The 51,451-nt window shown below is 42.1% G+C and carries 57 protein-coding genes and 3 tRNA genes; 22 read left to right on the plus strand and 38 right to left on the minus strand.

The window, feature by feature from the left end:
* The first annotated feature begins 189 nt into the window (after positions 1 to 189).
* Positions 190 to 266, plus strand: a tRNA-His gene (locus tag ACTCNA_RS05870).
* 487 nt (positions 267 to 753) lie between these two features.
* Here the strand turns inward: ACTCNA_RS05870 and ACTCNA_RS05875 are convergent.
* From ACTCNA_RS05875 to ACTCNA_RS05890, 4 genes are all read right to left on the minus strand, one after another.
* Entirely contained in the window at positions 754 to 1,503 is a 750-nt protein-coding gene (locus ACTCNA_RS05875; protein WP_462946969.1) for a LytR/AlgR family response regulator transcription factor, read from the minus strand.
* A gap of 2 nt (positions 1,504 to 1,505) precedes the next feature.
* Positions 1,506 to 2,555, minus strand: a complete 1,050-nt coding sequence (locus ACTCNA_RS05880; protein ID WP_462946970.1) for a sensor histidine kinase — start codon at positions 2,553 to 2,555, stop codon at positions 1,506 to 1,508.
* Positions 2,556 to 2,593: 38 nt separating this feature from the next.
* Positions 2,594 to 3,304 (minus strand): LiaF transmembrane domain-containing protein, encoded by a 711-nt coding sequence (locus ACTCNA_RS05885; protein ID WP_462946971.1) that lies wholly within the window; start codon positions 3,302 to 3,304, stop codon positions 2,594 to 2,596.
* A 170-nt stretch (positions 3,305 to 3,474) separates the two neighbouring features.
* A complete protein-coding gene (locus ACTCNA_RS05890; protein WP_462946972.1) occupies positions 3,475 to 5,172 on the minus strand; it encodes a glutamine--tRNA ligase/YqeY domain fusion protein in 1,698 nt (565 codons plus the stop codon).
* A gap of 123 nt (positions 5,173 to 5,295) precedes the next feature.
* On the opposite strand from ACTCNA_RS05890, the gene folB reads away from it, so the two are divergent.
* The 4 genes from folB to ACTCNA_RS05910 all read left to right on the plus strand — a co-directional run bounded on the left by folB (position 5,296) and on the right by ACTCNA_RS05910 (position 6,554).
* Positions 5,296 to 5,646, plus strand: a complete 351-nt coding sequence (gene folB, locus ACTCNA_RS05895) for a dihydroneopterin aldolase (protein WP_462946973.1) — start codon at positions 5,296 to 5,298, stop codon at positions 5,644 to 5,646.
* 115 nt (positions 5,647 to 5,761) lie between these two features.
* Entirely contained in the window at positions 5,762 to 6,052 is a 291-nt protein-coding gene (locus tag ACTCNA_RS05900) for a hypothetical protein (RefSeq protein ID WP_462946974.1), read from the plus strand.
* A 91-nt stretch (positions 6,053 to 6,143) separates the two neighbouring features.
* Complete coding sequence (locus tag ACTCNA_RS05905) at positions 6,144 to 6,248, plus strand: hypothetical protein (protein WP_462946975.1); 105 nt, start codon at positions 6,144 to 6,146, stop codon at positions 6,246 to 6,248.
* 235 nt (positions 6,249 to 6,483) lie between these two features.
* Positions 6,484 to 6,554: transfer RNA gene (locus ACTCNA_RS05910), tRNA-Cys, on the plus strand.
* A gap of 116 nt (positions 6,555 to 6,670) precedes the next feature.
* Here ACTCNA_RS05910 and ACTCNA_RS05915 read toward each other — a convergent pair.
* The 4 genes from ACTCNA_RS05915 to ACTCNA_RS05930 all read right to left on the minus strand — a co-directional run bounded on the left by ACTCNA_RS05915 (position 6,671) and on the right by ACTCNA_RS05930 (position 9,650).
* Positions 6,671 to 6,746, minus strand: a tRNA-Lys gene (locus ACTCNA_RS05915).
* Positions 6,747 to 6,846: 100 nt separating this feature from the next.
* On the minus strand, positions 6,847 to 7,674 hold the full coding sequence (locus ACTCNA_RS05920; RefSeq protein ID WP_462946976.1) for an RraA family protein: 828 nt from the start codon (positions 7,672 to 7,674) through the stop codon (positions 6,847 to 6,849).
* Between the two features lie 45 nt (positions 7,675 to 7,719).
* On the minus strand, positions 7,720 to 8,184 hold the full coding sequence (locus ACTCNA_RS05925) for a hypothetical protein (protein WP_462946977.1): 465 nt from the start codon (positions 8,182 to 8,184) through the stop codon (positions 7,720 to 7,722).
* 71 nt (positions 8,185 to 8,255) lie between these two features.
* Entirely contained in the window at positions 8,256 to 9,650 is a 1,395-nt protein-coding gene (locus tag ACTCNA_RS05930; protein ID WP_462946978.1) for a redoxin domain-containing protein, read from the minus strand.
* 128 nt (positions 9,651 to 9,778) lie between these two features.
* On the opposite strand from ACTCNA_RS05930, the gene ACTCNA_RS05935 reads away from it, so the two are divergent.
* Complete coding sequence (locus ACTCNA_RS05935; protein WP_462946979.1) at positions 9,779 to 10,687, plus strand: glycosyltransferase family 2 protein; 909 nt, start codon at positions 9,779 to 9,781, stop codon at positions 10,685 to 10,687.
* 75 nt (positions 10,688 to 10,762) lie between these two features.
* On the opposite strand, the gene ACTCNA_RS05940 is transcribed toward ACTCNA_RS05935, so the two are convergent.
* The 4 genes from ACTCNA_RS05940 to ACTCNA_RS05955 form a co-directional block, all read right to left on the minus strand.
* Positions 10,763 to 11,806, minus strand: coding sequence for a hypothetical protein (locus tag ACTCNA_RS05940; RefSeq protein WP_462946980.1), 1,044 nt, complete (start codon positions 11,804 to 11,806; stop codon positions 10,763 to 10,765).
* Positions 11,807 to 11,853: 47 nt separating this feature from the next.
* A complete protein-coding gene (locus tag ACTCNA_RS05945) occupies positions 11,854 to 12,462 on the minus strand; it encodes a hypothetical protein (protein WP_462946981.1) in 609 nt (202 codons plus the stop codon).
* 88 nt (positions 12,463 to 12,550) lie between these two features.
* The gene (locus ACTCNA_RS05950) at positions 12,551 to 12,787 is read right to left on the minus strand and encodes a hypothetical protein (protein WP_462946982.1); all 237 of its coding nucleotides are present in this window, start codon (positions 12,785 to 12,787) and stop codon (positions 12,551 to 12,553) included.
* A 12-nt stretch (positions 12,788 to 12,799) separates the two neighbouring features.
* Positions 12,800 to 13,498: a hypothetical protein gene (locus ACTCNA_RS05955; RefSeq protein ID WP_462946983.1), complete on the minus strand. Its 699-nt coding sequence runs from the start codon at positions 13,496 to 13,498 to the stop codon at positions 12,800 to 12,802.
* Between the two features lie 134 nt (positions 13,499 to 13,632).
* Here ACTCNA_RS05955 and ACTCNA_RS05960 point away from each other — a divergent pair, with 134 nt between their 5' ends.
* The gene (locus ACTCNA_RS05960) at positions 13,633 to 13,806 is read left to right on the plus strand and encodes a hypothetical protein (RefSeq protein ID WP_462946984.1); all 174 of its coding nucleotides are present in this window, start codon (positions 13,633 to 13,635) and stop codon (positions 13,804 to 13,806) included.
* A gap of 52 nt (positions 13,807 to 13,858) precedes the next feature.
* On the opposite strand, the gene rsxA is transcribed toward ACTCNA_RS05960, so the two are convergent.
* The 12 genes from rsxA to ACTCNA_RS06020 all read right to left on the minus strand — a co-directional run bounded on the left by rsxA (position 13,859) and on the right by ACTCNA_RS06020 (position 25,738).
* On the minus strand, positions 13,859 to 14,431 hold the full coding sequence (gene rsxA / locus ACTCNA_RS05965; protein WP_462946985.1) for an electron transport complex subunit RsxA: 573 nt from the start codon (positions 14,429 to 14,431) through the stop codon (positions 13,859 to 13,861).
* Between the two features lie 11 nt (positions 14,432 to 14,442).
* Complete coding sequence (locus ACTCNA_RS05970; RefSeq protein WP_462946986.1) at positions 14,443 to 15,027, minus strand: RnfABCDGE type electron transport complex subunit E; 585 nt, start codon at positions 15,025 to 15,027, stop codon at positions 14,443 to 14,445.
* 10 nt (positions 15,028 to 15,037) lie between these two features.
* Positions 15,038 to 15,616: an RnfABCDGE type electron transport complex subunit G gene (locus ACTCNA_RS05975; protein WP_462946987.1), complete on the minus strand. Its 579-nt coding sequence runs from the start codon at positions 15,614 to 15,616 to the stop codon at positions 15,038 to 15,040.
* Between the two features lie 32 nt (positions 15,617 to 15,648).
* Positions 15,649 to 16,629 (minus strand): RnfABCDGE type electron transport complex subunit D, encoded by a 981-nt coding sequence (locus ACTCNA_RS05980; protein WP_462946988.1) that lies wholly within the window; start codon positions 16,627 to 16,629, stop codon positions 15,649 to 15,651.
* 14 nt (positions 16,630 to 16,643) lie between these two features.
* Positions 16,644 to 17,975, minus strand: a complete 1,332-nt coding sequence (rsxC, locus tag ACTCNA_RS05985) for an electron transport complex subunit RsxC (protein WP_462946989.1) — start codon at positions 17,973 to 17,975, stop codon at positions 16,644 to 16,646.
* An 8-nt stretch (positions 17,976 to 17,983) separates the two neighbouring features.
* A complete protein-coding gene (locus ACTCNA_RS05990; protein WP_462946990.1) occupies positions 17,984 to 18,847 on the minus strand; it encodes a Fe-S cluster domain-containing protein in 864 nt (287 codons plus the stop codon).
* Positions 18,848 to 18,850: 3 nt separating this feature from the next.
* Positions 18,851 to 19,240 carry a SoxR reducing system RseC family protein gene (locus ACTCNA_RS05995; RefSeq protein ID WP_462946991.1) on the minus strand — a complete coding sequence of 130 codons (390 nt, stop codon included), beginning with the start codon at positions 19,238 to 19,240 and terminating at the stop codon, positions 18,851 to 18,853.
* Positions 19,241 to 19,376: 136 nt separating this feature from the next.
* Positions 19,377 to 21,284, minus strand: a complete 1,908-nt coding sequence (locus tag ACTCNA_RS06000) for a monovalent cation:proton antiporter-2 (CPA2) family protein (protein ID WP_462946992.1) — start codon at positions 21,282 to 21,284, stop codon at positions 19,377 to 19,379.
* A 1-nt stretch (position 21,285) separates the two neighbouring features.
* Positions 21,286 to 21,873 (minus strand): glutathione-regulated potassium-efflux system oxidoreductase KefF, encoded by a 588-nt coding sequence (kefF, locus tag ACTCNA_RS06005; RefSeq protein WP_462946993.1) that lies wholly within the window; start codon positions 21,871 to 21,873, stop codon positions 21,286 to 21,288.
* A 599-nt stretch (positions 21,874 to 22,472) separates the two neighbouring features.
* Positions 22,473 to 24,068 (minus strand): apolipoprotein N-acyltransferase, encoded by a 1,596-nt coding sequence (lnt, locus tag ACTCNA_RS06010; protein WP_462946994.1) that lies wholly within the window; start codon positions 24,066 to 24,068, stop codon positions 22,473 to 22,475.
* Between the two features lies 1 nt (position 24,069).
* Entirely contained in the window at positions 24,070 to 24,981 is a 912-nt protein-coding gene (locus ACTCNA_RS06015) for a bifunctional metallophosphatase/5'-nucleotidase (RefSeq protein WP_462946995.1), read from the minus strand.
* Complete coding sequence (locus ACTCNA_RS06020) at positions 24,974 to 25,738, minus strand: 5'-nucleotidase C-terminal domain-containing protein (protein ID WP_462946996.1); 765 nt, start codon at positions 25,736 to 25,738, stop codon at positions 24,974 to 24,976. Before ACTCNA_RS06020 ends, ACTCNA_RS06015 begins: the two co-directional genes overlap by 8 nt.
* Positions 25,739 to 25,817: 79 nt before the next feature.
* Between ACTCNA_RS06020 and ACTCNA_RS06025 the strand changes: the two genes are divergently transcribed.
* Positions 25,818 to 26,861, plus strand: a complete 1,044-nt coding sequence (locus ACTCNA_RS06025) for an N-acetylmuramoyl-L-alanine amidase family protein (RefSeq protein ID WP_462946997.1) — start codon at positions 25,818 to 25,820, stop codon at positions 26,859 to 26,861.
* 320 nt (positions 26,862 to 27,181) lie between these two features.
* Entirely contained in the window at positions 27,182 to 27,598 is a 417-nt protein-coding gene (locus tag ACTCNA_RS06030; protein WP_462946998.1) for a thiol-disulfide oxidoreductase DCC family protein, read from the plus strand.
* Here the strand turns inward: ACTCNA_RS06030 and ACTCNA_RS06035 are convergent.
* The 8 genes from ACTCNA_RS06035 to ACTCNA_RS06070 form a co-directional block, all read right to left on the minus strand.
* Positions 27,587 to 28,126: a DUF4924 family protein gene (locus ACTCNA_RS06035; RefSeq protein ID WP_462946999.1), complete on the minus strand. Its 540-nt coding sequence runs from the start codon at positions 28,124 to 28,126 to the stop codon at positions 27,587 to 27,589. The two genes, ACTCNA_RS06030 and ACTCNA_RS06035, sit on opposite strands and share 12 nt — an antisense overlap.
* A gap of 72 nt (positions 28,127 to 28,198) precedes the next feature.
* Complete coding sequence (locus ACTCNA_RS06040; RefSeq protein ID WP_462947000.1) at positions 28,199 to 28,576, minus strand: RNA-binding S4 domain-containing protein; 378 nt, start codon at positions 28,574 to 28,576, stop codon at positions 28,199 to 28,201.
* Between the two features lie 3 nt (positions 28,577 to 28,579).
* Entirely contained in the window at positions 28,580 to 29,146 is a 567-nt protein-coding gene (gene pth / locus ACTCNA_RS06045) for an aminoacyl-tRNA hydrolase (RefSeq protein ID WP_462947001.1), read from the minus strand.
* A 15-nt stretch (positions 29,147 to 29,161) separates the two neighbouring features.
* Entirely contained in the window at positions 29,162 to 29,833 is a 672-nt protein-coding gene (locus tag ACTCNA_RS06050) for a 50S ribosomal protein L25/general stress protein Ctc (RefSeq protein ID WP_462947002.1), read from the minus strand.
* 194 nt (positions 29,834 to 30,027) lie between these two features.
* The gene (locus tag ACTCNA_RS06055) at positions 30,028 to 31,044 is read right to left on the minus strand and encodes a ribose-phosphate pyrophosphokinase (RefSeq protein ID WP_462947003.1); all 1,017 of its coding nucleotides are present in this window, start codon (positions 31,042 to 31,044) and stop codon (positions 30,028 to 30,030) included.
* Positions 31,045 to 31,071: 27 nt separating this feature from the next.
* Complete coding sequence (gene yihA / locus ACTCNA_RS06060) at positions 31,072 to 31,671, minus strand: ribosome biogenesis GTP-binding protein YihA/YsxC (protein ID WP_462947004.1); 600 nt, start codon at positions 31,669 to 31,671, stop codon at positions 31,072 to 31,074.
* Between the two features lie 118 nt (positions 31,672 to 31,789).
* Positions 31,790 to 32,773 carry a type I phosphomannose isomerase catalytic subunit gene (locus ACTCNA_RS06065; protein WP_462947005.1) on the minus strand — a complete coding sequence of 328 codons (984 nt, stop codon included), beginning with the start codon at positions 32,771 to 32,773 and terminating at the stop codon, positions 31,790 to 31,792.
* Between the two features lie 19 nt (positions 32,774 to 32,792).
* Positions 32,793 to 33,092 carry a Dabb family protein gene (locus ACTCNA_RS06070; protein WP_462947006.1) on the minus strand — a complete coding sequence of 100 codons (300 nt, stop codon included), beginning with the start codon at positions 33,090 to 33,092 and terminating at the stop codon, positions 32,793 to 32,795.
* 117 nt (positions 33,093 to 33,209) lie between these two features.
* Here ACTCNA_RS06070 and udk point away from each other — a divergent pair, with 117 nt between their 5' ends.
* A complete protein-coding gene (gene udk, locus ACTCNA_RS06075; RefSeq protein WP_462947007.1) occupies positions 33,210 to 33,824 on the plus strand; it encodes a uridine kinase in 615 nt (204 codons plus the stop codon).
* Entirely contained in the window at positions 33,825 to 34,547 is a 723-nt protein-coding gene (locus ACTCNA_RS06080; protein WP_462947008.1) for a 3'-5' exonuclease, read from the plus strand.
* Here ACTCNA_RS06080 and smpB read toward each other — a convergent pair.
* Positions 34,544 to 35,002 carry an SsrA-binding protein SmpB gene (gene smpB / locus ACTCNA_RS06085; RefSeq protein WP_462947009.1) on the minus strand — a complete coding sequence of 153 codons (459 nt, stop codon included), beginning with the start codon at positions 35,000 to 35,002 and terminating at the stop codon, positions 34,544 to 34,546. The two genes, ACTCNA_RS06080 and smpB, sit on opposite strands and share 4 nt — an antisense overlap.
* Positions 35,002 to 35,571, minus strand: a complete 570-nt coding sequence (locus ACTCNA_RS06090) for a Yip1 family protein (protein WP_462947010.1) — start codon at positions 35,569 to 35,571, stop codon at positions 35,002 to 35,004. The genes smpB and ACTCNA_RS06090 overlap by 1 nt, the downstream gene beginning before the upstream one ends.
* Before the next feature lie 124 nt (positions 35,572 to 35,695).
* Between ACTCNA_RS06090 and ACTCNA_RS06095 the strand changes: the two genes are divergently transcribed.
* Together ACTCNA_RS06095 and ACTCNA_RS06100 are read left to right on the plus strand one after the other, a co-directional pair.
* Positions 35,696 to 35,989, plus strand: coding sequence for a type II toxin-antitoxin system HigB family toxin (locus ACTCNA_RS06095; protein ID WP_462947011.1), 294 nt, complete (start codon positions 35,696 to 35,698; stop codon positions 35,987 to 35,989).
* A gap of 11 nt (positions 35,990 to 36,000) precedes the next feature.
* Positions 36,001 to 36,363 (plus strand): helix-turn-helix domain-containing protein, encoded by a 363-nt coding sequence (locus ACTCNA_RS06100; RefSeq protein WP_462947012.1) that lies wholly within the window; start codon positions 36,001 to 36,003, stop codon positions 36,361 to 36,363.
* Between the two features lie 55 nt (positions 36,364 to 36,418).
* On the opposite strand, the gene uvrB is transcribed toward ACTCNA_RS06100, so the two are convergent.
* Positions 36,419 to 38,437 (minus strand): excinuclease ABC subunit UvrB, encoded by a 2,019-nt coding sequence (gene uvrB, locus ACTCNA_RS06105; protein ID WP_462947013.1) that lies wholly within the window; start codon positions 38,435 to 38,437, stop codon positions 36,419 to 36,421.
* A 214-nt stretch (positions 38,438 to 38,651) separates the two neighbouring features.
* Between uvrB and ACTCNA_RS06110 the strand changes: the two genes are divergently transcribed.
* Both ACTCNA_RS06110 and ACTCNA_RS06115 read left to right on the plus strand, forming a co-directional pair.
* Positions 38,652 to 39,353, plus strand: coding sequence for a hypothetical protein (locus ACTCNA_RS06110; protein WP_462947014.1), 702 nt, complete (start codon positions 38,652 to 38,654; stop codon positions 39,351 to 39,353).
* 24 nt (positions 39,354 to 39,377) lie between these two features.
* Complete coding sequence (locus ACTCNA_RS06115; protein WP_462947015.1) at positions 39,378 to 41,018, plus strand: hypothetical protein; 1,641 nt, start codon at positions 39,378 to 39,380, stop codon at positions 41,016 to 41,018.
* 50 nt (positions 41,019 to 41,068) lie between these two features.
* On the opposite strand, the gene ACTCNA_RS06120 is transcribed toward ACTCNA_RS06115, so the two are convergent.
* Complete coding sequence (locus tag ACTCNA_RS06120; RefSeq protein ID WP_462947016.1) at positions 41,069 to 42,103, minus strand: LacI family DNA-binding transcriptional regulator; 1,035 nt, start codon at positions 42,101 to 42,103, stop codon at positions 41,069 to 41,071.
* Between the two features lie 110 nt (positions 42,104 to 42,213).
* Between ACTCNA_RS06120 and ACTCNA_RS06125 the strand changes: the two genes are divergently transcribed.
* The 7 genes from ACTCNA_RS06125 to ACTCNA_RS06155 all read left to right on the plus strand — a co-directional run bounded on the left by ACTCNA_RS06125 (position 42,214) and on the right by ACTCNA_RS06155 (position 49,128).
* Positions 42,214 to 43,380 carry a glycoside hydrolase family 88 protein gene (locus ACTCNA_RS06125; RefSeq protein WP_462947017.1) on the plus strand — a complete coding sequence of 389 codons (1,167 nt, stop codon included), beginning with the start codon at positions 42,214 to 42,216 and terminating at the stop codon, positions 43,378 to 43,380.
* A 3-nt stretch (positions 43,381 to 43,383) separates the two neighbouring features.
* The gene (kduI, locus tag ACTCNA_RS06130) at positions 43,384 to 44,226 is read left to right on the plus strand and encodes a 5-dehydro-4-deoxy-D-glucuronate isomerase (RefSeq protein WP_462947018.1); all 843 of its coding nucleotides are present in this window, start codon (positions 43,384 to 43,386) and stop codon (positions 44,224 to 44,226) included.
* 36 nt (positions 44,227 to 44,262) lie between these two features.
* On the plus strand, positions 44,263 to 45,057 hold the full coding sequence (locus ACTCNA_RS06135) for a gluconate 5-dehydrogenase (protein ID WP_462947019.1): 795 nt from the start codon (positions 44,263 to 44,265) through the stop codon (positions 45,055 to 45,057).
* A 1-nt stretch (position 45,058) separates the two neighbouring features.
* Complete coding sequence (locus ACTCNA_RS06140) at positions 45,059 to 46,327, plus strand: DUF4861 domain-containing protein (protein WP_462947020.1); 1,269 nt, start codon at positions 45,059 to 45,061, stop codon at positions 46,325 to 46,327.
* Between the two features lie 80 nt (positions 46,328 to 46,407).
* On the plus strand, positions 46,408 to 46,659 hold the full coding sequence (locus ACTCNA_RS06145; protein WP_462947022.1) for a hypothetical protein: 252 nt from the start codon (positions 46,408 to 46,410) through the stop codon (positions 46,657 to 46,659).
* The gene (locus ACTCNA_RS06150; RefSeq protein ID WP_462947023.1) at positions 46,659 to 46,967 is read left to right on the plus strand and encodes a type II toxin-antitoxin system RelE/ParE family toxin; all 309 of its coding nucleotides are present in this window, start codon (positions 46,659 to 46,661) and stop codon (positions 46,965 to 46,967) included. The genes ACTCNA_RS06145 and ACTCNA_RS06150 overlap by 1 nt, the downstream gene beginning before the upstream one ends.
* Before the next feature lie 10 nt (positions 46,968 to 46,977).
* Positions 46,978 to 49,128 carry a hypothetical protein gene (locus ACTCNA_RS06155; RefSeq protein WP_462947024.1) on the plus strand — a complete coding sequence of 717 codons (2,151 nt, stop codon included), beginning with the start codon at positions 46,978 to 46,980 and terminating at the stop codon, positions 49,126 to 49,128.
* A 237-nt stretch (positions 49,129 to 49,365) separates the two neighbouring features.
* Here the strand turns inward: ACTCNA_RS06155 and ACTCNA_RS06160 are convergent, their stop codons facing one another.
* Both ACTCNA_RS06160 and trhO read right to left on the minus strand, forming a co-directional pair.
* Entirely contained in the window at positions 49,366 to 50,040 is a 675-nt protein-coding gene (locus ACTCNA_RS06160) for a tRNA-dihydrouridine synthase (protein WP_462947025.1), read from the minus strand.
* A 112-nt stretch (positions 50,041 to 50,152) separates the two neighbouring features.
* A complete protein-coding gene (gene trhO, locus ACTCNA_RS06165) occupies positions 50,153 to 51,214 on the minus strand; it encodes an oxygen-dependent tRNA uridine(34) hydroxylase TrhO (protein ID WP_462947026.1) in 1,062 nt (353 codons plus the stop codon).
* Positions 51,215 to 51,451: the final 237 nt, after the last annotated feature.

Raw genomic sequence — 51,451 nt, forward strand, 5'->3', positions numbered from 1 at the left:
TTCGTTTCATAATCAGAAGTTGGCTTCAAAATTACCCAAAAAAATTTGCATCCCGAATAATCTGCCAATTAAGTTCTGTGAGAACAGGTCCGGTTAAAATAACACTCGCATATATTATGACATTAATTCGTTCTCTTTTTTTGGACTTCAAACGAATAAAATATTATATTTGCACCCGCAAAATAAATGGTGGATGTAGTTCAGTTGGTTAGAACGCTGGATTGTGGTTCCAGAGGTCGTGGGTTCAAATCCCATCTTCCACCCCAAAATTTAAAAGCAGTTTGAAAGTTCAGGCTGCTTTTTTTGTGCCCAATTATTATTTCGATTTGTAAAACTGCCACGAGGTAACGTAATTTTTCATGAATACGAACCACCACACAAAAAAATTATTGCTCCGGGGTGAGAAGTCAGGGTCTTTTTCGGTTCCGGGAAAACGGTGGTGCTGTTAGTGTTTTTTACGTAAAACATTGTACGATAAAAATGCAAAAAGTTTGGTTGACAGATGTCCGATAAAATTGTTCAGTCTTCTGTTTTTTGCCACTGTGCCGTGCATGGAATCGTGATCTGTAATAAAAAGCCCGGTATATAAATAGGCCTGAATTAAAATGTGAAGGTAAAACCAGGGCGACTACAAATCGGGCTCCACCATGAAAAGGGAATAGAGCAAATGCCCCAGCCAGACTATTAAAACTACTATTGCGACAAAAACACCCATAACACTCTTTTTTTACAGGTGCAATATAATGCAATTCCTTAAAAATTAAGAATATCCTTCAAATTTTTATACCCGTTTTTACTCACTTTCAGTTTTGTTTTGTCGTGCAGAATAACAATGTACGATTCCTTTTCGTACTGCTGAATTTCGTTGATTTCATCTACCTTAACAATATAGGAGCGGTGGATGCGGATAAAATTTTTGGGGTCGAGCGCGCTTTCGAAATACTTCATGGTTTGTTGTTTCATGTGGCGCCCGTTTTGGGTGTAAATCATTACATAATCGTCCATCGACTCAATATACCGCACATCGCTTGCAGGAATGATGTTGATTTTATGGCGGTCCTTTACCACAATACGGTCGAGGTACTCCCCTTTCGGGTATTCGCTCACTTTTTCGGCAACATCGGAAACACTGCCTTCGTTTTCAATCCGCTCCGCCACCTTCCCAATGGCTTCGTTCAGGCGTTCCCTGGAATAAGGTTTCAGCAGGTAATCGGCTGCATTGTATTCAAACGCCTTAATGGCATATTGGTCGTAAGCAGTGGCAAAAATAATGTGCGGTTTATGGTCGAGTAACTCCAGCATTTCAAAACCGGTAATTTTGGGCATCTGAATATCCAGGAAAACCAGGTCCGGTTTCAGTTCGTTGATCATTTTCACCCCTTCGAAACCGTTTTCACATTCAGCTACAACTTCAATGTTTTCAATATCTTTCAGGAATGATTTCAACAGGTTGCGGGCCAGTTCTTCGTCTTCAACAATAATGGTTTTCAGTTTTTCCAGCATGGTTAATTTTTTTGTGGTATTGCCAAAGTTACCTTAAAATCTGTTTTGTTGTCTTCCACTTTCATTAAAAGCGGATTGTTGTAAATAATTTGCAAGCGGTCGCGAATGTTGCGCAATCCTATTCCTTCGCCCCGTTTACTAAGCGCTTCCGGGTCGTAATTATTTTGAATGACCACCTCGAGCATATTATCTTTCATTTTGCAACGCGTAACAATATCAATCGGTTCGGTTGCCTCGTAAACACCATATTTAATGGCATTTTCGTAAAGGGGCTGCAAAATCATGTTGGGGATTTCGGCATCGAGGCACGCTTCATCCACCTCAAAAACCGGGTTGAGCTTTTTACCAAACCTTACTTTTTCAATCTGCATATAAAGTTTGTTGTTCTTCAGCTCCTCGCGAAAAGGCACCTTTTCAACCTGATCGTGTTTCAGTGAATAGCGCATCAGGTTCGACAGGTTGATCACCATTTCCTGGGCTTTCACCGGGTCGGCCATGGTTAAAGATGAAATGCTGTTGAGGCTGTTGAACAAAAAGTGCGGGTTGATTTGCGATTTCAGGGCATGCAATTCAGCCTCTTTTACCAATCCTTTCAGTTTTCCTTCGTTGCGTAGTTTTTCTTTAAAACCCTCGTAATAATTAACGGCGTAAAAAAACACCACATAAATAATGTATAAAGTATATCCCATAAAAATATTTATAGGAATGCGATTTTCGATATAAACTGATGATTGAGGATGGAGCAGTTTAATGAAAACAACACCGATGTAGAGGCAAACCAGGACAATAATAGTAGCTGCAATAAAATGTGAAAGAATTACCCGGGGCACACTGTTGTTTTCGAGGGTTGAAAATTTAATCACATACCAGATTGAGGTGCCAACAATGGCAAACAAAAACGGGAGTGCGAAAAATTCTAAGGCAGCAGTTCCGGGGTCAACATTGAATGAATACCACTTTAAAAGAACCGTAGCGATTCCGGTTGCAATCCAAAACAGCAAATAATAAATTACCAACCGGGGTTTTGATAAAAAAGGATGTTTAAAGTTCATAACTGGTTTCTAAAATCATAAATGCAGTGAAGGCGAATTTACTGATATTTCACTTCTACGCCGCCAAAAGCACAAAATCCTTTTATTACCAATGTTTTTGAGTTGTCGGTTATCACATCGTGGGCAGTCATTCCCCGCTTGTCATCAAAAGCACCAAAAATAGCAGTAACTTCATTTTTCACCGACCAGTCCGGCGGAACCTTAAACCCGCTACCGCCAAAAACGCAAACAGATTCAATTACTGCTCCGTTTTCAGATAATCTCGTCTGGCGCAGATCGTATTCGGCCCCGCCAAAGATGGAGGTTATTTTTCCGCCCAAAAAGTTATTGGAATTCACAAAAACTTCCCTGCCACCAAAAATCACAAAGTCATCGAAATAATCAACAGAACACTTATTTCCATTCGCATTTTCCGGTACTCCTCTCCCCTTTCGGTAGGTAAGCAGAAGCGCAACTCCAATTCCAATAATCAACAAAGGCCAGCCAATACGACGCAATTCTTCGGGAATAAAAACTATATCGGGGATCATAAAAAAACCTCCAATAACAATCAGGATAGTACCAGATGTTCGGTTTCCACCAATCATTGAAAATACACCAATCCCAATTAGCAGCATTTTCCATGAAATAAGGACATCGTTCCAGGTATCAGGAATAATATCCAGTTTCACCAAAATCCAGAACACGCCCAGGGCTATTAAAAACAACCCAAACAAAATCCTCTTATTCGATACAGTCTCGTTTTTCATCTCTTCTTATTCAAAGCGTTTCTTTTTCCATGTTACATTCTCCGGTTAATTTTAAACCAAATATATAAATGAAAAAATGGAAACCGACTTAACATTCGGTTAACACAGGAAATGAATCGGTAAAAAGTTTATATCACGTGTAATTTAAGAAAATTTTATTTGAATTGTATTTATTTGTTTTTCTGCATTTTGGCCCACGAATCGCGCAGTGGCACCGTCCGGTTAAACACAGGTTTGCCGGGCGCGTAGTCGTAATCAGCATTAAAATACCCTACACGTTCAAACTGGAAATGGTCCAGTGGTTTGGCATCTTTCACAAACGGCTCGATATAACATTCCGGCAAAACCTTCAACGAATCCGGGTTCAGAAACTCTTTAAAATCCACATCTCTATGGCCGCTGGGGTCTTCATCGTTAAACAGCCTGTCGTACAATCTCACTTCGGCTTTAACCGCATGTTTTGCCGACACCCAGTGCAGTGTGGCTTTCACTTTCCGGCCATCGGGTGAATTTCCTCCGCGCGATGCAGGATCGTAAGTACAGCGCAGTTCGGTAATTTCTCCATTTTCGTCCTTCACCACCTCGTTACAGGTAATAAAATAGGCATAGCGCAAGCGCACTTCGCGGCCGGGTGCCAAACGGAAAAACTTGCGCGGCGGGTCTTCCATGAAGTCGGCACGCTCAATGTACAGTTCTTTTGAAAACGGAACTTTACGGGTTCCCATGCTCTCTTCTTCCGGGTTATTTATGGCATCCAGTTCTTCCTCCTGATCGTCGGGGTAGTTGGTAATCACCACTTTCAACGGATCCAAAACGCCCATAACACGTTGAACGGTTTTGTTCAGGTGCTCCCGAACGCTGTATTCCAGCAGCGACACATCAATCATCCCGTCCACTTTTGTTACGCCAATCCTGTCGGAAAAGTTCCGAATCGACTCAGGCGTATAACCCCTGCGGCGAAGTCCGGTAATTGTAGGCATCCGGGGATCGTCCCAGCCGTTAACATAGCCTTCTTTCACGAGTTCGAGCAGCCGGCGTTTACTCATAATGGTATAGGTCAGGTTCAACCGGGCAAACTCAATCTGGCGCGGGCGGTAATCGCCTTCCTGCAACTGATCGATAAACCAGTTGTAAAGCGGGCGGTGTACTTCAAATTCAAGCGTACAAATGGAATGCGTAACTCCTTCCCAGTAATCGCTCTGCCCGTGGGCAAAATCGTACATGGGGTAAATGCACCATTTATCGCCTGTGCGGTGGTGCGGGGCTTTCATAATCCGGTAAATAATGGGGTCGCGCATGTGCATGTTGGGCGAGGCCATATCAATTTTTGCCCGCAAAACATGGGAGCCTTCATCAAACTCGCCGGCAGCCATTTTTTTAAACAATTCCAGGTTTTCTCCGGGTGTCCGGTTCCGGCACGGGCTTTCGTAACCGGGCCGTGTGGGCGTTCCTTTCTGGGTGCTGATGGTCTCAGCATCCTGATCATCAACATAAGCTTTGCCCTCATTCACAAGCTGAATGGCAAAATCATACAATTTATCGAAGTAATCGGAGGCAAAAAACAGCCGGTCTTCCCAGTCGAATCCCAGCCAGCGAACATCTTTTTTGATTGAATCGACGTATTCCATTTCCTCTTTGGTAGGATTGGTATCGTCGAACCGAAGATTGCATTTGCCGCCAAATTTCTCAGCAATTCCAAAATTAAGGCAAATCGACTTTGCATGCCCGATGTGCAGATAGCCATTGGGCTCCGGGGGAAAACGGGTGTGCACCCTGCCCTTGTTTTTTCCCTGCTCTAAATCTTCTTCAATCTGTAAATGAATAAAGTTCGATTTTTTCGCCGGTTCGTTGTTCTCGTTATTTGCCATATTGCTACTATTTAAACGCTTGTTATCAATGACCGCAAAATTAAGAAAAGGTTTTTCAGAACAATTAACGGGCTGGTAATTTCTTCGCTTTAATCACTTATTCTTAATTTCACCGAAAAAAGAATGGGATTGATTGAAATTGAAGGAATGCACTTTTTTGCCTTCCACGGTCATTTTGAAGCAGAGCGCGTAGTTGGAAATGATTTCCTGGTAGATGTTTCATTAAAAACCGATTGCACAGCCGCTGCCAAATCAGACAACCTGGATGATGCACTGAATTACCAGGCGGTTTACGACCTCATAAAAATGGAGATGAAAATAAAATCGCACCTCCTCGAAAACGTGGCCGGGCGCATCCTCGATGCATTATACAATGAATTCCCGGTTATTAAAAACGCTAAAGTAAAAGTCTCGAAACTGAATCCCCCCATGGGTGGCCAGATTGAAAAGGCCAGCGTTACTTTATCCCGCTAAATATAAAATTGCATTTCAACCTCAGATGTTGAATAACAACTTTTTTACCTGATAAAAATCTGACTTTCTCTTATGGAACTTTCTTATTTTTGAGTCGAATTTTTAAACCAAAGCCATGTTTACATCATTCAACAAGTTAAACGAAGGTGGATGTGCAGACACCCCAAAAGCCAGCCGGAAAAACGAACTGCACGAAGGCCCGAACCCGAAAGTTGCTGAACGCGGCAACCAGTTGCACCGATGGGCCAACGGGAAAATTTTGTCGCATAAAAATTCCCCGCCGGGAACAACTTCGATAACAAAAATTATTGGTCCTGCCCGCCGGCATAAAATGCTGAACAATAGGTATTCATCCGGCCTCTCTAACCCGGATTATTCACAAATAATATATTTTGAGGAGCTATGAGTTTTGGTTAATTTTTATTTCACGCAGAATTCCAAAATAAAAGAATCGCTAAAATCACAAAGAAAAAACAAATGAATGAGAATGATATGGCTTGGTCACCTATTTGAAATTATCAGGAATAAAACCGGGACTGCTAATAAATTTCAACTCAAAAATGTTAAAGGATAACATTTACGGGGTGGTCAATAATCTTTAAACTTAGCGCTTTTTGCGCATTTGATTTTGCGTGTCTTTGCGTGGAAGATTTTACCGGCACTTCAAAATAATAATTAGCCATCCGGAAAAATTGTTTAAGGGGAAGGTATGGTTGTAAAAGCATTTTTCTTAAATTTGCAGTCCCATTTTAGAAATGGTTTCCTGGCCGAGTGGCTGGTCCCGAGTATTCGGGAAAAACCGCGTAAGGCTTCGGGGAATTGAAATAAACAAAATATGGTCTCTTGGCCGAGTGGCTAGGCAGCGGTCTGCAAAACCGCGTACGGCGGTTCGAATCCGCCAGAGACCTCAACATCCGGCAACAGTTTTTACAAACAGTTGCCGGTTTTTTTTCAAAGTGACCCTTGAAATGAGCATCACTTAAATAAAAAAAAGCTCCGGCGTTAACCGAAGCTTTTTAATTTTTGGTGACTCAGCTGGGTCTCGAACCCAGGACCCCATCCTTAAAAGGGATGTGCTCTACCAACTGAGCTACTGAGTCATCCTTTTGGTGTCCTTTGTTTGTCAAAGGCGGGTGCAAAAGTAATATTTATTTTTTTTCATACAAACCGAGCTGGTAATTTTTCCTAAAAAAATTGGTGTTACTTAACTGTATTGTCCAGGGGCATGCCCAGTCTTTCGTATAAGTTTCTGCGGGCAGCTTTATCTTTTTCAAGGATTTTTTGCGCGTGTTGTGCAACTTCTTTTGCTACTTTCCGCGGTACAACCACCACACCGTCGCCATCGGCAACTACTACATCACCCGGGCAAACCAGCACACCGCCAATATCAACCGGGCGGTTTACTGATTCCAGTTCATTCCGGCCGGGACGTATGCCGCGGCCTTTTTTACGCAGGTAAAGCGGAACTTTTTGCAGGGCAATTTCGTCGGTGTCGCGCGAGCTGGCATCGGTAACAACACCCACAGCCCCCAGCGATACCCAGTACAGGATATTGTTGGACCCGATTGAACCAATATCCCTGTCCTCCACGTCATCGAGGACAACCACGGAACCCTCCTTGATTACTTCAGCGAAGGCTTCGGTTGACCAGGTGCTGTAAAAGTTTCCTTCCCAGGCGGCAAAATCCTCATTCGGTTCCGGCCTGTCGGGACGTTGCGTGGGAACATAGCGGGCAGTAACGGCAATACCACGGATAACGTGCGACATGTTTTCGGTATCTACCCAATCGGGATGTATTTCATGACTTACCAGCCCGGTGTTGGGCAGGCCAACCATGTCCATCCCGTCGGAAACATCGGCCACGCGCAAATCCTCGTAAAGCTTCAGGATTTCGTTGTTTTCTTCCTGCGAGTAAGTTTGTGTTTCAATTAAATTCACACCTTTTTCAAGTTGCTCTTTTGATTGCCCAAATGTTGAAATACAGGCAAACAAAAATACCGCGAGTAAAAAATAGTTTTGTTTCTTCATGATTTAAAATAATTTAGATGAATTTTGAAATATACTGATTTAATTTTATTCGTTCTGATAAGGTAAAGATGAATGGTGCAGGTTTATTTTTAATGCCCCGTTTTTTGACCGGAAAAAGCCGAGGGTGAATTCAACTTTTGTTTCGGTTCCCTGGTAGTTAGTGAAAAAATAGTTGCCCATTGCAACGGCTTGTTTTTCATTTAAGATAAACCCGGCATTTTTGAAACGTACTTTTTGCCAGGGTTCAAGCGCAAAGCCTTTGTCTTCCGGGAAATCTGGATTTTGACCGATGAAATAGGAGACGGCACTTTCCCGGGTTAACCGGAATTGCTGCCTGCTGGCTTTTGTGGGATTAAACAGCACCGGACCTTCGTGGTAACCATAAAGTTCATCAACCAGCAGCCGGGCAGTTTTTTCGTAATCCTTTTTTTCACGATAATCCACTCCGAGTTTCACAATTTGGTTGCCCCATCTGTTTTGGGCTTCGAGTATTTCTTCCTGTTTAATCATGAAAATAAAATTTCATACATTCAAAATACTAATTCACTGGTTAATATCCAAATATTGTTTTTTGCCATCTGTTAGTTGAGTTGTAGCTCCATTAGTTTTTTTACCTGGTCAACGGTCATTTTTTTGGCAATAATTTTTTTGTTTTTATCTAAAATATAGAGTCCGGGTGTTTTTCGTGCATCGTATAATATTTTAAAGCGCGAAACATGATGCTCGTCCCACACATTTATCCAGTCGAACAATGCATGTTTGGTCAAAAAATCGCCCCATTCCTTCTTATTATCCATGCTGTAAATGGCAAAAACTTCCAGTCCTTTGTCCCTGAATGGTTTGTAAACTTCTTCGTACAGTTTGGGCACAAAAACTTTGCAATGTGAGCAGCCCGGTTCGTAAATCACCACGAGGGTATATTTTGCATCAATTTCGTGTAGGTTGCGGAATTCGCCCTCGTATGTTTCGAGGGTAAGGTCGGGAGCGGTTTTGCCAATGAGGTTATTTTCTGTAAAAAGCACGTTCTCCCTGATCTTTTCCATCGATTCTTCTGTAGCCCAAAATGCCTGTCCCGAAAAATAATATTTGCGGGCAATGTCCACAAACAGGGCATCCATTCCCATAATGTTGCTGTTGATGCTGCTGTTCAGAAAAAACGAGGTGGCAAACTGAAAAATACGTTTGTGCGGCTTCACTTCTTCAATAAAGTTGACAACATACGGTTTAATCGAATCGTAGTGTTGAAAGAGTACTTTGGTAAACCATGTTTCCAGCTTGTTTTTAAAGAAAGGAGTATATAAAAAACGTTCGTCGGTGTAATCGAAATTATCCCAGAAGTGTTCGCGTTGGTAGTAATAGCGGGCATTTGTAAGCAGTGAATCGTTGTTTTGAACTTCGGGCGGCAGTGTGGAAACATCGAGCGCAGGCACATGATTGGCTTTCACAAATTTGGCCAAAAACCAGTCGGGGTGCCCGGTTTCAATTTGCTCCCATTTTTCATGAAGTTGATTTGTCAGTTCCGCTAATTCTTCCTGAAGTTTTTCTTTTTCGTTGCCTGTTGCTGATTTGATTTGTTCCCGGACGGCTGTCCCTTTTTGCTGAAGGTTTTGAAGGAAAACCACATAATCGGCAAATGCACCGGTTTCTTTAGCGCCTTCGATCTCCATGGTGTGCGAAGAAAATGAGTTATTGGAAAGGGTGAATTGCTGATCGGCGCCCAGGAGAAAATCGAAATGATTATCCTGGTCCTGGTAAATTTTATACAATCCCTGCGGAAGCAAAGTGTCGGTGCTGAATGTTCCCCAGCCGTCACTGTTCATCTGGATGGTATCAACCGAATAAATGTTCCCCAGGTAATAATTGGCCAGTAAAATTTTTTTGCCGGCTGCGGGTTTCAGCTTAATCTCAATTTGTGTTTGCTGGCCCCAAACAGCCATCGAAAATAGTGAGAGAAGTAACACGAATGTGTTTTTCATTACAGGCGGATTTTAAAATTTCACTGCAAAATATTTCATCAAAAATAAAGTTTTATCTGAAAAGTTGCGATTGTAACCTGTATTTTCGGAATGAATCGGTAAATTCAGCCGCACCTAAAATTTTTTCAATGCTGTCAGTAAACATCCCGGTATATAACATCGATGCACGTCCTTTGGTTTTGCAACTGTCGGAGCAGGCAAAAAAGCTGGATTGCCCTGTTGAAATCAGGGTTTACGATGATGGATCGGAAGAGCGGATCAAAAAAATTAACCGGGAAGTGAGCAAAATTCCGCAAGTTGTTTATGTTGAAATGAATGAAAACTTCGGGCGCGCTGCCATCCGCAATAAAATGGGGCACGATTCCGGATACAAATACCTGTTATTTATCGATGCCGATTCAGCAATTATTTCGGAAAAATACCTGGAAAATTATCTCGGGAATGTACAGAATGCCGATGTGTTGTGCGGGGGAACGGCCTACCCACCAAATCCGCCCGAAAACCGGGATAAAATGCTTCGCTGGCTTTACGGGACAAAACGGGAAGCTATATCGGCAACACAACGAAATGAAAAAAAGGGATTTATTATAACCTCCAATAATTTTTTAATTAAAAAACAACTTTTCACGGAGGTGCATTTCAGGGAGAATATTGGGCGCTACGGGCATGAAGACACGTTGTTGGGATACGATTTGTACCGGCACGGCGTTTTACCTGTGCATATTCAAAATCCGGTGGAGCATACCGGTTTGGAAGATGCGCGTACATTTCTGACAAAAACGAAAACCGCGCTCGAAAATCTCCGTTTTATTACCCATGAAATATTGAATGAAGCCCCGGAATTTATTCAGCAGGTGCATTTTCTCAGCAAGTACAAAAGAATTACAAAGTTGATTCCTGCGTTTGTGTTTCGTATTTTCTATTCAGCTTTTCACGGAGCTGTGGAGAAAAATTTAACCGGTAAAAACCCTCGTCTGTTCTGGTTCGATTTGTACAAGCTTTGTTTTTATTCCACAAACAAAAACCGCGAGCCTTAATTCTACTTTGACAAAAAAGTTAAATCTGTCAAAGTTGACCCGCGACTAAAAAATTTACAATTTATTTCTTATTGTTCAGTCCAGTTTTATTTGTCCGTAGCGGCTTTTTACAACTACTGTTCCGCCATTGCCAGTCCCAACTTTTCCTTCAATTGTGCGGGTTTGATTTTCGTTCATCCGGTTGCCGGTAAAATCGTCTTCAGGATATGAAATGCCGCAGTATTCGCAAGTGGCATCAACCGAATAGGTGGCATCACCGAGCCCCAGTGAAACCTGCCCGTAGCTGTTGGTAATTGAAATGGAATCGAAATTTTTGGACACTCTGTTCACCCTGATTCCGCCGTAGCCTGCATCAATGTTCAGCCGCTGCAAAAGCTCGTCGATTTTTATGTGGGTATATTTTGTTTCGCCCGAAAAACTGCCAATTTCTTCAAAGTTGAAAGTATCATATTTTGATGCTGTTTCAACCGTGCTGGCTTTTCCCAGGTTGATGACTGTATATTTTGAGTTCAACAGCAGATCATCGGTTTCTCCCAGGTTCATGGTGGAGTATTTTACTTCCACATCCAAATCGTTTGAAAGGCTGATGTCGGCTTTTCCATAGGCAAGTGAAACATCCATTGTTCCGTTGGCCGGTGTGTTCAGTTCATTGGCAGTGAAGTTTCCGTACTGAATATCGAACGTTCCGTTGGCGTTAAGCACATTTACCATGGTATTTCCATATTTGTTGGAGATATCGAGGTTTTTGTCGGTAGGAATGTTTACCAGGTAGTCGATACTGAAATCCCTGCGGCTTTTAAAATCACTGTCAATACGGGTTTCAGCCGAAACAGTGTTTCCGCTTTTCGAAAAAATGACGTTAATCTGATCGAGCAGTTCATCAGCCCGCGATTCGTTGGGCGCATCTACGGTAATTACCACGCCGATGGTAACATTGTTTCCGCCCTGGTTGGTTACCTTCACTTCGCCAAATTTGTTGTTAATTTTCAGCGTTTCAACACTGCGGGCAGGCCACGATTCGTTGTACTCTTTTGTTTTTTCTTCGGCTAAGGCTGAAGTCCCGGCGGTTAAAAAACCTGCAAGGAATAATACGGTTATAATTCTAAATTTCAGTTTCATCTCATTATATTTTTAATTTTTAATGTATTCGATGCAACTCGCATAAATTATATTTCCTCTGTTTTAGAAGAATTTATTTTGCTCGTTTCATGACTTTCGTTTTTTTGTTTCACTTCTTCTAATTTATCCACAATCATATTTATAAGGCTGAGTTTTGTCTGGTAATACTCGAGCATGGCATTTATTACCCGTTCGTCGTTAGGGTTGGCAGCCAAATCGTTCTGGAGTTTTTGGTAAACGGTTTCGAATTCAGCCAGCTCGGTATCCATCATTTGTTGCTCTTCTTCGGTAATGAGCCCTTCTGCAGCCATTTTTTCCCACTGGTTCAGTCCGCTGTTTATGGCGTTGGTATAATAAAATTCTACCTCTTCATATTCGTCAGAAACCGATGCAAGGCTTACCTGCTCACGGGCAGTGGCCTGCATTGATTGTTCTTTTTCGGGCGAAAACCAAATGATTCCCTGGTTAACGGCCAGGAAAACAAATATGACTGCAGCGGCAACTTTCCACACAACGTTCATCGAGAAGGTGCTTTTTTTGTGCTGCTTTTCCAGTTTCTCCTCAAACCGTTCGAAATGTCCTTCGGGAGGTTCGTTGTCGTTCAACTCCTTCAGATTTTTCAAAATCAGTTCTTCTATGTAATCTTTTTTATTCATAATTAATTTTATACAGTGTATCCAATTTTTTTTGCTGTTTCCGGTTCAATGACGAAAGCTTTTTGCGAATGTTGCATCCGGCATAAAATTATTTCTGTTTTTTCAGAAATTTATTACAGAACGAGTGAAGCAGGTTCATAACGGCCTCACCCTGGTAGTTGATACGTTCGAAAAAACGGGAGTAAATGTTAGTATTTTTGTTAAATCCAATTTCTGAATGATCTTGTTTGATTTTTGAATTGAGCGCGTAGAAACTTTTTCGAATGTGTGCAGTTCCTAAATTTTCGGGACCGGCGGGTTCAACCAAAACAAAGGGAATCTGCATTTTAAAAGCTTCTTAGAGTGAATTGTAATACTGAACAAGCTCGGCCATCCGTTCGGGTTTATTGGGCTTTACTTTATTCTTTTTAATGAATGATCGTACTTCTTTTTTATGATTTGGAAATACTTCTTCCAAATCTTTTTTACGCGAAATCATAACAGCGGGTTCTTTGCCAACCCGAATGTAATAATCGTCTGATTTACGAATAAATTTCGGAGGTTCGGCCTCCTGGTAGGCTGCAGGTTCTTTGGCATCTTCAAAAAGCACCTGCGGACGTGCCAGCAAAACAGCCCGATCACCCGATTCTAATTCCCTGAAAAAACTGCGGCGAATTTTTCGCGATAACGTATATGGTGCATAAACCATTTTATAATCGCCGAATTCAACTTTCTCAACTGTTTCGGGAGCTGCCAGTGCCTGCACCGGACCATCGCCGGCTTTAAATTCAATTTGTTCGTTAAAAATATTGTACCGCAGAGGAACGTCAACATATTTGGTTTGCGAAGTGGTATAAATGGTACCTTCAATAAATTCATCGTTTAAATAGGGAGAACCTTCAATGTCGTTTTCAGTGAGCATGGTTTTCAACTCACCTCTTGCAATTTTTGTTGAGTTGTAAAAATCGATAGCTTGCCTCGTTTCGTATTGTGCCTGTGACTGAAAAGCGAAACCAAGCAAAATGGAAAACAACAGAAACCAGGTGAATCGTATCATATTTATAAGCATTAATTTGCTGTGTTTAAAAATGCGAATAAATTATTGATTTTGAAAAAAAAGGTGAAATGAATAATATTGATACAGTGAAAAATAAGTTAATAAACTGAATTTCAAATCTGAATGACAAGAGCGTGTTGGAACAAATTGACGCCTTCAGAATAAATCAAAAATCAGGATTCAATCAACTTTCCGTTGAAAATCAAAATGCAATAGATGAAGGCTTGGCGCAATTGAACGAAGGAAAATACTCCACCTATTCCGAAGCAAGAAAACGCATAAACTCCAAGCTTAAAAAAATGATTTAGCTTTCGGGGAAACAAAATGAATCCCAACACATTAAATATTTAGGTCGAAAATTTACACCAGCCCTGAAAATCCCATAAAAGCCATGGCCAGGATTCCTGCAGCAATCAAAGAAATCGGTGTTCCTTTCAGGCCTTTGGGAACATTTTGCAGGTCGAGGTGTTCCCGGATACCTGCAAAAAGAATCAGTGCCAGTCCAAATCCAATGGCATTGGCAATGGCAAAAATTACGCCTTCAACCAGGTTAAAATCTTTTTGAATGGTAAGAATAGCCACACCTAAAATGGCACAGTTGGTTGTAATCAGCGGGAGAAAAATCCCCAGTGCCTGGTACAATGCCGGGCTCACTTTTTTGAGGATAATCTCAACCAACTGAACCAGCGAGGCAATCACCAGAATGAAAGCGATGGTTTGCAGGAATGCCAGTCCGAAGGCATCGAGGATATAATTCTGAATGAGGTAGGTAACAATAGTTGCCAGCACCATTACAAAAGCCACTGCGCCGGTCATGCCAATCGCAGTTGACAGCCTTTTGGAAACCCCCAGAAACGGGCAGATTCCCAAAAATTGCATCAATACAATGTTGTTTACAAAAATGGCCCCGATTACAATAACAAGATAATTCATAATTTATCCTCCTAATCTTTTTTAATGCGGTTGATGATTGCGATTAAATACCCCAAAACAATAAAAGCACCCGGCGCAAGCACGAAAAGCAGTGTGACGTAGTTTTCCGGGTATATTGTAATACTGAATAGCTTTCCGCTTCCCAGCAGTTCCCTGATTCCACCCAGCAGAACCAGTGCGAAACTAAATCCGAACCCAATTCCGAAACCATCTACCACCGACGAAACCAGGTTGTTTTTTGAAGCAAATGCCTCGGCGCGCCCCAAAACAATACAGTTTACAACAATAAGAGGAATGAACAGCCCCAGGCTTTTAAAAAGTGATGGAAGATAGGCCTCCATTATCAACTCGACAATTGTTACAAAAGTGGCTATGATGACTATGAAACTTGGGATTCGTACTTTCTCGGGGATTTGCTTTTTTATGATGGATACCACCATGTTCGACATCACCAGCACAAATGTGGTGGCCAATCCCATTCCGAGTCCGTTAATTGCCGATGAGGTAACCCCAAGAGTGGGGCACATACCCAGCAACAATACAAAAACCGGGTTTTCCTTGATAAATCCTTTGGTGAAATTTTTCCACTGATTCATAACCTGTATTTTATTGTCCGGACGAACCGGTATTTTCAACTACATTATTTTTATATGCATCGTAAGCGCGGTTAAGCGCCTCCAGAAAAGCCCGCGAAGTAATCGTGGATGCTGTAATGGCATCGATATCGCCGCCGTCTTTCGAAACCTCGAACCGGTACGATTCAGGGTTTTTCCCAATTACACTTTGTTCCGGTTTTTCAGTACTACGGAACCATTCATTCATTTTTGAGCCCAGTCCCGGGGTTTCGGCATGTTCAAGTACCTCGTATCCTGAGAAATTTCCCGATTGGTCAATTCCTGCCATAATGGAAATATAACCGTTGAAGCCGTTGTTGGTGAATGTTTTAACGGCATAACCAACCAGTTCGTCCCCTTTGTATGCCGGGAAAATTTCAATGGTGTCTTCACTGTTTTCGGCTGCAATTTTATAGGTTTCACCCAGTTCTTCGAAATCGGGCAATACTTTTTCAATCGCTTCGCTCTGGGCTTTCAGTTTTGCCATTTCAATGGCATCTTTCGTCATGTCGTAAACAAAACCGAGCGCAGCAGCGGCAAAAAAGGTAACCATGAAAAGCGTGATTACCATATTTTTAAAAGATGATTCACGATTTGCCATATCTATTTTCCTCCAAATCGTTTAGGTTTCACATAATTGTTAATAAGCGGCGTAAAGGCATTCATAATAAGAATGGCAAACGAAATTCCCTCGGGGTAGGCACCAAACAAACGGATGCTGATGGTAATGGCACCAATTCCCACTCCGTAAATTATTTGTCCGCGTGGCGTCATGGGAGAAGTAACCATATCGGTAGCCATAAAAATTGCCCCCAGCATAAGCCCCCCGGTTAAAAGATGGTAAACGGGATTGATGTAACTTTGCGGGTCGGCCAGCCAGAATATACCTGCAATTATCGCAACCGAGCCGATAACAGAAACCGGGATGTGCCAGGTGATGACTTTTTTGAACAACAGATACAACCCGCCCAGTATGAGCATTAAAGCTGAAATTTCTCCCAGCGAACCTGCCGTGTTTCCGAGCAGCATGTCTGAAGCAGAAGGCATATCCTGCAGGAGTTGCGATACCGGTGTTCCGCTTGTGATTCCTTCTTTTATAAGGGCAAGTGGCGTAGCTGATGAAACCGCATCAACTGTGGCTTGCCGGGTAACTGGCCAGGTGGTCATTTGCACCGGGAACGAAATCAACAGGAAAACCCTGCCAACCAGTGCCGGGTTGAAAATGTTGTTTCCAAGTCCGCCAAACGATAATTTTCCGATACCCATGGCTGCAACTGCGCCAATAACAATAATCCACCAGGGGAGCCCGGCAGGAACGTTAAAAGCCAGCAAAATACCTGTTATCAGTGCCGATCCGTCGTTAATTGACGGCTTCACTTTCATCAGGTATTTCTGAATGATATATTCAACTGCAATGCAGGCAATTACTGCTATTGCCGTAACACGAAGGGCATCGGGCCCAAAAACAAATACCGACCATATAAGGGCGGGAATCAGGGCAAATACAACCCTGTACATTATTTTCCGCGTGGAATCGTCGGAGTGAATGTGCGGAGAAGGTGATACTGTTAATAAATTGCTCATTCTCGGTTTAAAGTTTATTTTTTTCGTGAACGAATGATTTGTCCTACTTTCCCTTTTCCAAAACGAATAAAATCGAGAAGCGGCAGGTTCGAGGGACACGTGTAGCTGCATGAGCCGCACTCGATGCAATCCATAATCCGGTTTTCTTCTGCGCGGTCAAAAACCTGTTTTTCAGAAACCACCTTCAGAAAATAAGGCTCCAGCCCCATGGGGCAAACGCTGACGCATCGCGAACACCGAATGCAGGTTATTGGTTCGTTTCGTTTTGCTTCCTGGTTTTTCATTAAAAGAATTCCGGAAGTTCCTTTTGTGACAGGAACTTTGAGCGAAGAAACCGCACGCCCCATCATTGGGCCCCCGCTGATAACCTTGCCGGTGTCTTCGGGCAGGCCTCCGGCAGCTTCTATCAGTTCGGAAGTCGGGGTGCCAATCCTTACTTTAAAATTGGAAGGTTTGGCCACGTTTTTTCCGGTAACCGTGACTACCCGCTCAAAAAGCGGTTTGTTTTTCTGAACGGCTTCATATACTGCGAAGGCAGTGCCCACGTTGCTTACCACTGCACCTACTGCAATGGGCAATGCTCCCGAGGGAACTTCTTTTCCGGTAACTGCTTTTATTAACTGTTTTTCACCACCCTGCGGATATTTAACTTTTAATGCAGTTACAGAAATTCCTTCAAATGTTTTAGATTTTTCGGTAAGGAACTGAATGGCATCAGGCTTGTTGTTTTCAATGCCTATAACTGCCTTTTCAACTTTCAGTGCTTTCATTAACAGGCGGGTACCGGTTAAAATTTCATCGGCCTTTTCAAGCATCAGCCGGTGATCGGAAGTAAGATAAGGTTCGCATTCCACACCGTTGATTAGCAGCACCTCGGCTTTCATTCCTTTGGGCGGAACCAGTTTTACATGCGTTGGAAAAGTAGCCCCTCCCAATCCTACAATTCCGGCTTCCCGGATTTTATCGATAATGGACTGGCCGTCTAAATCAAAATCTTTTACCAATTCTTCAGAGCGGTCAATTTCATCTATCCATTCATCGCCGTCAACATCAATAAAAATGCCTTGCTTGGGATATCCCGAACTGTCGGCCGCGAAATCTACTCTCTTCACTTTTCCCGAGACCGAAGCGTGAATATTTGCGGAAACAAAACTGCTGCTTTTGGCAATTAATTGTCCTGTTTTCACTTCGTCGCCGCGCTTAACCACGGGCGTTGCAGGCGCTCCGATGTGTTGTGCAACCGGAATAAAAACTGATTTCGGAGGAGGCAAAACCTCTATGGCATTGCCTGCTGAAAGTTTATTTTCGGGTGGATGCACCCCGCCAAGTTTGAACGTTTTTAACATTCTGGTAGTTATTTTGCTGTACTCACTTCTTTTTCTTCTTTCTTCACTCTCCGCGGAGGGAAATTTTCTTCGATGATGGAGTTGGTTGGGCAAACCGGAACGCATTTGCGACACAATTTGCATTTGTCTGAATCGATAAATGCCAGGTTATTTTCAATGGTAATGGCATCGAACGGACACACTTTTTCACATTTTACACAACCAATGCATGCTACACTGCAGGCTTTACGGGCCACGCCACCTTTGTCCTGGTTTCGGCAGGAAACCACCACTTTGCGGTCTTTAGGGTATCGTTTCCGCAGCTCGATTAAATCTTTGGGACAGGCATCCACGCAAGCGCCACAGGCTACACACTTGTCATCAATAATGCGGGGAACACCCAGTTCGGGACGCAGTTCAATAGCATCGAAATCGCAGGCATCGTAGCAATCGCCGTATCCCAGGCAGCCCCACTGGCAGTCGGTTTCACCGCTGTAAACTGAAGATGCAATGGCACAAGTGGTTGCACCGTCAAACTGGTTGGTTTTGGGGCGGTGGTCACAGGTTCCGTTACAACGGATATAGGCGGTGCGCGCGTCTTTTTTAACAGCTTCGAGGCCTAAAATTTCAGCCACTTTGTTCATGGTTTCGTTTCCACCAACAGGGCAGTGTAAATCGGACAGGTCACCTTCTTTTACACAAGCTTCGGCAAAAGCCCGGCATCCGGCGTAACCGCAGCCGCCACAGTTTGCAGCGGGCAGTGCTTCTTCCACCTCGTCAATCCGCGGGTCTTCATATACATTAAATTTTTGGGCTACAAAAAAAAGGATAACCGCAGCGGAGGTGCCTATTGCACTTAGGGTAGCTATTGTATATATAACAGTAATACTCATAAGTTAACTGATTTCTTCCACTTCGAATTTGAAAACTTTTTTTAATATATGACGAAAAAAATATAATGTTGTATAGTATGGAATCAGAATGCCAAGTGCCAGCAAACCGGAAAAAACTTCGTTGCCGGTTATTGAAGAAGCTGTTATGAGTGTTACAAGAACCAACAGAAAAGGCAGTAGGTAACCGTAAAACAAAGCTTTGAACCCCTGCACTTCTTTTAAAATAACAGTTACTTCCTGGCCGGGGTAGTAGCTGTGTCCGTCAGGAGTAATTTCAACTTCTTTTTCCTGAACATCGGCAATTGTACAAGCCCCCTTAGCATGGCAGGTTGAACAAGCCGACTGGTTTATAATTGACACCACCAGCGATGAGGAGGTTGCCTCTTTAACCAATGCCTTATGTTTGATAATTGCTTTCGTAATTCAATTATTTTGCTATTTACAGTTTGCAAATTTATAGTTTTAATTAAACCCGGACATGCCAAAATTCAGTTTTTTCTTCAAAATTGTAATTTAGAAAAGTTCTAATTTATTTCTCCCCTTCAGAAGTCAAACCTGCCTCTTCTTCTCTTATGGACTCCACATCCCAGGCGCAGTCGGCATCGTGAATTGAAAATTTTCTTTCAGCCATCAGGGTTTCCGAGAGCTGTTCCGAGAACCTGCGGGTTTCCTGTATAAACCGGTTTTTGTCCTCCAGCCAGTGTTCGTAGAGATTCATGAAAACTTCTTCTTCATGGTGTTTAAAGAAACGTGCAGAACGGTACGCTTCGTAACGGTTAAACCCAAGATGCTCGAGGGCTTTGACCCCCAGTTCCAGTCCGGAGTTAAAAACTTCGCGCTGCACGGTTTTTACATTGAGCTTCACAAATTCGAAAGCATGGAAAATATCTTTTGCGCGGGCCAGTATTCTTACATTGGGATATTTTTCGCGTATGTAATTGGCCACTTTAAGTGAATTGTCGTATTCTGCCATACTTAAAATCATGAGGCGGGCTTTTGCAATACCGGCTTTTTCGAGTACCTGCGGGCGGGTAACATCACCATAATACAGTTTAAACCCGAACTTGCGCAAAACTTCCACATTTGCCGGGTTGCTGTCGATAATAGTAACATTAAAATTATTGGCCAGCAACAGGCGCCCCACAACTAAACCAAACCGGCCGAATCCGGCAATTATAATCGGGTTGTCTTCAGGTTCAACTTCTTCGTAATCCAGTTTATTATGCCAGCGCTCCAGAATAGGGCTCACCACTTTTTCGTTTAAAACAATGAGCAGTGGTGAAAATGCCATTGAAAGTGCAACCACTAATAAAAGTTGACCGGCAGTTTTTTCTTCAAAAAGCTGACTTTGTTGCGAAAATGATACCAGTACAAATGCGAATTCGCTGGATTGTGCCAAAAGAAAGGCGAATAAAAATTCATATCCTTTTTTTAACCTGAAAAACCGGCCAAGTACTAATAAAACCAGGAACTTAATAACGATGAGCAGTATCACCAGCCCCAGGATTTTAAACGGATCTTCAATAAAAAGCATGAAATTAATGCTGGCCCCAACCGAAATAAAGAATAATCCTAACAGAAGTCCTTTAAACGGATCGATGGTTGTTTCCAGTTCATGCCGGTATTCACTGTCGGCCAGTACCACGCCTGCAATGAAAGTGCCGAGGGCAGGGGAGAGTCCGATTGCATTCATGGCCAGAGCAATGCCAATTACCAGCAGCAGGGCCATGGCGGTGAATATTTCATGTAAATTGGTTTCGGCAATGTAGCGGAAAATGTATTTTGCCACAAACCGGCCAAGGAAAATAATTGCCCCAATAGCTCCAATAATTATGAGTAACTGCACCCACCCCGGAAGCGATGCGACTCCGGTAAGTTGTCCAACCTGCGATTCCTGCAAGCGGGCAGGCCCGTTAAAACTGGCCAGCAAAGGGATAACTGCCAGAAAAGGGACAACGGAAATATCCTGAAAAAGCAAAACTGAAAAGGCAGATCGACCTGCGGTATTTCGGAGCAATCCTTTTTCGGTAAGGGTTTGCAGCACAATTGCTGTGGACGATAAGGCTAAAATTAATCCGATGCCAATTGCTTTGTTCCATTCAAAGTTGAAAAATGAGGCGACAACACTGATAACTATTGTTGTTAATAAAACCTGTAACCCGCCCAGGCCAAATATCGATCGCCGCATTTTCCATAGCAGTGCGGGTTCCAGTTCAAGGCCAATCAGGAAAAGCATCAGTACCACACCAAATTCTGCAAAATGCATTATTTCACCAGCTTCCTGTCCTACAAGTCCCAGAACGAAAGGCCCGATGATAACGCCGGCCAGTAAATAGCCCAAAACGGAAACCATTCCCATTTTTTTTGCCAGCGGAACGGATACCACTGCGGCCAAAAGGTATATTAATGCCTGAAAGAAAAAATCTTCGTTGTACATTTTAATCGATTAAGTTATTAAAATACTCTGCCTTTTCCAGTTCAGTTTTCGATAATTTATTGTCGCGCAATAATAACAGAACCTTTCTGTAATTAAGGGCATGTTCCTCAATTTCATCGTTTTTAATGGTATGCGAACCATGTACAATATATGGCGGCAGGTAGTTCATCCGGCATAAGTTGGCCGATTGTCTGAAAGGCACAAGAAACTGGTTTAAAGTATAATGATTGCGCCCTTCGGATGAATAAACCGCCTTGCTTCCCCCGGTTGAAATTACCGACAAAACACTTTTCCCCTCCAGTTCACGCCCGTGCATTCCATAAGCAAAGCCATGTTCGAGTACAAGGTCCATCCACTCTTTTAAAAGGGCCGGGGCATTATACCAGTAAAAAGGATGGTGAAATACAATAATATCGTGTTGAGTCAGTAGGCGCTGCTCTCTTTTCACATCGATAAAAAAATCGGGGTAGTTTTCATATAAATCGTTAAAAGTTATGCCATCCAGATTTTTAACTGCGTTAATCAGTTTTTTATTTATGCGCGATTTCTGAAATGCGGGGTGTGCAAATAGTATAAGTATTTTCTTCATAGTTGTGAGCTCCTTCTCCCGGATATATAAACTTGTTGGGATAAATTACAGTAACGGTTTTGTAAAATGCTCAAATTTACATTTTTTCAAAAGAATATCTTCTTAATTCTGCCAAAGTAGAATTAATAAACTTTTGAAAAACTCATTCATATAAAACTCTTCGATCCAATTTTTCTTTCCAACTCATTCGAAGAATCCGGCAAATAATTTCAACAAGCAATCTTTTCATTTAAAGATGTTTAACGCTGGAATGATTCTAAACTTACTTTTTTATTTGCAAATGCCGTTGCTTACCGTTAAATTTGAGGTGTAAAAAACAGAGAGTTCTTTGACTGAGACAAGATATTATCCGCATTGATTCAACTTTTGGTAAACTCAACAGAATATTTTAAACCGAGTTAGCTCAGCGGTTGTAAAAACAGGCCTTGTAGTCCCGAGCAATCGGGATGAGTCGAAAGACCGGTGGAAGTTTGAACAACCAGGCGCTCAAATCCTGTCATACAGGGGTTTTACGCAAACGGAATCGATGCGGATTTTTTTTGGTAATTCACTTTAACTTTTTTCAAATAAACTGTTTGGGCATCTTTTTAAAAAATGATTTACTCAGGAAGGAACTTTTTTGTGATCAGGAAAAGCAGGAGCAAACCGCTCATAAGCAGCGATATTCGTGCAATATAATCACCATATTTTACGTAGAATGTAATCTCATCACTGTAGTTGAGAGTGCCTTTTATGGCATCTTCAGTCCACCATTCGGTTGTTTGGAGTAAATCGCCACGCTGGTTTATAAAGGCTGAAATACCTGTATTCGCCGAACGGGCAATGCTTCGGCGCGATTCGATAGCCCTGAGCCGGGCAAACGAAAGGTGTTGTTTGTAACCGGGTGTATTCCGCCACCAGCCGTCGTTGGTAATAATTACAATTATCCCGGCACCTTTTTTTACATATTTTGTAAGGTATTCTCCAAAAACCGATTCGTAACAGATAACCGGTGCCACTTCCAAATTATTTTTCAATTTAAAATTTGTTGGTTCTTCCTGCCGCCCCAGGCTGCCGGTTGTTCCGCCCAAATCGAAAACCAAATCGCTTAAAAAGCCGAGGTATTTCATAAACGGCATTTTTTCAACACCAACCACCAGTATTGATTTGTGGTAGGTTTGCTCTTGTCCGTTTTTGCCTATAAAAACAGCTGAGTTGAATACGTCGTAAATCATTCCGTTCCTGTGCCTGGCCGTGGAAGTCGCACTTTCGGCATCAGGGTAAACCTGGCTGGTTGATGCCCCGAATATTAGTTCCGTTTCCGGAAATTTTCGTAACCATTGTTGTAATTGCCTGAATTGATAATTGTAGGCAATTTGGTCTTCGTTCCAGTCAGGGTAACGCTCAAAAAGCGTTTCGGGGCCGATGACCAGGTCGGTTTGATCATCGGTTTGAGAGCTGGCAAGGCGAATGAATTTTTTCAGCTTTTCATTTTCAGCCTCCTGGTCGTAACGCTCGGAGTACGGATCAATATTGGGCTGAACAACAACTATTTCCAGCGGGTTTTCTGTTTCAGTATAAGAATTGTATGCGGAAACAGAAATGATAACAGGTACCACCAGGAACAAAACGAGGCCGGAAAGCGGATAAACTATCTTCCATGCTGAAGCTTTGTTGACCACCAGTTTCAGAACGTTGAACAGTAAAATATTCATGAGTAAAACCCAGAGTGTTCCTCCTAAAACTCCTGTATATTCGTACCATTGCACCATTTTAATGGTGTTGGCAAAGCCGTTTCCTAAATTCAACCAGGGCCATTCAATATCCCAGTGAAAATGAAAATACTCGAAAGAAATCCAGAAAACGATGAGGGTCAGGTAAGCTAAGTTTGGTTTAAAACGCCGGAAGGCAACATGGGCCAGCCACCACACTACCGACATTAAAAATGAGTTGGCCACGATGGCCAGAATTGCCCCGGCCAGTGTGGCATAAGCAATCCACCAGGTTGTTATCCCGTTCCAAATCACGAAAGCAATCAGGGCATGTCCCCAGAAAGACACACTGCGGTATGTGTTTCTGTTTTCAATAAAAAACTGATTGAGAACCAGCAGCGGAATGAATGCAAAAAACAAGGTCCATCCGGGAAACCCCAGCCATGCGAGGCTAAGCAATATACCTGAGGAGGCGGAAAGCCCCAGTCGAAAAATTCGTGACATGTTAGCTTAAATTAGTTGCAAAAACAGTTTCTTTCTTTTTTTTGTTGCGCTCAAAAATAAAATCGATTTGTCCCATTACCAAACCTCCCCACCAGGCCTGGTTCACAATAATCGGTTTGCCAGCCTTGTTTTTTGTTTCAATTGGTTGTTTTAGAAAAGTGTGGGTGTGACCGCCAATAATTAAATCAGTAAGTGATGTTTCGGCGGCGATTACCATGTCGCTGATTTTATTTCCATTATAGCGTAATCCCAAATGCGAGAGGCAGATAACCAAATCACATTTTTTGTCATTTTTCAAAAATGTTTCCATTTCAAGGGCAGTTTTCAGCGGGGCGTTATAAATGGTATTTCCGATATTTGCTGTACTTACCAGGTTGCTGAGTTCAATTCCCAGTCCGTAAACGCCTATTTTAATTCCCGATTGCCTGAAAATTTTCCAGCGTGGAAATTTTCCGGCCAGTATGGTATCAGAAAAATCGTAATTTGAATTAATGAGCGGGAATTTGGCATTGGGCAGCGGCTCCAAAATTCCGTTCAACCCGTTGTCGAATTCGTGGTTCCCTATGGTTCCTGCATTGTAGCCGGCTTCACTCATCAGTTTTAAAATGAGCTCGCCCTTAAAATAGTTGAAGTAGGGTGTCCCCTGGAACATATCGCCTGCATCGAAAAGCAAAGTATCCGGATTTTGTTGACGGTAGCTTTTGGCCAGTGCAGCGATTTTGGCCAGTCCTCCGTTCCCTTTGTATTGCGGGTTACTGCTTTCAAAAGGTTCAACATGCGTGTGGATATCGTTGGTATGCAAAATTGAAATTGTGGCAAAGTCATCCCACGCGTATAGATTGTGCGGTAATGCCCCCAGTGTTAATCCGGCTGCTCCAATGCCCGTGTTCCTGAGAAAATTTCTTCTATTCATAACTAATCCTCCCGTCGGTTTGAGCGGTAATTGTATTCCCCTTCTCGCTGATGCTTTCCAAATGTGAAATAATTACATCCCGAATCAATTTGCCGGTTTTGAGATAGTCATTTTTTTTGGTGAAAACATCCAGGTCGTCGCCTCCTTCAGCAACATAATCGTTTGTAGCCACCCAGTAATATTTCTCATCCTCAATTGGTTCTCTTCCAATTATAATGTCATTTGCTTTCCCTTCCGAAATTGAAAACCGGACACCTCCAACACTTTCACCACCTTTTGAGGCAACTGTGTTCAGGAATTCACGTATTTGATTTCCAGTTAGTTTTAAGAATACGAGTTCGTTTTCAAAAGGCATGAGTTCATAAATTTTACCCACGGTAATTTCACCCTCCGGCAAATAGGTCCGGATTCCGCCGTAGTTGAAATAAGAAATGTCAGCCTGAAAATCTTTCCCTGATTGCTGCAAAACTTTTTGTCCTTCTTCGAGCAGCAAGTCGGCCAAAAAATTTGTGAGTTCGCTTTCCGGTTTTCCTTTTACCATTTCTTTTTTGTTTACTGCCAGGACACGGGACATATCTTTTTCCAACAATTTTTTATAGGGCAAATAAATTTGAACCAGTTGGCTGTCGGGTTGTATAATACTGTCAGACACAACTACATTGCCTCCATTTGCATCAGTTGGTATATAGTGAGTTTTGCAGGCTCCAAAGGCAAAAAGCCAAGTTATTAACAATGTATAGGTGAAAGATCGTTGCATTATGGAAAAATAATGTTAAAACTTACAATTATTTTAGCATCAAGTTTGTTAGGTAATGGAACAGTTTAAAAAAAATAATATGTTTGGCTCAAACTTACAATTAAAAATAAATTTCAGAATTAAATTCATCGTTTTTTTCGCCGGATTTTTTATTCCGTTTATATTGAATGCGCAACCCCGGGAGGTGGTTGCCAAAAAAGGTGAAGGTGTTTACCGGTTGTTAACGCGAAGCGGACTTTCGGCTTCCAAATATATGGAGGCTTTTATTGAGCTTAATAAAGACAGGCTTGGAGAAGACAACATGCTTTTTGCCGGTTCAAAATATATCCTTCCGGATACAGAAATTGATCCAACCGCAACAGCAGGAGAAACAACATCACCTGTAAAAACGGCCCGGTTCGATATTTTCGGTGAAGATTATGCGGAAGTTGAAATACTTGACGACAAACTGGATGGTGCAATTTATTATCTGGTTGCCGGGCACGGTGGCCCCGATCCCGGGGCAATTGGTTATTACAATAACCGGATGTTGTGTGAGGACGAATATGCTTATGATGTAACCCTGCGCCTGGCCAGAGAGTTGATTGAATACGGTGCCACAGTTTATTTGATTACCCGCGATCAGGATGACGGTATTCGGGATGAAAGTTATTTAAAGCCAGATAAAGATGAACAGTGTTACCCCAACCAGGTAATTCCGATTAACCAACTGAGAAGGTTGAGACAACGTACCGATGCAGTGAATAATTTGTATCGGAAAAACAGGGGCGCGTTTCAGCGTATGATAGCCATTCACGTTGATGCACGCAGCCATGGAGAGAATATTGACGTGTTTTTTTACCATGACAGGCGCAGTACTAACGGCGAAAAAGCCAGCAGGACACTACAAAACAAATTTCAGGAAAAATACGACAAACATCAGCCGGGCCGGGGTTACCATGGCACCGTTTCTCCCCGCGCGCTTTATGTTGTGAGAAATACTTACCCGGTTGCAGTTTATATTGAACTGGGCAACATTAACCATTTTCGTGATCAGCAACGCTTTATACTGCCAAATAACAGGCAGGCACTCGCCAACTGGCTGACCGAAGGGTTGCTGGAGGATTTTGATACCAACAAATAACAGCTTTCATACATTTTTCTTCTTTCTGAAATTCCCTTAACCTCTGGTTTTTTATCAGTATGATTTTTGAAAATTTAAAAACCAAAAGTTCTTCATAAAGTGCAATTGATGAGCTTTTCTTATAAAAATATTTAGCAAGAGTGCTTTTTCTTTAAATATTTTTTGCAAAACCTTTGGTATAATTCCATCTTAGTTTTATATTTGTAATGCAATACGTCCTGTATTGCTTGTGTGTTTGGGGGTTAACATTAATAAAGGACAGCTGTTGAGCTGTCCTTTTCTCTTTTAAACCCTTTACTTTGTTTGCCGTTATAAATTAAATGAGTTTACATCCCATAATTTTATTCGATGGTGTTTGCAATTTGTGCAACAACACAGTTGATTTTGTCATCCGCAGAAAACATGGCGGACAATTTCGTTTTGTTGCGCTCCAGTCGGAAACGGGCGAGAAACTCCGGCAACGTTTCAGCATCCCCGCAGATACTGATTCGGTTGTATTGATTTACAATGAGGATGTTTATTTTGAATCGGCTGCGATTTTGAAAACAGCCTGGCTGCTTTCTTATCCTTGGCGGCTGGCGGTTCTGTTTAAAATAATCCCCTTAAAATGGAGAAATAAATTTTACCGTTGGATAGCCTCAAACCGCTACAAATGGTTTGGAAAAAGGGAAACCTGCCGGATTCCTACTGCTGCCGAACGCAGCCAGTTTCCTGAATGGGCTGACTTAAAACGCTAAGTCGCCTTTTTCGTAATCCCTGAAAAGTTTTGAAAGGTGTGCCAGCCAGTGGCTCAACCTTTTTACGGCTTCTTCCGTTTCGTCCGTAATTTCTTTTTGTTGAATTTTTAACATCAGGTAGCCGTAAATACCATCGATTGCTACATGGACATCAGTGGTTGCCTGCGGGTTTTTTTGTTTCAACTCGTTAAGCAAACCTGCCACTGCCTGGTAAATGGAAATGTAAATACTGTCTGCTTTTGTTTCCATCAGGCGTAAATGAAACTCGTTTAACTCACCCAGTAAATTGGTAACAAACTGCAGGTGCCCTTTTTTTTGAATGCCTTCCTTTTCCATCATCATCACCAGGTTTTTATACCAGTCAGAAATTTCACCGGAGGTTTTTCCGTCAGCCTGGTATTTGGCAACCAGTTTGTCATTAATCAGGTTCATATCGAGGTGAAAAGCACGGATTAAATCCTCAACCTGGTAGAGGTATAAAATGTATTCGGCAATGTTTTCTTTTCTTTTTTTCTGAGCAATGAGCATTTTTGATTACGGCATTTAATGTTGTTGAAACAGACTTCGTTTTAAAAATAAGCAAAAATTAAATCTTTCCGCTTAACTGTCAAAGAAATCGTCGAGTTTGCGCCGTTCTTTTTTTGTAGGCCTTCCGGTTCCCGGTTTTCGGTTGAACCATTTCATCTGCTTTTGGGTTTCCAGTAGTTCGAGTTCTTCCGCAGGGGTAATGTCTTCCACATAATCGTCGGTAAGTTTTGCTGACATTCGTTTTTCGGCCAGCGCAAGCACTTTGTATTGTCGTGTAACCGGGGCTTTTTTTACATGGATGATGTCGCCCGGAACAATTTCGCGCGATGGTTTCACCGGCAAATCGTCCATAATAATGCGCCCTTTTTTGCAGGCTTCGGTAGCTTTCGAGCGTGTTTTGTAAATACGCACTGCCCACAGCCATTTGTCAACTCTCACGTTTCCCGCCATTGTTTACTTTTTTTTATTGAAAAAGTTCATTGTGCGTTCTGTGCCTATGGTTCCGAAGCTTTTAATAATTTCAATACAGGTATCGATTTTTTCAGGAAGTTCATTTTGTTCTTCCCTGCTCCAGTCGCTCAAAACATAATCAACCTGAAAGCCTTTGTGAAAGTCATCTCCGATACCGAATCTCAGTCTCGGGTAATTGTTGGTTCCCAAAACATCAGAAATATTTTTAAGGCCATTGTGCCCTCCCGGGCTTCCCTTTGCTTTTACCCGGAGTATGCCAAATGGCAGTGCAATATCATCTACAATGACCAGCATTTTTTCGAGCGGAATTTTTTCTTTTTGAAGCCAGTAGTTTACTGCGCGCCCGCTGAGGTTCATAAAAGTGGTTGGTTTTAAAAGAATAAATGTTCTTCCTTTAAATTTATATTCGGCCACAAACCCGTAACGCTTGTCGTTATAAACAATATTGGACGCACCTGCAAGAGCGTCCAATATTTGAAAACCTATGTTGTGACGTGTATTTTTATATTCCGGGCCGATATTTCCGAGCCCTGCAATCAAATACTTCACAAAATTTCATTTTAATTATTCCTGATTTTCAGAAGCATCAGGTGTTTCTCCTCCTTCGGCTTCCCCACCTTCAACTGCTGCTCTTTCTCCACCTTCTGTTTCTTCCTCTTCTTCGTCTTCAGGAAGCAACATTCCGGCCATGGCAGCTCTCGATGAAATTACACCTACAATTAAATTGGAGTGGTTATCGAGGAACTCCAGGTTTTCCCTTTCGAGTTCGCCAACTTTGTAGCTGTCGCCAATTCCTAATTTGGTAATGTCAATTTCAATGGTATCGGGCAGGTACTTGGGCAAAGCTTTTATTTTAAGTTTGCGCATGTTGGTTTTAAGTTTCCCACCTGCTTTAATACCTTTTGCTCTTCCGGTAATTACTATTGGAACATTTATTTTTACCGGTTTGTCGTCTTCAACTTTCAGAAAATCAACGTGCATAACCTGTTCTTCAACCGGGTGCCACTGCATATCCTGAATAATGGCTTTGTATTGTTCGCCGTCAATCTCAAGGTCGATTAAATATACGTTGGGTGTATAAATTAACGGTCTTAACTCACTGAACGGGATAGTAATGTGCATAAGCTCATCGGTCCCATACAGAACGGCAGGTACATCGCCTTGTTCGCGTATTCGTTTTGCACTTTTTTTCCCGAGGGCATCGCGTTTTGTTCCCTTAATTGTTACTGATTTCATTTTTAAAATTTTTCGTTAATAATTATGGTACTCAGTCCTTTCCGCCAACTGACGGAACAAACAGCATGCATAATTACAGGGCGGTTTTGTTTTGATGTTCTAAAATTGTTGTGCAACAAAAATTAGAAGCAAATCAACTACTTACGCCCTTAAAATGCTCCTGCTTTTTGGAAAAAGCGGTGCAAAGATAAAAATTAGCGGTAATATAACGAACTAATCGACTGATTTTTGTAAACCCTTTTAATGGCTTCGCCCATAGCATCGGCAATGGTAATGTATTTTATCTTTTCACTTTCCGATTTTTGTTTGATTGAATCGGTGAAATAGACTTCTTCAAGAGCCGAACGTTCGATGCGCTCGATGGCCGGACCCGATAAAACACCGTGTGCCGCAAAAGCGCGTACGCTGCATGCACCTTTATCTTTCATTAAATTGGCTGCTTTGGTAATGGTGCCGGCTGTATCAATCATATCATCAACAATAATAACATCTTTCCCTGACACATCGCCAATTACAGTCATGCTGTTTATTTGATTTGCGCGTGCGCGTGTTTTATGGCAAATTACCATGTCGGTTTGCAGCATGCGGGCGTATGTATTGGCGCGTTTGGTACCCCCCACGTCGGGTGAGGCAATTACCAGGTTTTCGAGCCCCATTTTGCTGATGAAAGGAATGAATAGTGCCGAAGCAAAAAGATGGTCAACCGGCACATTGAAAAAGCCCTGGATTTGGTCGGCATGCAAGTCCATTGTTATAACGCGGTCAATTCCCGAGGCTGAAAGTAAATCGGAAACGAGTTTTGCACCAATCGAAACACGTGGCTTGTCTTTCCTGTCTTGCCGGGCATAGCCAAAGTAAGGAATTACTGCAATAACCTTATAAGCGCTGGCCCGTTTGGCGGCATCAACCATTAAAAGGAGTTCGAGCAAATTATCGGCCGGCGGAGTGGTCGATTGCACGATAAAAACATGCGAACCACGGATGGTTTCTTCATAACAAGGTTCAAATTCGCCATCTGCAAAAACGGGGCACGATGATTGACCGAGGTCAACATCAAGGCTGTCGCATATTTTTTGCGTAAGATGTTGTGTGGCCCTGCCCGAAAAAATTTTTAAAGGATGATTTTTACTGCCCATCGCTAAATCAGTTTGGTTTTTATTATGGAAATCTAAAGATAATGCTTTATCACCTACACTTTTATCGATTTTCAAGATAATAATTTTTGATTAAAAATAAAATTACAAGTTTTCGCGGTTAATATCCTGTATAAATTTCAGAATTTCTTTTTTTCCTTCGCCGGTAGTTACTGATGATGTAAAAAATGGAGGCATTTCTTCCCAGCTCTCCAGCATTTTTGCTTTATAGTTTTCAATATTTTTTTCCAGTTCGCCGGGTTTTAACTTGTCGGTTTTGGTAAAAACAATAGAAAACGGAATCTGGCTTAATCCCAGCCACTCCATAAACTCGAGGTCGATGGGCTGCGGCTCGTGGCGTGAATCAATCAACACAAACAGGCAGTAAAGGTTTTCGCGCAGCAGGATGTATTTTCTGACAAATTTTTCCCATTTTTCCCGTTCCTTCCGGCCAATTTTTGCAAATCCGTAACCGGGCAAATCAACCAGGTACCACTCTTCGTTTATCAGGAAATGATTGATTAACTGCGTTTTTCCCGGATTACCCGAAATTTTTGCCAGCGATTTCCGGTTGGTAAGCATGTTGATGAGTGAGGATTTTCCCACGTTCGACCGCCCGATAAATGCATATTCAGGCTTATTTGGGGCCGGGCATTTGTCAATTTCGGTGTTGCTTACTAAAAAACGGGCATCTTTAATTTCCATCGTGCAAAAATAATGCTGATTTGTCAATCAATAAAATTAAAACCGGATGATTTCTGTTTTATTGGAAAAATCTGATTCCGGTTCATGCTATTGGGAATTTTAAAATTTTGTGATACTGTTACTTAATGTATATTTCAAGAACTTTCGCACTTTCGGTTACCGGTTTTAACCGGACCGACTCCAGGCTTGCCGGCAAAAGTACCGTTTCACCTTTGCTTACTTTTTCATTCCCACCTTCATATTCAATATTGAATTGACCTTCGAGCGTCATATAAATTACAAACGAATCGAAGTGGTGATAGTCTTTTTCCAGTTTTTCCGAGAAATCGAGAATGTTGGTTGTGAAATAGTCGCAGCTAACAATTTCAGAAGATCTGTTTTTTTCTGCCTTGTATTTTGTTTTGTACTCGTCCTGGTAGGTAAAGTCAATGGCATCGAGCGCCAAATCAGTATGCAGTTCGCGTTTGTTCCCGTTTTCGTCTTTGCGGTCGTAGTCGTAAATACGGTAAGTAACATCAGAGGTTTGCTGAATTTCGGCCAGCAAAACACCTTTTCCAATGGCATGCACGCGCCCGGCCGGGATGAAGAATACATCGCCCGGCACAGCTTTTTCGTAACACAGCAAATCGGTTAATTTCCCATTTTCAAGGTATTCGAGATACTTTTCGCGTGTTACCGGCTGGTTGAATCCTGAATTTATGAGCGAACCATCTTCAGCATTCACCACGTACCACATTTCGGTTTTTCCGTAGGCATTGTGCCGTTTTTTTGAAAGTTCGTCGTTGGGGTGAACCTGAATGGATAAATCGGCCTGTGCATCAATGAATTTGATGAGGAGCGGGAATTCAATCCCGTATTTTTTGTAAATTTTTTCACCCACCAAATCGCCCATGTAAACTTCGATGAGTTCCTGCAGGTTGTTGCCCTGAAGATATCCATTGTTTACTACCGAAATTTTACCTTCAACGGATGAAATCTCCCAGCTCTCGCCACAATTGGGGAGGTTATCAATATCTTTGTTGAGTAATTCTTTCAGGCGATTGCCTCCCCAGATTTTCTCGTGCAAAATGGGCTTGAATTTCAACGGATACAAACCGGCCATAATTTTTATTTTTTATGAATTAAAACCTGTAATCAACGGCAGCACGTTCCGATGTTGTTTCTTTAATACGTTCCACAACTTTTAAATGTTCGGGATGCACGCGGTAGGTGTCCAAATCTTCCAGCGATTCGAAATGAGATATTAGAGCAATGTCGTAGCTTTTAGCTTCCAGCTCGTAATTAGTGCCAACTTCAAGGTATTTAACTTCTTTAATATTGTCTTTCAGGCTCTCGAGCAATGTTTTGAGTTCCTCAACAGTTATAGCTTTTTCTTTTGCCGGGTAATCCTTCAGTTTAAAAAGTACAATGTGGTTAATCATAGCCTTGCTAATTTTTGTATCTTAGATTTTTCTGACAACGAAATTAGTGTTTTATTAGCAGCTGCATTAATTGATTTCATTTAATTCGGTCAGTTTTAACAATTAACTAAAAAGAAGATGCTTGTAATTGGCGTTGCCGGCGGCACCGGTTCGGGAAAAACCACAGTGGTGGAAAAAATTGCAGGACAATTTCAGGAAGATGAAGTTGCCATCCTTTCGCAGGATTCGTATTATTTTGATAACAGCCACCTGAGCCTTGAAGAACGGAGGAAGAAAAATTTCGACCATCCTGATTCGGTGGAATTTGGTTTGATGATAGACCATGTAAAAAAACTTCAAAAAGGGATTCCGGTAAATGAACCGGTTTATTCTTTTATCTCCTGCACCCGTATGGACGAAAGCCGTCAGGTAACTCCCAAAGAAGTTTTAATTGTTGAAGGAATTCTGTGCCTCGCAAATAAAGCCCTGCGAAATTTAATGGACATCAAGGTTTTTGTCGATTGCGATTCGGATATCCGGTTGTCGAGAGTCATCAGGCGCGATCTGAACGAGCGGGGCCGAAATGTTGACCAGATACTCGACCGCTACGAAAAAACAGTGCGCCCCAGCCACCTGCAGTTTATCGAGCCCACCAAGCGGTTTGCTGATATTATTATTCCGCAGGGGGGCATGAACCTGGTGGCAATTAATATCCTGACAAACCACATCAACCACACCTTAAAAAATAATTAAATGCTGAAAAATTTAAACATAGAAGAAGTCCTGTTTCTCGATATTGAAACTGTGCCGCTTGCACCGGAGTACAACGATTTAAACGAAAAGTGGAAGCAGCTTTGGGAGAATAAAATGAAGTTTCAGATTAACAACGACGAGCCCGCCGAGGTACTTTATGATCGTGCCGGTATTTATGCCGAGTTTGGCCGGATTGTCTGCATCTCGGCCGGGTATGTTTTTCAAAAACAGAGCGAGTTGGTTTTCAGGGTAAAATCGTTTACCAACGATGATGAAAAGGTTTTGATCCAGAGCTTTTTCAATGCGTGGGATGCTTTTTCTCGCGCCGGGAAAAGAAGGCTTTGCGCACATAACGGGCAGGAGTTTGATTTCCCTTATATTGCCCGGCGTGCGTTGGTGAACAATCTGGTGTTGCCTAAAATATTTGACATTGCCGGAGCCAAACCATGGGAACTTAAAGATCGGCTGATTGACACACTGCAGTTATGGAAATTTGGCGACTACAAACATTACACTTCTTTGTCGCTGCTGTGCGAATTATTTAATATCCCAACGCCAAAAGATGACATCGATGGCAGCCAGGTGGCTAAAATTTACTGGGACGAAAATGATATCGGCCGGATTGCAAAATATTGTGAAAAAGATACGCTCGCAGTCGCTAATTTACTGCTGAAATATAAAGGCGACAAAATAATTCCGATTGAAAATATGGAGGTAGTTTAGAACCTCATAGCACGCTCTATATCGCGTTTCGAATCTTTTTGTTTTAACGTTTCCCGCTTATCGTACATTTTTTTACCACGTGCCAGGGCAACCTCGAGTTTGGCCAGGCCCCGGTCGTTAATAAAAAGGCGGGTTGGTACAATTGTGAATCCCGATTCTTTTGTCTTGCGATCCAGTTTTTGCAACTCTTTTTTTGTGAGCAGTAATTTTCGGTCGCGTTTGGCCTCGTGGTTGCTGTGGGTTCCCATTTCATACTCCGAAATGTGAACGTTCCGGGCGTAAAGCTCGCCCGAGAAGAACTGGCAATACGCGTCGCTCAAATTTACTTTGCCGTTTCTGATTGATTTGATTTCTGTACCTGCCAGTTGCATGCCGGCAACAAATTTTTCAATCAGTTCATACTCAAATGTAGCCTTGCGGTTCTTTACGTTAATATTTCCTTTTTGATGTGCCACTATAAATATGCGGTTAAAAGTTTCGACAACGAGACACTTAAAAAACTAAAGATAAAAAAGTTTACCAGAATAGTTATAAGCGCGTACTTTTCAAATTTGCGTTCAGGAAAATCAAGCAACTCTTTTGCCCCCACCCAAAAAATGTAAAAACTGTATAGCCCCAGTGCATCAATAACATAAAGGAACTGAAACAAACCAGTAATCATAGAGACCAGCAAAAAAGGCGTGAGCGAATAAGCAACCAACCTCCGAGCAGCTGTTTTGTTCTTTTCGCCGCCAAAAGTTTTCATCAGGTGGTAAGTGAAAAACACGGAGATGAAATATTGAAATGAGAAAAGCAAGATTTCGCGCAGCGATTTTAACAGGGCAAAATCAGCGTAATAATTTTTGTTTTTAAGAAATTCACCTAAAAAAACGGCAATCGCAACTATTGCCAGAAGTGGAACGAAATAGCTGAAAAACAGACTTTTTTTTGGTGATTTGTGCTGTTTCTGTTCGCTCCAGAATTCTTTAGGTTTAAAAATTACTGAACGTACTATCTGAAGATTCTCCAATACTGAAATTCCCATATCCTCTTCTTAAATTCGCTGCAAAAATACATTTTATTCAGCGGCTAAAAATTTTATCCTGCAAAATTGATGAAAATTTTAAAAATCAAAATAATATTTCTAATTTTGAAATAAATTGATGAAAATGAGGATTGTCACTTTTAAACGTATCAGGGAATTTTCAGCGAAGTATAAAGGTGCCAAAATTGCTCTGGAAGATTGGTATTTCAAAACTTCAAAATCGAAGTGGCAGAACTTGTCAGATATTAAAAAAACCTTTAATAGTGCTGATTATGTAGGTAATAACAGATTTGTTTTCAATATAAAAGGTAATCAACACAGATTGGTTGCCATTATCATTTTCGCTTCGCAAAAAGTTTATATTCGGTTCATTGGCACGCACGAAGAATATACCCGGATTGATTGTAAAAACATTTAATGAGGCATATTATGACAAAAATTAATACAGAAAAACAATACGAGAAAGCAGTTGAACGAGTGGAAGAATTGCTTCAGGTTGTTGGGAATAATACATCTGAAAATCACAAAGATTTTATCGAACTCGATTTGCTTTCAGACCTGGTTGCAGAATATGAGGAACATTACTATCCTGTTTCAAAGCCGGCATTGGCTGATATAATTCGGTTAAGGATGGCTGAGTTAGGTATATCTCAGAAAAAACTGGCTGAACTGTTAAATGTAAGTCCGTCCAGAATAAGTGAATACCTGAACGGAAAGAGCGAACCAACACTTAAAGTTGCCCGGCGGCTTCGTTCGGAATTGGGCATTGATGCCGATATTATTTTAGGATAGTAACCTGTGTTTAGCCAGAGCCTCACTTTAAGCGAGACCATGACTTAATGGCCGGTTATTTTTTCTTCTCCTTCAGTAATTTTTCCAGCGCAAACATTTCGTCGCGCAGGCGGGCGGCTTCAATAAAATTGAGATCTTTGGCCGCTGCTCTCATCTGTTTCCGGGTTTTTTCAATGGTTTTTTCAAGGCCTTCGGGGCTCATATATTGAACTACCGGATCGGCAGCTACATCGGGATGAACCGTATCTGCATATTCTTCCGGTTTTTTGCCACTTCTGTATTCGTAGCCAATAATTTCACGCGTAGGTTTAACAATGGCAGTAGGAATGATATTATTTTCTTCGTTGTATTTGAGCTGTTTTTCCCTGCGGTAGTTTGTAGAGTCGATAGTGCGCTGCATCGAGTCGGTAACTTTATCGGCATACATAATTACCTCTCCGTTCAGGTTACGGGCAGCACGGCCAGCCGTTTGTGTCAGCGATCGTTCTGAACGAAGGAATCCCTCTTTATCGGCATCGAGAATGGCCACCAGCGAAACTTCCGGTAAATCGAGGCCTTCGCGCAGCAGGTTGATTCCCACCAGCACGTCGAACTCCCCTTTGCGCAGCTGCTCCATTATTTCAACCCGTTCCATGGTGTCCACATCGGAATGAATATAACGCGTTTTAACACCCATGTTCAACAAGTATTTCGAAAGCTCTTCGGCCATTCGTTTGGTGAGGGTGGTTACCAGTGTTCGTTCATTTTTTTCAATGCGAAGGTTGATTTCGTGCATCAGGTCGTCAATCTGGTTGGTACTTGGGCGCACGTCGATTATGGGATCGAGCAGGCCGGTTGGCCGGATAATTTGTTCCACCACCACACCGTCGCATTTGGCCAGTTCGTAATCCGCCGGAGTGGCACTCACATAAACCACCTGGTTCACCAGTTTTTCAAACTCTTCAAATTTCAGCGGGCGGTTGTCCATTGCGGCAGGCAGCCGGAATCCATATTCCACCAGCGTTGTTTTGCGTGAATTGTCGCCGCCGTACATGGCCCTGATTTGCGGGATGGTTACGTGACTTTCGTCGATAACACACATAAAATCGTCAGGGAAATAATCGAGCAAACAAAACGGCCGCGTCCCCGGGCTCCGTCCGTCGAAATAGCGTGAATAATTTTCAATGCCAGGGCAGTATCCCAGTTCGCGCATCATTTCCAAATCGTATTCTACCCGTTCCTGAATACGTTTGGCTTCCTGCGGTTTGCCGATTTCATTAAAATAGTCGATTTGCCCCACCAGGTCGTCCTGAATTTGCCGGATGGCCGCGTTCATGCGGGCTTTGGTAGTCACAAATATATTGGCCGGGTAAATTACCACTTCGTCCATCTGACCGTAGGTTTGGCCGGTTTCCGGATCGAAACTGGAAATTTCTTCCACCTCGTCGCCCCAGAAAACAACTCGGATACCCGTGTCTGCATAAGCCGGGAAAATATCGACAGTATCGCCTTTCACCCTGAAATTCCCCCGCTGAAAATCTACTTCAGTTCGGGAATAAAGCGCATCTACCAGTTGACGGAGCATGGCATTCCGCGAAACCGCCTGCCCAACTTTCAGTTCAGTAACATTTGCGTGAAAATCTTCGGGGTTGCCAATTCCGTACAAACACGAAACCGACGAAACCACCACCACGTCGCGCCTTCCGGAAAGCAGTGCCGAAGTGGTGCTCAGCCGCAGTTTTTCAATATCCTTGTTTATGGAAAGGTCTTTTTCAATGTAAGTATCGGTGGTAGGAAGATAAGCTTCGGGTTGGTAATAATCGTAGTACGATACAAAATATTCCACGGCATTTTCGGGGAAAAACTGTTTCATTTCGCCGTAAAGCTGGGCGGCCAGTGTTTTGTTGTGGCTCAGAATCAGGGCGGGCCGCTGCACTTTCTCAATTACATTGGCCATGGTAAACGTTTTCCCCGAGCCGGTAACCCCGAGCAGGGTTTGAAACCGGTCCCCGTTTTCAATTCCCTCAGCCAGCTGCCGGATGGCTTCCGGCTGATCGCCGGTTGGTTTATATTCCGAGGCTACTTTGAATTTCATGCTGCAAAATTAGGTAACTGATTGATAAAAAAGAAATGTGGTTTGCAATAAACAAAACTCCAAAAGACTGATCGTGGCCTGAATTTTTGCTGATTGGTTAATGTTATAATTTCTGAAAATGAAGTACTTAATGTAATATATTCAACAAATCTTGTGTTTTGTAATTAGTTAGTGTTAATTTTGGATGCACAAAAAATGATTATCTTTAAGATTGATGAATAAAACAGTTTTTACTTTTTTACTGATGCTGTCAGTTCTTGCACAGGCAAAAGCCGGAGAAAATTTAATGCAATCCAATCAACCGGATGAAACAGGTTCTGGTTTTTATGCCGGGGCGCTGGCATCAACTAATGGCCTGGGGCTGGATGTTCAGTATCAGATAAACAAGCGGGTTACTTTAAAGGCGGGTTACGAAACTTTAAATTTCAACTATTCTTTTAACCTGACAGAAGACAATATTGATTACGCTACCGACCTGAATTACAAAACAGGTGGAATTTCCTTGTTGTTGAACTGGTTTTACAGACCGGCTTTGTACTTGTCGGGAGGTGTGGTTATAAATAAATTCCAACCGGTTTTGGCAGGAGAGGCTGTAAGCGATATGGAGTATGGTGATATTTCCATCCCGGCAAAAGATGTTGGGAATTTCAGTTTTCAGTTTGAATCTTCAGTGAAGACATCTCCTTACATAGGTGCGGGATTTCGTAAGTTTCTGGGAAAAAAGAAAAGGATAACCTATAATTTTGAAACCGGATTATATTACATGGGCCCGCCTGAACTGGAAATTACAGCCAGGGGGTTGTTAAAGCCCAGTGCAGATTCGGCTCATGAACATAAAAATTACCTTGAAGATCAATTTTCTGTTTACAAATTTTATCCGGTAGTGAAATTTGCTATAGGTGTCAGGCTTTTTTAATCTGGTACTTAAAATGTTATAAAAATGAAGAACACTAAATTCAACACAATAAAAATTACAGTGGTAATATTAGTTGCTGCATTTTTTGCAGGTTGCAGCGATTACCTCGACAATCCGTTAAAAGATAAAGAGACGGGGGAAGACATCAACCTGCTTATTCTCGATTTCAATTTTTTTAACACCCGGATGACTTACAAGCTGCTCGATGCAACAAGTGGTGAGCTGATTACCAGCACGAGCACCATCCGTTTTTCCGGAGAAAACGGAGATGACATTGTTACCTTTTCCGGCGAAAAAAATCCTGAATATGTGTCTGAACTGGGGCAATTGGAGCTCACCGTTGACCCGAATGTGACAATAAGCGAAAGCAGCCCGTTTAAATTTTCAGTGAATGTGGAGGCAGAAGGTTATAACAATTTAACCAAAGCCTTTCAACTGAAAAATGAAGGCAAAAAAACGTTTGAACTGTATTTGTCGAAAACCGGGGATGAAGATGAAAGTGAAATTGGCGGCGAAATCGATTATGGCGAGGGAGATACAACCATTGTGTTTTCTAAAGTTGTAAGCGATGGATTGAAATCGGCTGCCGAAGAAAAACCTTACAAAATACAATATGAAATTTCCCTGAATGATTTGGCAAGATTTAAAGATACAAATGGCGATTCATTTTTTTTATCTTCAAAAGAGGCTGAAGAAGCTTACAAAAACGATCCCAAAAATTTTATCAGTATTTTTTTGAAAACATACTCCAACTATGCACCCGAAATTGATGTGGTGAACATTGATGGCATTCCGGCCAGCGTCCTGTTTCAAAAACTGGAAACCGGAAGAATAGAAAAAATTACTTTAGTGGGACAGGAAGTGGGAGATTTGAACGGCGGTGTAGTAAAAATGAATTCAGAATATACCGAAGATCCTGATCCCGATATTTTTGGATTTGCCGTATTTAGTGATGTCTGGGATATTATCGGGACACAGTCGGTTTACAACTCGCTGGACATCAACTACACGTTGGTAAAAGCTTCTGCCGAAAATCTTTGTGGTACCGGAAGTAAAATTACTTTTCAGTCGGATGTAATTTCCAGTTTTTCGATTGATGCCGATGTGTACGACATGAATGACAATTTGCTGACCACCATCAATTTTAAAGGAGACTTCCCTGAAGAATTTACCGTTGAGAACACGCCACAAAAAGCAGTAAAACTTGTTTTCCGCGATAATAATCCGGCCTTCAAGCCCATTTCAACTCTTCAAATCGATGATTTTTGCTCGGGCAGTTACACGGTGAATGTTGACCCTCAGGAAAATTACGAACAATACCAGATTGTTCTGAAAGCATTTTGTCCCGACAACCCGGGCATTGCCGTTGCCCCAACTTACAGTGGTGAATTCAAAATTAAAGGTAGCGATAATCCGTGGCAGGGAGTTGATATGGATGGCGGCGTGGTTGACCTGCTTGGTTTGCCCGGCCAGGAGTACGAACTCCGGTTGCTATGGGAAAACGAATGGGAGTATTCCACCCTGTTTACCGAGTTTGCTGAAGACGGTTCATATCTGCACGAAAGTGGCTCTGATGTTAGTTCCGAATTGATGGAAGACGGCAGGGTCAGGATTAAAATTGACCATAAATTCAGCCAGAGTGTTTGTGACGATATGAACTGGTAGTTCAATTAGTTCCAGTTTGGCTTTGTGTTGTTTTCAGGAGATTAGTTGTTTTATTTATCATCTTTTTTTAATGATGATTGCCTGATAATCAATTCTGTGGGCATCACAATTTCCTGAAATTCCGAAGGCTTATCTTTTAATTTTATTTGCTCGATTATAAGGCTTGCCGCTTTTTGTCCCATTTCAAATCCCGGCTGCCTGATGGTACTGATCGAAGGAGTCACTACCTCGGAAAAAGGTTCATTGCTGAAACCTACAATTAAAACATCGTCCGGTACTTTAATTGCGTGTTCATTAAAATAAATAATAGCGCTCAGTGCGGTTGTATCATTGGCGCAAAAAATGGCATCGGGTTTTACTTTTTGGCTGAATAGTTTTTTTACCGCGTTTGTTCCGTCGGTGCGGGTCAGACTGTTGTGAATAAGCATGGAATCATCTACAGCAAGTCCTGCTTTTTTCATTGCGTCCAAGTAACCATCCAATCGTTTTTGATAAATTTTCAGGTTTAACGGTCCGCCAATATGCGCAATTCGTTTGGCTCCCTGTTCAATCAGGTGCTGTGTGGCTTTAAATCCGCCATTAAAATCATCAACCGAAATTTTGTGAGCTTCAATTTCATCAACAACCCGATCAAAAAATACCAGCGGAATGTCGCGTTCTGAAAAATGTTTAAGGTGGTCGAATTTTGTAGTTTCCATTCCAATGGATACGATTACTCCGTCAACCCTGTTGGAATAGAGGGTTTGGGCAATTTTTTCCTCTTTTTCAAAACTGTCGTTCGATTGCGTTATGGTAACGGCAAAACCACTGTTGTAGGCCACATCTTCAATGCCGCTGATTACCGACGAAAAAAAGTGACGGTTAATCAATGGAACAATCACACCGATGGTATTGGTCCGGCGTGTCCGAAGGTTGGCAGCCATTGTATTGGGGCGGTATCCTATTTCGAGCGCTACTTTTTTAATTTTTTCGCGAGTTGTTTTACTTATCAGGGGATTATCGTTTAGTGCCCTCGATACCGTGGATGCCGAAATACTTAATTGCCGGGCAATATCATGTATTGTTGTTTCTCCATGCTTTGCCATATCTTTTTATTTGCCGGTAAAGTTAAGAAATATTTCATTAAACATGCAATCGATTGCAATTTTGTATTATTCCTGCTATATTTGCATTTTAAATATCAATAATTATTAAAATGTACAAAGTTTTATTTGTTTTGTTTATTGCATTTTCACAGATTTCCTGTTCCGGGAACAAATCTGAAATGCCCGATTTTCAAAAATTGGTTGAGCAACTGAGCAGTCAATTAAAGGTTCTGGTCGATCATATTCCCCCTGAAAAAGTTCCACGTTCTTATCCTGATGAAGACGGCGGCTATCGGATGGTCGGAATTAATGACTGGACCTGTGGTTTTCCGGCCGGTTCATTCTGGTATATGTATGAACTGACTGGCGATATTTTCTGGAAAGAAGTAGCGCTTGAAAATACATTGAAACTCGAAGGTGTTCAGTACAGAACCAACACCCACGATCTGGGATTCATGGTTTTTTGCAGCTACGGGAATGCACTCCGTCTTACTGGCAATGAGGAATATAAAGATGTGATTTTGCAGGCATCTGAGTCGTTGTTAACGCGCTTTAATCCAACTGTTGGTTGTATAAAATCATGGGATCACGGCAACTGGCAGTTTCCGGTGATTATCGATAACATGATGAACCTGGAAATGCTTTTCTGGGCATCGGAAGTTTCGGGAGATCCTAAATTCAGGGAAGCAGCGATTTCTCATGCCGATGTAACCCTTGAAAATCATTTTCGTGATAACTGGAGTAGTTACCATGTGGTTGATTACGATACAATAACCGGCCAACCGGTTGTGAAACAAACACATCAGGGGTTGAATGATGAATCGGCCTGGGGCAGGGGGCAAGCCTGGGGATTGTATGGTTACACCATGACTTACCGCGAAACCAGCGACGAGAAGTATTTAAATGCAGCGAAAAACATAGCCGGGTTTATTCTGAAAAATCTTCCGGAAGACATGGTTTCCTACTGGGATTTTAACGATCCGGAAATACCCGAAACGAATAGAGATGCCTCGGCGGCAGCAATTACAGCTTCGGCTCTTTTTGAATTGAGCCAGTTGGCTGATGACGGTCAGAAATACCTGGACGCTGCCAATAACATTTTGGAAAGTCTAACTTCAGAAAAATACCGGGCCACCGGTGGTACAAACGGAGGTTTTATTTTAAAACACAGCGTAGGACACAAACCAAAATCCAGCGAGGTAGATGTGGCCATTAATTACGCTGATTATTATTACCTTGAAGCATTAAAAAGACAACAAAACTTTAAAAAGGAATAGATTATGGCAACAATTTATGAAGAAAGGTATGCATACCATCCTGAGGATTTTAAAACGTATGATACCGAGAGAATAAGAAAAGAGTTTTTAATGGAAAAAGTGATGGATCCCGGTAACATTCGGTTGGTTTATTCGGCCATCGAACGGTTCATTGTGGGTGGTGCCGTTCCGGTTGACAAACCACTGAAACTTGAGCCGATTGATCCACTGAAAGCTGAATTTTTCTGTTACCGCCGCGAAGTAGGCATTATCAATATTGGCGGGAAAGGTACCGTTACTGTTGATGGTACAGCCTACGATGTGAATACAAAAGAGGCCATATACATTGGCAAAGGAAGTAAAGAGGTAGAGTTCAGTTCAGAATCGGCTGATAATCCGGCAAAATATTACATTAACTCGGCACCTGCCCACAAGGAATATCCGGTAAAACACATTACACTGGCCAATGCCAATGTACTGCACAAAGGTTCGCTTGAAACTTCAAATGAGCGCACTATCAATCAGTTGATAATTAACAAAGTGGTTGATACCTGCCAGCTCCAGATGGGAATGACCGAGCTGAAACCGGGAAGCGTGTGGAATACCATGCCGCCACACAGGCACAGTCGCCGCAACGAAGTATATTTCTATTTCAACTTACCGGAAGATCAAACCATTTGCCATTTCATGGGCGAACCGGACAATACGCGGCACATTTGGATGCACAACGAGCAGGTTGTGATTTCGCCCAACTGGTCGCTTCACTCTGCCGCGGGAACGGCCAACTACACGTTTATTTGGGGCATGGCCGGCGAAAATCTCGATTACACCGACATGGACAATATTGATCCAAAAGATTTAAGGTAAATGTATTTTGAAATTGAATCAAAAAAATAAAACGATATGAACGAACTATTTGACTTATCAGGAAAAGTTGCCCTTGTAACCGGAGGCACACACGGAATTGGAATGGCCATCGGCAAAGTGCTCGGAAAAGCCGGTGCAAAAATATGCGTGAACGATATTTCCGATGAAAAACTGGAAAGTTGTAAAAAAGAATACACTGACGCAGGTATCGATGTTTACACATTGAAGTTTGATGTAACCAGCGAGGAGGATGTCGACCGGGGAATTTCAGAAATTGAAAAAGAAGTAGGAATCATCGATATTCTGGTGAACAATGCGGGAATCATCAAACGAATTCCGATTTTGGATATGCCTGTTTCAGAATACAAACAGGTAATCGATGTGGATTTGGTGGCACCGTTGATTGTTTCCAAACGGATTGCTCCGAAAATGATCGAAAAACGTTCGGGGAAAATCATCAACATGTGTTCCATGATGAGCGTTTACGGCCGTAACTCAGTTTCGGCTTATGCTTCGGCCAAAGGCGGATTAAAACTGCTCACTGCCAACATGACCTGCGAGTGGGCCAAATACAACATCCAGATTAACGGAATAGGGCCCGGTTACATAGCAACCGCGCAAACGGCACCTATCCGCGAAGGCGGCCATCCGTTCAACGATTTGGTAATGACACGCACACCGGCAGGTCGCTGGGGCGAGCCCGAAGATGTGGGTAATGCTGCTCTTTTTCTGGCATCAAAAGCCAGCGATTTTGTAAATGGCCACGTGCTTTATGTGGATGGCGGTATTCTCGCCAATTTCGGTTATGTAAAAGGTGAAAATGAAATTTAAAATGAAAACCAAACTGATATTTTTTATTTTGCTGATCCCCTTTTTCTTTTCGTGCAAGAAACAGTCAACTTACACTTTTGAAAACCCACTCAACAGTCCGCGAAAAGATGAGGTTGTGTTACTGGATAGAGCTTCGATTGCTGAGTATGTTGAATTTGAGGCAGGGGAATTGCCGGTATTCAAATTTGACAATGGTGATTTAGTTCCCACACAGGTTGATGATTTGGATGGAGACGGAGAATGGGATGAGGTGGTACTGGTAACCGATTTTGAAGCCGGTGAAACGCTGGAACTGGAAATTGATTTCGTTCCTGAAAATGAGTACCCCGAATTTGAAAAGCGAACTAACCTGCGATTGGGAATCATTCAGGATGACGGGACATACAAAGAAGTGGATACTTACGCTGCACTTCCATGCGACGATGGTTTTGAAGTTATTGCCCAGGGTGAGAGTGTAAACTGGGAAAACGACAAAATCGGATTCCGCAACTACTTCGACTGCCGGAATGTGAAAGATTTGTTTGGCAAGCTTAAACCAGAAATGATCATCGATAAAATTCATACTCCTGAAATGGGTAGTTATCATGAACTGGCCGACTGGGGAATGGATGTTTTGCATTGCGGAAGCTCGCTGGGATCAGGTGGTTTGGCGTTGCTCAAAGAAGATTCTTTGTACCGGTTGGGTTCAACCGATGTTTACAGCTATCACAAAATTGTGGAAGGTCCGCTACGGTCGGTTTTTGAACTGCGTTACGAAGGCTGGGAAGTGGATGGCGACATGCTGGAAGCAGTGGAACGAATTACGATTTACCCCGGAAAATACTGGTTTGAATCGGATGTTACGGTAACCGGCTGCCCCGAAGGTTCGCAAATTGTAACCGGAATTGTAACCAGCTATTTAAAGCGTGATCCATTCCAATTTAAGGCAAACGGTTTTCAGTGCATCGGCACTCACGATGTGCAGTCGCTTAACAACGATGAGCTGGGAATGGCTGTGGCCGTCCCACTCGAAGAGGCCGGCAAAATCGGGCGTACTTCAGATATTAATTTTTTCAAGCTGGGATACGAAACTGTTCCTGAAAAAGGCTTCAGCAATATTATTTCCGAAACATATTACATCGGTCAGCAGTGCGAAAGTGGCCACCCTGCAAAACACTACTTTTTTGCAGTGTGGGGCCTCGACAAAGACCAGTGGAAAACAGAGGAAGGATTCCGGGAATACATTAACAAAGAGACCGAAAAAATGAATAAGCCTGTAATAAAGCTCTAAAACCGGGATGTTTTGTTTATTTTTCTTTTTCCATTTCAATTTCACTGATTTTTAATAATTTTGAGAAAACATTGAAAGAAATGGATATCAACAAAAAAAGAAAATATATTCAAAAACATTTACAGGAAGTTGACGAAAATACCGTTAATGAGCTTTATCAAAAAATATATTCAGTAATGGATAAGAGCGACCCGATCGTAGGTTATGATCCCCATGGGAATCCAGTAAAAAAGAAACAGTTTACTGAAGATATCATATTGGCTGAGTCTCAAATAAAAAATGGTGATTTCATTACTCTTGAACAATTAAAAAAAGAATCAAAGTCCTGGTGATGAAAAAAAGGAGAGTAATCATCTCTTTTAAAGCAAGGAGTTCATTGCGTGAATATTATGAGTATTTGAAAAAAGAGGTTTCAAAAGAAACCGCCGAATATATAAAAAATGGAATTCTTCAACGTTGTAGTCAGCTGAAAGATTTTTCTAAGTTTTCAAAAGAATATTATTTAGATGAATTGCCAGGTGATTACCAATCGGTTACAAAATGGAAATACAAAATCATTTTTAAAGTCACAGAGAATGAAGTACATATTTTGAATATCATTCATACCAACCGAAATCCTGAAAGGTTTAAAGATATTTGATCGTATAATTATGCAATTTTTTATTTCTGTTTTAATCAGTTTTTTCATCGTTTCCACCTGCACTTCTTCCAAAAAATCCGGCAATTCACAAAGCGGAAAAATCGACCGTTTTGCATTGGTTTCAAGGCATAATGTAACAGTCAGTAAATTTGATTCGCTGAGCTCACTTTCGGTAGGAAATGGCAGCTTTACTTTTACAGTTGATGCCACCGGGTTGCAAACTTTCCCCGAAGTTTATGAAAACGGAATTTGTCTTGGAACTATGTCAGACTGGGGATGGCATAGTTTTCAAAACAAAAACAATTACAAGCTCGAAGAGACCTATCAGTATTTTGATGTGGAGGGAAGGAAAGTTCCGTATGCGGTACAATGGAATGACCCCGGGAGAAAACAGGCGGCGGCAAACTATTTCCGTCAAAACCTGCACCGGCTCCATCTCGGAAATATCGGATTTGAACTTTTAAAAGAAAACGGGAAACAGGTAATTTATAATGAAATCAGAAAGATTGAGCAAACTCTGAATCTTTGGGAAGGCAACATTTCCAGTTATTTTGAAATTGAAGGAGAAGCAGTAAACGTTAATACTGTTTGCCATCCCACCCGAGATTTGATTGCGGCAGAAGTTCAATCTGAGCGAATTAAAAAGGGCTTAATGGCATTTAATCTGCGCTTCCCTTATCCCACAGCAAATCATGTTGATGGAGCCACTGACTGGCAAAGTCCTGAAAAACATCGCTCTGAAATTATCCGTCAAAATGAAAACAGTATAGTTTTTAAGCACACACTTGACACAACAACCTATTTTGTTAAACTGAACTGGGATGGAAAAGCCAAAATCATTCAAAAAGAACCCCATTATTTTGTATTGCAACCGGTGGGAGAATCGGAAAAATTTTCATTTACAGCTGAATTTACCCAGAATAATAATTTCACAAAACCTGCAACATTTTATCAGGGGAAAGAGGCTACTGCCAAACATTGGCAAAATTTCTGGGAAACCGGTGGCGCTGTTGATTTTTCAGAAACTGACGATCCGCGTGCCCATGAACTGGAACGCCGGGTAGTTCTTTCGCAATACCTAACAAGAATACAATGTGCAGGCGAATTTCCGCCACAGGAAACCGGCCTCACTTTCAACAGCTGGTACGGAAAATTTCATCTCGAAATGCATTGGTGGCATGGTGTGCACTGGGCATTGTGGAACCGGGTTGATCTGCTCGAAAAGAGTCTGGAATATTATTTCAATATTTTTGATAAGGCCAAAAAGAAAGCCGAAATTCAGGGATACAAAGGCGTTCGCTGGCCCAAAATGACCGACCCTGCCGGTGGAGACAGTCCGTCGGGTGTGGGCGAATTTCTCATCTGGCAGCAACCGCACATCATTTATTTTGCTGAATTGGTTTATAGAGAAAGACCAAATGCTGAAACGCTAAATAAATATGCTCAACTGGTTTTTGAAACGGCAGAATTTATGGCTGATTTTGCCCGGTGGGATGCAGAAAATAACCGCTACATTCTCGGACCGCCGCTGATTCCCGCACAGGAAAGTCTGGAAAAAAAGAAAACATACAATCCGCCTTTTGAAGTGGCTTACTGGCACTGGGGATTGTCTGTGGCGCAAAAATGGCTGCAGCGAATGAACCTGCCTGAAAAAGAGGAATGGCAAAAAGTAATTGACGGATTGCCGCCGTTTGCACAAAAAGACGGGTTGTACCTCGCAGCCGAAAGTGCTCCCGATTCGTATGAAAATGAACATTATTATTCCGACCATCCCATGGTTTTGGGGGCATTTGGCCTGCTGCCGGAAACTGTTCCTTCGGAAAAACAAATTATGGAAAATACCTTCAACTACATCGCTGAAAACTGGAACTGGCCGCGCACCTGGGGCTGGGATTACCCAATGGCTGCCATTTGCGCCGTCCGGCTGGGAAAACCGGAAGAGGCTGTTGAGCTGCTTCTGAAAGATGTTCAGAAAAACAGTTATTTGCCCAACGGACACAATTACCAGGATGATCGCCTGCGGATTTACCTTCCGGGAAACGGGGGTTTGCTTTGGGCTGTGTCTGCCATGTGCACAGGTTTTGAGGGAAATGAAAGTTTAAATCCTGGTTTTCCGGGGGATTGGAAAGTAAAGTGGGAAAATTTGTCGCCGCCATTTTAAGTAAAGAAAATCTCGCAAAGGCGCAGAAACGCTAAGTTTTAACCGGATTTAATATAGAATTTATTTAATCGATAACCATTCTTTGCGCCCTTGCGACTTAGCGAGAATTATCAATGAATAAAATAAACTGAAAGTAAAAGGTATCGTTTAAGATTTTGTCAACCATGAAATAGTATTCAATTACAGACGGGCACATGAAATCAAATTCCCGCTCTTGATTCCTGTTTCGCGCGGATATCAAAAGCCATACGAGGGCATTGCCACGGCGCTGTTACAAAATACCGGTTTTAATGACCGGGTGCGAAAAATGCTCCTTGGTTCCTTTTGTAATTTTAAAGGAACTCTTTTTTTACAACTTTCCGTTTTCGCATCAATTCCCAGCATGTGATAGGCTGAAAAAGTGACGTATATTTGCTCGAAAAGCCGGGTATGCTGAATCAGTCTTTCGATGCGTTCTTCCTCTGAAATTTCAATTTTTTCGGGATTGAAAAACCAGGGGTTCTGAAAAATACCGCGACCGATCATCACTCCGTTGGTACCGGTTTTTACCACTTTTTTTACCGGACAACCCATGTTGATGTCAAGCCCGTCGAAATCGTAATTTTCTGAAATGTGCTTTGCTATAGTGTGATAAACTTCCGGATTGCGGCCCCAAATCTGGGCTACCAGTTTTACATTTTTTGATTTCAGCAATTCCCGTTCTGAATCGTTTACAATTAATCGTTCCGACACCCGTTCCCGGCCTTTGGGATGGTTCATGCCTTCAACCGATGTGAACTCTGTCATCACCACATGCAGCTTTCCGGGTGCTGCCATTCCGAGCACAATTTCGCGAAAAACCGTATCAGTCACATCTTCCATTGGCGCCAGCGAAAAGGCGGGAGATTTTATTTCTTGCCAGAAATTATTCATCGTTAAATTCCAATCTGCAATTTCAAAAAAACAAATTATTATCAAATCTCCAAAGTGCAATTTTCAAACAAATTTGAACTTGTTTGAATTTTTGAATTTGAATAATTGTAATTTATTTGAAATTTGATATTTGTTTTTTGGTGCTTTTCAAATTTTGCTCTGATCGAACCAGTGCCAAACTCTTCCGATACTTCCTGCTATTCCCAAATTTTTTGGATTTCACTTTTTCGCCGAAAGTTTTTCCGCTTTTTTCTTCGGCACACTCCGGTGTGCAGCAACCGGCATGTTTTTCGGCACAATCCGGGCACTGAATAAAAAGAATATGGCATGTTTCATTGGCGCAGTTAGAATGCGTATCGCAAGGTTTTCCGCATTGATGACACCGTGAAATAATTTGTCCGTTTACGCTTTCGCCCAGCCGTTCGTCGAACACAAAATTTGTCCCAATAAATTTCGAATCGAGATTGGCCACTTTAATTTGGCGTGCATATTCCAGTACTCCGCCGTGCAACTGGTTCACATCTTTAAATCCCTGATTTTTCAGGTAAGCGCTGGCTTTCTCGCAACGGATGCCGCCAGTGCAGTAAAGCAGAATTTTTTTATCTTTTTTGTCCTGCAGCAGGTCAGTTGCAATTTCCAGTTCTTCGCGGAAAGTATCCGCTTCGGGGCAAATGGCACCTTCAAAATGGCCTACTTCGCTTTCGTAGTAGTTTCGCATGTCAACCACCACCATGTTTTCCTGCCCGACAAAATTGTGAAACTCAACACCGCTAAGGTGTTTGCCCACGTTGGTCACATCGTAAGTTCCGTCATCCAGTCCGTCGGCTACCAGTTTGGGCCGCACTTTAATGGTGAGTTTGTAAAACGATTTTCCGTCGTCTTCAATGGCATATTTGATGGGAATATTTTCAAGGATTTCGTATTTGCTAAGCGTTTCCAGGAACGCCTCGAAGTGATATTCCGGTACGCTCATTTGCGCGTTAATTCCTTCGCGGGCCACGTAAATTCGACCAAAGCAATCAAGCGGAAACCAGTCGCGGTAAATGCTGTCCCTGAATTCCCGAGGATTTTCGAGGTAATGGTACCGGTAAAACGAAATTGTTTTTCGTTGGAAGGTTTCCTCCATCAGGCGCTTTTTCAGTTCTTCCCTGTTTATTCTGTTGTGTAACTGCATGATTTCAATCCAAAAAATTTGAATTACAAAAATAGGGAATTTACACCAAAGGAACTAAAAAGAGTTTTTATTCTTTTTTTTGAAATAAATAACAAGTTGGGTAAAGATAGGATATATTTACTTATCCCATCTTTATTCCAGCAATTCCGCAGCAAATTAAAAAAATAGTCGCCACGATCGATCTTCAGGAAAAAACAATACACTACCGTCCTGCTGAAATTCAGCAGGAAACAATTG

The organism is Tangfeifania sp. (genome assembly GCF_055108615.1).

Excerpts from the sequence above, each read along its gene's own strand:
- ACTCNA_RS05875 (WP_462946969.1), bottom strand. The coding sequence starts at position 1,503 with ATGCTGGAAAAACTGAAAACCATTATTGTTGAAGACGAAGAACTGGCC.
- ACTCNA_RS05880 (WP_462946970.1), bottom strand. The coding sequence starts at position 2,555 with ATGAACTTTAAACATCCTTTTTTATCAAAACCCCGGTTGGTAATTTAT.
- ACTCNA_RS05885 (WP_462946971.1), bottom strand. The coding sequence starts at position 3,304 with ATGAAAAACGAGACTGTATCGAATAAGAGGATTTTGTTTGGGTTGTTT.
- ACTCNA_RS05890 (WP_462946972.1), bottom strand. The coding sequence starts at position 5,172 with ATGGCAAATAACGAGAACAACGAACCGGCGAAAAAATCGAACTTTATT.
- folB (WP_462946973.1), top strand. The coding sequence starts at position 5,296 with ATGGGATTGATTGAAATTGAAGGAATGCACTTTTTTGCCTTCCACGGT.
- ACTCNA_RS05900 (WP_462946974.1), top strand. The coding sequence starts at position 5,762 with ATGTTTACATCATTCAACAAGTTAAACGAAGGTGGATGTGCAGACACC.
- ACTCNA_RS05920 (WP_462946976.1), bottom strand. The coding sequence starts at position 7,674 with ATGAAGAAACAAAACTATTTTTTACTCGCGGTATTTTTGTTTGCCTGT.
- ACTCNA_RS05925 (WP_462946977.1), bottom strand. The coding sequence starts at position 8,184 with ATGATTAAACAGGAAGAAATACTCGAAGCCCAAAACAGATGGGGCAAC.
- ACTCNA_RS05930 (WP_462946978.1), bottom strand. The coding sequence starts at position 9,650 with ATGAAAAACACATTCGTGTTACTTCTCTCACTATTTTCGATGGCTGTT.
- ACTCNA_RS05935 (WP_462946979.1), top strand. The coding sequence starts at position 9,779 with ATGCTGTCAGTAAACATCCCGGTATATAACATCGATGCACGTCCTTTG.
- ACTCNA_RS05940 (WP_462946980.1), bottom strand. The coding sequence starts at position 11,806 with ATGAAACTGAAATTTAGAATTATAACCGTATTATTCCTTGCAGGTTTT.
- ACTCNA_RS05945 (WP_462946981.1), bottom strand. The coding sequence starts at position 12,462 with ATGAATAAAAAAGATTACATAGAAGAACTGATTTTGAAAAATCTGAAG.
- ACTCNA_RS05950 (WP_462946982.1), bottom strand. The coding sequence starts at position 12,787 with ATGCAGATTCCCTTTGTTTTGGTTGAACCCGCCGGTCCCGAAAATTTA.
- ACTCNA_RS05955 (WP_462946983.1), bottom strand. The coding sequence starts at position 13,498 with ATGATACGATTCACCTGGTTTCTGTTGTTTTCCATTTTGCTTGGTTTC.
- rsxA (WP_462946985.1), bottom strand. The coding sequence starts at position 14,431 with ATGAATTATCTTGTTATTGTAATCGGGGCCATTTTTGTAAACAACATT.
- ACTCNA_RS05970 (WP_462946986.1), bottom strand. The coding sequence starts at position 15,027 with ATGAATCAGTGGAAAAATTTCACCAAAGGATTTATCAAGGAAAACCCG.
- ACTCNA_RS05975 (WP_462946987.1), bottom strand. The coding sequence starts at position 15,616 with ATGGTAATCACGCTTTTCATGGTTACCTTTTTTGCCGCTGCTGCGCTC.
- ACTCNA_RS05980 (WP_462946988.1), bottom strand. The coding sequence starts at position 16,629 with ATGAGCAATTTATTAACAGTATCACCTTCTCCGCACATTCACTCCGAC.
- rsxC (WP_462946989.1), bottom strand. The coding sequence starts at position 17,975 with ATGTTAAAAACGTTCAAACTTGGCGGGGTGCATCCACCCGAAAATAAA.
- ACTCNA_RS05990 (WP_462946990.1), bottom strand. The coding sequence starts at position 18,847 with ATGAGTATTACTGTTATATATACAATAGCTACCCTAAGTGCAATAGGC.
- ACTCNA_RS06000 (WP_462946992.1), bottom strand. The coding sequence starts at position 21,284 with ATGTACAACGAAGATTTTTTCTTTCAGGCATTAATATACCTTTTGGCC.
- kefF (WP_462946993.1), bottom strand. The coding sequence starts at position 21,873 with ATGAAGAAAATACTTATACTATTTGCACACCCCGCATTTCAGAAATCG.
- lnt (WP_462946994.1), bottom strand. The coding sequence starts at position 24,068 with ATGTCACGAATTTTTCGACTGGGGCTTTCCGCCTCCTCAGGTATATTG.
- ACTCNA_RS06015 (WP_462946995.1), bottom strand. The coding sequence starts at position 24,981 with ATGAATAGAAGAAATTTTCTCAGGAACACGGGCATTGGAGCAGCCGGA.
- ACTCNA_RS06020 (WP_462946996.1), bottom strand. The coding sequence starts at position 25,738 with ATGCAACGATCTTTCACCTATACATTGTTAATAACTTGGCTTTTTGCC.
- ACTCNA_RS06025 (WP_462946997.1), top strand. The coding sequence starts at position 25,818 with ATGTTTGGCTCAAACTTACAATTAAAAATAAATTTCAGAATTAAATTC.
- ACTCNA_RS06030 (WP_462946998.1), top strand. The coding sequence starts at position 27,182 with ATGAGTTTACATCCCATAATTTTATTCGATGGTGTTTGCAATTTGTGC.
- ACTCNA_RS06035 (WP_462946999.1), bottom strand. The coding sequence starts at position 28,126 with ATGCTCATTGCTCAGAAAAAAAGAAAAGAAAACATTGCCGAATACATT.
- ACTCNA_RS06040 (WP_462947000.1), bottom strand. The coding sequence starts at position 28,576 with ATGGCGGGAAACGTGAGAGTTGACAAATGGCTGTGGGCAGTGCGTATT.
- ACTCNA_RS06050 (WP_462947002.1), bottom strand. The coding sequence starts at position 29,833 with ATGAAATCAGTAACAATTAAGGGAACAAAACGCGATGCCCTCGGGAAA.
- yihA (WP_462947004.1), bottom strand. The coding sequence starts at position 31,671 with ATGGAAATTAAAGATGCCCGTTTTTTAGTAAGCAACACCGAAATTGAC.
- ACTCNA_RS06065 (WP_462947005.1), bottom strand. The coding sequence starts at position 32,773 with ATGGCCGGTTTGTATCCGTTGAAATTCAAGCCCATTTTGCACGAGAAA.
- ACTCNA_RS06070 (WP_462947006.1), bottom strand. The coding sequence starts at position 33,092 with ATGATTAACCACATTGTACTTTTTAAACTGAAGGATTACCCGGCAAAA.
- udk (WP_462947007.1), top strand. The coding sequence starts at position 33,210 with ATGCTTGTAATTGGCGTTGCCGGCGGCACCGGTTCGGGAAAAACCACA.
- ACTCNA_RS06080 (WP_462947008.1), top strand. The coding sequence starts at position 33,825 with ATGCTGAAAAATTTAAACATAGAAGAAGTCCTGTTTCTCGATATTGAA.
- ACTCNA_RS06090 (WP_462947010.1), bottom strand. The coding sequence starts at position 35,571 with ATGGGAATTTCAGTATTGGAGAATCTTCAGATAGTACGTTCAGTAATT.
- ACTCNA_RS06095 (WP_462947011.1), top strand. The coding sequence starts at position 35,696 with ATGAGGATTGTCACTTTTAAACGTATCAGGGAATTTTCAGCGAAGTAT.
- ACTCNA_RS06100 (WP_462947012.1), top strand. The coding sequence starts at position 36,001 with ATGACAAAAATTAATACAGAAAAACAATACGAGAAAGCAGTTGAACGA.
- uvrB (WP_462947013.1), bottom strand. The coding sequence starts at position 38,437 with ATGAAATTCAAAGTAGCCTCGGAATATAAACCAACCGGCGATCAGCCG.
- ACTCNA_RS06110 (WP_462947014.1), top strand. The coding sequence starts at position 38,652 with ATGAATAAAACAGTTTTTACTTTTTTACTGATGCTGTCAGTTCTTGCA.
- ACTCNA_RS06115 (WP_462947015.1), top strand. The coding sequence starts at position 39,378 with ATGAAGAACACTAAATTCAACACAATAAAAATTACAGTGGTAATATTA.
- ACTCNA_RS06120 (WP_462947016.1), bottom strand. The coding sequence starts at position 42,103 with ATGGCAAAGCATGGAGAAACAACAATACATGATATTGCCCGGCAATTA.
- ACTCNA_RS06125 (WP_462947017.1), top strand. The coding sequence starts at position 42,214 with ATGTACAAAGTTTTATTTGTTTTGTTTATTGCATTTTCACAGATTTCC.
- kduI (WP_462947018.1), top strand. The coding sequence starts at position 43,384 with ATGGCAACAATTTATGAAGAAAGGTATGCATACCATCCTGAGGATTTT.
- ACTCNA_RS06135 (WP_462947019.1), top strand. The coding sequence starts at position 44,263 with ATGAACGAACTATTTGACTTATCAGGAAAAGTTGCCCTTGTAACCGGA.
- ACTCNA_RS06140 (WP_462947020.1), top strand. The coding sequence starts at position 45,059 with ATGAAAACCAAACTGATATTTTTTATTTTGCTGATCCCCTTTTTCTTT.
- ACTCNA_RS06145 (WP_462947022.1), top strand. The coding sequence starts at position 46,408 with ATGGATATCAACAAAAAAAGAAAATATATTCAAAAACATTTACAGGAA.
- ACTCNA_RS06150 (WP_462947023.1), top strand. The coding sequence starts at position 46,659 with ATGAAAAAAAGGAGAGTAATCATCTCTTTTAAAGCAAGGAGTTCATTG.
- ACTCNA_RS06155 (WP_462947024.1), top strand. The coding sequence starts at position 46,978 with ATGCAATTTTTTATTTCTGTTTTAATCAGTTTTTTCATCGTTTCCACC.
- ACTCNA_RS06160 (WP_462947025.1), bottom strand. The coding sequence starts at position 50,040 with ATGAATAATTTCTGGCAAGAAATAAAATCTCCCGCCTTTTCGCTGGCG.
- trhO (WP_462947026.1), bottom strand. The coding sequence starts at position 51,214 with ATGCAGTTACACAACAGAATAAACAGGGAAGAACTGAAAAAGCGCCTG.